Source organism: Kitasatospora sp. NPDC048540 (genome assembly GCF_040651175.1).
Lineage (GTDB): Bacteria > Actinomycetota > Actinomycetes > Streptomycetales > Streptomycetaceae > Kitasatospora.
Genome location: NZ_JBEZIR010000030.1, coordinates 1 through 55505, shown reverse-complemented (window position 1 = coordinate 55505; position 55505 = coordinate 1). Strand labels below are relative to the sequence as shown.

At 73.0% G+C, this 55505-nt stretch carries 55 protein-coding genes, 1 tRNA gene and 2 pseudogenes (1 of these 58 running past the window's edge); 34 read left to right on the top strand and 24 right to left on the bottom strand.

The features are described from left to right. From AB0D08_RS14820 to AB0D08_RS14810, 3 genes are all read right to left on the bottom strand, one after another. On the bottom strand, positions 1 to 927 hold the start of the coding sequence (locus tag AB0D08_RS14820; RefSeq protein ID WP_359888852.1) for a radical SAM protein. The gene continues 1236 nt to the left of window position 1, outside the view; the window shows 927 of its 2163 coding nt (coding positions 1-927); its start codon is at positions 925 to 927; its stop codon lies off the left edge, out of view. A gap of 494 nt (positions 928 to 1421) precedes the next feature. Continuing rightward, positions 1422 to 1934 (bottom strand): ATP-binding protein, encoded by a 513-nt coding sequence (locus AB0D08_RS14815; RefSeq protein ID WP_359888850.1) that lies wholly within the window; start codon positions 1932 to 1934, stop codon positions 1422 to 1424. Between the two features lie 16 nt (positions 1935 to 1950). Beyond that, positions 1951 to 2535, bottom strand: a complete 585-nt coding sequence (locus AB0D08_RS14810) for a hypothetical protein (protein ID WP_359888847.1) — start codon at positions 2533 to 2535, stop codon at positions 1951 to 1953. Between the two features lie 67 nt (positions 2536 to 2602). On the opposite strand from AB0D08_RS14810, the gene AB0D08_RS14805 reads away from it, so the two are divergent. From AB0D08_RS14805 to AB0D08_RS14775, 7 genes and pseudogenes are all read left to right on the top strand, one after another. Continuing rightward, on the top strand, positions 2603 to 3697 hold the full coding sequence (locus AB0D08_RS14805) for a hypothetical protein (RefSeq protein ID WP_359888845.1): 1095 nt from the start codon (positions 2603 to 2605) through the stop codon (positions 3695 to 3697). Between the two features lie 15 nt (positions 3698 to 3712). Then, positions 3713 to 4384 (top strand): YdcF family protein, encoded by a 672-nt coding sequence (locus AB0D08_RS14800; RefSeq protein ID WP_359888842.1) that lies wholly within the window; start codon positions 3713 to 3715, stop codon positions 4382 to 4384. A 22-nt stretch (positions 4385 to 4406) separates the two neighbouring features. Next, a complete protein-coding gene (locus AB0D08_RS14795; protein ID WP_359888839.1) occupies positions 4407 to 5099 on the top strand; it encodes a WbqC family protein in 693 nt (230 codons plus the stop codon). A gap of 190 nt (positions 5100 to 5289) precedes the next feature. Then, positions 5290 to 6339, top strand: a complete 1050-nt coding sequence (locus AB0D08_RS14790; protein ID WP_359888837.1) for a DUF4365 domain-containing protein — start codon at positions 5290 to 5292, stop codon at positions 6337 to 6339. 173 nt (positions 6340 to 6512) lie between these two features. Further along, positions 6513 to 7598 (top strand): annotated as a pseudogene (locus AB0D08_RS14785) (IS110 family transposase). A 411-nt stretch (positions 7599 to 8009) separates the two neighbouring features. After that, positions 8010 to 8153, top strand: a pseudogene (locus AB0D08_RS14780) (SUMF1/EgtB/PvdO family nonheme iron enzyme); the annotation flags it as partial. A gap of 231 nt (positions 8154 to 8384) precedes the next feature. Further along, entirely contained in the window at positions 8385 to 8759 is a 375-nt protein-coding gene (locus AB0D08_RS14775) for a hypothetical protein (protein WP_359888834.1), read from the top strand. A gap of 16 nt (positions 8760 to 8775) precedes the next feature. On the opposite strand, the gene AB0D08_RS14770 is transcribed toward AB0D08_RS14775, so the two are convergent. From AB0D08_RS14770 to AB0D08_RS14760, 3 genes are all read right to left on the bottom strand, one after another. Then, the gene (locus AB0D08_RS14770; RefSeq protein WP_359888832.1) at positions 8776 to 9411 is read right to left on the bottom strand and encodes a helix-turn-helix domain-containing protein; all 636 of its coding nucleotides are present in this window, start codon (positions 9409 to 9411) and stop codon (positions 8776 to 8778) included. A gap of 108 nt (positions 9412 to 9519) precedes the next feature. Further along, the gene (locus AB0D08_RS14765) at positions 9520 to 10362 is read right to left on the bottom strand and encodes an NAD(P)H-binding protein (RefSeq protein ID WP_359888829.1); all 843 of its coding nucleotides are present in this window, start codon (positions 10360 to 10362) and stop codon (positions 9520 to 9522) included. Further along, positions 10362 to 10784: a nuclear transport factor 2 family protein gene (locus tag AB0D08_RS14760; RefSeq protein ID WP_359888826.1), complete on the bottom strand. Its 423-nt coding sequence runs from the start codon at positions 10782 to 10784 to the stop codon at positions 10362 to 10364. The genes AB0D08_RS14765 and AB0D08_RS14760 overlap by 1 nt, the downstream gene beginning before the upstream one ends. Positions 10785 to 11482: 698 nt before the next feature. Here AB0D08_RS14760 and AB0D08_RS14755 point away from each other — a divergent pair. Next, positions 11483 to 11956: a hypothetical protein gene (locus tag AB0D08_RS14755; protein WP_359888823.1), complete on the top strand. Its 474-nt coding sequence runs from the start codon at positions 11483 to 11485 to the stop codon at positions 11954 to 11956. Between the two features lie 71 nt (positions 11957 to 12027). Here AB0D08_RS14755 and AB0D08_RS14750 read toward each other — a convergent pair whose 3' ends face one another. Beyond that, positions 12028 to 13383: a lipase family protein gene (locus AB0D08_RS14750; RefSeq protein ID WP_359888820.1), complete on the bottom strand. Its 1356-nt coding sequence runs from the start codon at positions 13381 to 13383 to the stop codon at positions 12028 to 12030. Positions 13384 to 13904: 521 nt separating this feature from the next. Here AB0D08_RS14750 and AB0D08_RS14745 point away from each other — a divergent pair. The 10 genes from AB0D08_RS14745 to AB0D08_RS14700 all read left to right on the top strand — a co-directional run bounded on the left by AB0D08_RS14745 (position 13905) and on the right by AB0D08_RS14700 (position 24513). Then, positions 13905 to 15194 carry a helix-turn-helix domain-containing protein gene (locus AB0D08_RS14745; RefSeq protein ID WP_359888817.1) on the top strand — a complete coding sequence of 430 codons (1290 nt, stop codon included), beginning with the start codon at positions 13905 to 13907 and terminating at the stop codon, positions 15192 to 15194. Positions 15195 to 15497: 303 nt separating this feature from the next. Continuing rightward, a complete protein-coding gene (locus AB0D08_RS14740) occupies positions 15498 to 16718 on the top strand; it encodes a cytochrome P450 (protein WP_359888815.1) in 1221 nt (406 codons plus the stop codon). A gap of 86 nt (positions 16719 to 16804) precedes the next feature. Next, positions 16805 to 17935, top strand: a complete 1131-nt coding sequence (locus AB0D08_RS14735; RefSeq protein ID WP_359888812.1) for an acyl-CoA dehydrogenase family protein — start codon at positions 16805 to 16807, stop codon at positions 17933 to 17935. Positions 17936 to 18096: 161 nt separating this feature from the next. Next, positions 18097 to 19266, top strand: a complete 1170-nt coding sequence (locus AB0D08_RS14730) for a GNAT family N-acetyltransferase (RefSeq protein WP_359888809.1) — start codon at positions 18097 to 18099, stop codon at positions 19264 to 19266. Then, positions 19253 to 19771, top strand: a complete 519-nt coding sequence (locus AB0D08_RS14725) for an SRPBCC family protein (protein ID WP_051814160.1) — start codon at positions 19253 to 19255, stop codon at positions 19769 to 19771. The genes AB0D08_RS14730 and AB0D08_RS14725 overlap by 14 nt, the downstream gene beginning before the upstream one ends. Further along, entirely contained in the window at positions 19768 to 21078 is a 1311-nt protein-coding gene (locus tag AB0D08_RS14720) for an aspartate aminotransferase family protein (RefSeq protein WP_359888806.1), read from the top strand. Before AB0D08_RS14725 ends, AB0D08_RS14720 begins: the two co-directional genes overlap by 4 nt. 93 nt (positions 21079 to 21171) lie before the next feature. Continuing rightward, entirely contained in the window at positions 21172 to 21426 is a 255-nt protein-coding gene (locus AB0D08_RS14715; RefSeq protein ID WP_082527164.1) for an acyl carrier protein, read from the top strand. Next, positions 21423 to 22727, top strand: a complete 1305-nt coding sequence (locus tag AB0D08_RS14710) for a beta-ketoacyl-[acyl-carrier-protein] synthase family protein (RefSeq protein ID WP_359888802.1) — start codon at positions 21423 to 21425, stop codon at positions 22725 to 22727. The genes AB0D08_RS14715 and AB0D08_RS14710 overlap by 4 nt, the downstream gene beginning before the upstream one ends. A gap of 5 nt (positions 22728 to 22732) precedes the next feature. After that, positions 22733 to 23794, top strand: a complete 1062-nt coding sequence (locus tag AB0D08_RS14705) for an SDR family oxidoreductase (RefSeq protein WP_359888800.1) — start codon at positions 22733 to 22735, stop codon at positions 23792 to 23794. A 107-nt stretch (positions 23795 to 23901) separates the two neighbouring features. After that, on the top strand, positions 23902 to 24513 hold the full coding sequence (locus AB0D08_RS14700) for a DUF6058 family natural product biosynthesis protein (protein ID WP_033825177.1): 612 nt from the start codon (positions 23902 to 23904) through the stop codon (positions 24511 to 24513). A 61-nt stretch (positions 24514 to 24574) separates the two neighbouring features. Here the strand turns inward: AB0D08_RS14700 and AB0D08_RS14695 are convergent, their stop codons facing one another. Beyond that, positions 24575 to 25240, bottom strand: coding sequence for a TetR/AcrR family transcriptional regulator C-terminal domain-containing protein (locus tag AB0D08_RS14695; RefSeq protein ID WP_033825178.1), 666 nt, complete (start codon positions 25238 to 25240; stop codon positions 24575 to 24577). A gap of 78 nt (positions 25241 to 25318) precedes the next feature. Here AB0D08_RS14695 and AB0D08_RS14690 point away from each other — a divergent pair, with 78 nt between their 5' ends. After that, positions 25319 to 26065 (top strand): DUF4386 domain-containing protein, encoded by a 747-nt coding sequence (locus AB0D08_RS14690; protein ID WP_359888796.1) that lies wholly within the window; start codon positions 25319 to 25321, stop codon positions 26063 to 26065. A gap of 476 nt (positions 26066 to 26541) precedes the next feature. Here AB0D08_RS14690 and AB0D08_RS14685 read toward each other — a convergent pair whose 3' ends face one another. After that, the gene (locus AB0D08_RS14685; RefSeq protein WP_033825179.1) at positions 26542 to 27066 is read right to left on the bottom strand and encodes a MarR family transcriptional regulator; all 525 of its coding nucleotides are present in this window, start codon (positions 27064 to 27066) and stop codon (positions 26542 to 26544) included. A 121-nt stretch (positions 27067 to 27187) separates the two neighbouring features. On the opposite strand from AB0D08_RS14685, the gene AB0D08_RS14680 reads away from it, so the two are divergent. The 5 genes from AB0D08_RS14680 (at position 27188) to AB0D08_RS14660 (ending at position 31309) form a co-directional block, all read left to right on the top strand. Continuing rightward, the gene (locus AB0D08_RS14680) at positions 27188 to 28030 is read left to right on the top strand and encodes an NAD(P)H-binding protein (protein WP_033825180.1); all 843 of its coding nucleotides are present in this window, start codon (positions 27188 to 27190) and stop codon (positions 28028 to 28030) included. A gap of 193 nt (positions 28031 to 28223) precedes the next feature. After that, entirely contained in the window at positions 28224 to 28370 is a 147-nt protein-coding gene (locus AB0D08_RS14675; protein ID WP_158515644.1) for a hypothetical protein, read from the top strand. A 110-nt stretch (positions 28371 to 28480) separates the two neighbouring features. Next, positions 28481 to 28876, top strand: coding sequence for a hypothetical protein (locus AB0D08_RS14670; RefSeq protein ID WP_359888791.1), 396 nt, complete (start codon positions 28481 to 28483; stop codon positions 28874 to 28876). Positions 28877 to 28978: 102 nt separating this feature from the next. Beyond that, positions 28979 to 29416: a thioesterase family protein gene (locus tag AB0D08_RS14665; RefSeq protein WP_359888788.1), complete on the top strand. Its 438-nt coding sequence runs from the start codon at positions 28979 to 28981 to the stop codon at positions 29414 to 29416. A 180-nt stretch (positions 29417 to 29596) separates the two neighbouring features. Continuing rightward, positions 29597 to 31309, top strand: coding sequence for an FAD-dependent oxidoreductase (locus AB0D08_RS14660; RefSeq protein ID WP_359888785.1), 1713 nt, complete (start codon positions 29597 to 29599; stop codon positions 31307 to 31309). A 58-nt stretch (positions 31310 to 31367) separates the two neighbouring features. Here AB0D08_RS14660 and AB0D08_RS14655 read toward each other — a convergent pair whose 3' ends face one another. From AB0D08_RS14655 to AB0D08_RS14640, 4 genes are all read right to left on the bottom strand, one after another. Beyond that, complete coding sequence (locus tag AB0D08_RS14655; protein ID WP_359888782.1) at positions 31368 to 31928, bottom strand: hypothetical protein; 561 nt, start codon at positions 31926 to 31928, stop codon at positions 31368 to 31370. A gap of 970 nt (positions 31929 to 32898) precedes the next feature. Next, the gene (locus AB0D08_RS14650) at positions 32899 to 33309 is read right to left on the bottom strand and encodes a hypothetical protein (RefSeq protein WP_359888779.1); all 411 of its coding nucleotides are present in this window, start codon (positions 33307 to 33309) and stop codon (positions 32899 to 32901) included. A gap of 118 nt (positions 33310 to 33427) precedes the next feature. Continuing rightward, positions 33428 to 34108, bottom strand: coding sequence for an alpha/beta hydrolase (locus AB0D08_RS14645; RefSeq protein WP_033825184.1), 681 nt, complete (start codon positions 34106 to 34108; stop codon positions 33428 to 33430). Between the two features lie 401 nt (positions 34109 to 34509). Continuing rightward, a tRNA-Cys gene (locus AB0D08_RS14640) sits at positions 34510 to 34604 on the bottom strand. Positions 34605 to 34745: 141 nt separating this feature from the next. Here AB0D08_RS14640 and AB0D08_RS14635 point away from each other — a divergent pair. From AB0D08_RS14635 to AB0D08_RS14625, 3 genes are all read left to right on the top strand, one after another. Then, complete coding sequence (locus tag AB0D08_RS14635; protein WP_359888776.1) at positions 34746 to 35462, top strand: DUF6193 family natural product biosynthesis protein; 717 nt, start codon at positions 34746 to 34748, stop codon at positions 35460 to 35462. A gap of 137 nt (positions 35463 to 35599) precedes the next feature. After that, the gene (locus AB0D08_RS14630; protein ID WP_359888774.1) at positions 35600 to 36355 is read left to right on the top strand and encodes an ATP-binding protein; all 756 of its coding nucleotides are present in this window, start codon (positions 35600 to 35602) and stop codon (positions 36353 to 36355) included. Continuing rightward, the gene (locus AB0D08_RS14625; protein ID WP_359888771.1) at positions 36355 to 37824 is read left to right on the top strand and encodes a tetratricopeptide repeat protein; all 1470 of its coding nucleotides are present in this window, start codon (positions 36355 to 36357) and stop codon (positions 37822 to 37824) included. The genes AB0D08_RS14630 and AB0D08_RS14625 overlap by 1 nt, the downstream gene beginning before the upstream one ends. 40 nt (positions 37825 to 37864) lie before the next feature. On the opposite strand, the gene AB0D08_RS14620 is transcribed toward AB0D08_RS14625, so the two are convergent. The 3 genes from AB0D08_RS14620 to AB0D08_RS14610 form a co-directional block, all read right to left on the bottom strand. After that, positions 37865 to 38527, bottom strand: a complete 663-nt coding sequence (locus tag AB0D08_RS14620) for a hypothetical protein (RefSeq protein WP_359888768.1) — start codon at positions 38525 to 38527, stop codon at positions 37865 to 37867. 481 nt (positions 38528 to 39008) lie between these two features. Further along, the gene (locus tag AB0D08_RS14615) at positions 39009 to 39821 is read right to left on the bottom strand and encodes a DUF4253 domain-containing protein (protein WP_359888765.1); all 813 of its coding nucleotides are present in this window, start codon (positions 39819 to 39821) and stop codon (positions 39009 to 39011) included. Between the two features lie 103 nt (positions 39822 to 39924). After that, positions 39925 to 40893 (bottom strand): alpha/beta hydrolase, encoded by a 969-nt coding sequence (locus tag AB0D08_RS14610; protein ID WP_033825185.1) that lies wholly within the window; start codon positions 40891 to 40893, stop codon positions 39925 to 39927. A gap of 178 nt (positions 40894 to 41071) precedes the next feature. Between AB0D08_RS14610 and AB0D08_RS14605 the strand changes: the two genes are divergently transcribed. Beyond that, positions 41072 to 41533 carry a MarR family transcriptional regulator gene (locus AB0D08_RS14605; protein ID WP_359888912.1) on the top strand — a complete coding sequence of 154 codons (462 nt, stop codon included), beginning with the start codon at positions 41072 to 41074 and terminating at the stop codon, positions 41531 to 41533. Positions 41534 to 41559: 26 nt separating this feature from the next. On the opposite strand, the gene AB0D08_RS14600 is transcribed toward AB0D08_RS14605, so the two are convergent. Then, positions 41560 to 42894 (bottom strand): hypothetical protein, encoded by a 1335-nt coding sequence (locus AB0D08_RS14600; RefSeq protein ID WP_359888762.1) that lies wholly within the window; start codon positions 42892 to 42894, stop codon positions 41560 to 41562. A gap of 70 nt (positions 42895 to 42964) precedes the next feature. Here AB0D08_RS14600 and AB0D08_RS14595 point away from each other — a divergent pair, with 70 nt between their 5' ends. Both AB0D08_RS14595 and AB0D08_RS14590 read left to right on the top strand, forming a co-directional pair. Next, the gene (locus AB0D08_RS14595; protein ID WP_359888760.1) at positions 42965 to 43504 is read left to right on the top strand and encodes a hypothetical protein; all 540 of its coding nucleotides are present in this window, start codon (positions 42965 to 42967) and stop codon (positions 43502 to 43504) included. A 103-nt stretch (positions 43505 to 43607) separates the two neighbouring features. Continuing rightward, on the top strand, positions 43608 to 44831 hold the full coding sequence (locus AB0D08_RS14590; protein ID WP_359888759.1) for a serine hydrolase domain-containing protein: 1224 nt from the start codon (positions 43608 to 43610) through the stop codon (positions 44829 to 44831). A gap of 38 nt (positions 44832 to 44869) precedes the next feature. Here the strand turns inward: AB0D08_RS14590 and AB0D08_RS14585 are convergent, their stop codons facing one another. Further along, the gene (locus AB0D08_RS14585) at positions 44870 to 45478 is read right to left on the bottom strand and encodes a hypothetical protein (protein WP_359888756.1); all 609 of its coding nucleotides are present in this window, start codon (positions 45476 to 45478) and stop codon (positions 44870 to 44872) included. 341 nt (positions 45479 to 45819) lie between these two features. Between AB0D08_RS14585 and AB0D08_RS14580 the strand changes: the two genes are divergently transcribed. After that, positions 45820 to 45972, top strand: coding sequence for a hypothetical protein (locus AB0D08_RS14580; RefSeq protein ID WP_158515645.1), 153 nt, complete (start codon positions 45820 to 45822; stop codon positions 45970 to 45972). A gap of 140 nt (positions 45973 to 46112) precedes the next feature. Continuing rightward, a complete protein-coding gene (locus AB0D08_RS14575) occupies positions 46113 to 46733 on the top strand; it encodes a TIGR03086 family metal-binding protein (RefSeq protein WP_359888754.1) in 621 nt (206 codons plus the stop codon). Between the two features lie 80 nt (positions 46734 to 46813). Here AB0D08_RS14575 and AB0D08_RS14570 read toward each other — a convergent pair whose 3' ends face one another. Continuing rightward, the gene (locus AB0D08_RS14570; protein WP_359888752.1) at positions 46814 to 49084 is read right to left on the bottom strand and encodes a M48 family metalloprotease; all 2271 of its coding nucleotides are present in this window, start codon (positions 49082 to 49084) and stop codon (positions 46814 to 46816) included. A gap of 2 nt (positions 49085 to 49086) precedes the next feature. Beyond that, positions 49087 to 49752 (bottom strand): hypothetical protein, encoded by a 666-nt coding sequence (locus tag AB0D08_RS14565; RefSeq protein ID WP_359888749.1) that lies wholly within the window; start codon positions 49750 to 49752, stop codon positions 49087 to 49089. Between the two features lie 259 nt (positions 49753 to 50011). Between AB0D08_RS14565 and AB0D08_RS14560 the strand changes: the two genes are divergently transcribed. Then, positions 50012 to 51574 carry an alpha/beta fold hydrolase gene (locus AB0D08_RS14560; RefSeq protein ID WP_233289472.1) on the top strand — a complete coding sequence of 521 codons (1563 nt, stop codon included), beginning with the start codon at positions 50012 to 50014 and terminating at the stop codon, positions 51572 to 51574. Between the two features lie 221 nt (positions 51575 to 51795). Then, complete coding sequence (locus tag AB0D08_RS14555) at positions 51796 to 52137, top strand: VOC family protein (RefSeq protein ID WP_033826247.1); 342 nt, start codon at positions 51796 to 51798, stop codon at positions 52135 to 52137. Positions 52138 to 52219: 82 nt separating this feature from the next. Here the strand turns inward: AB0D08_RS14555 and AB0D08_RS14550 are convergent, their stop codons facing one another. The 4 genes from AB0D08_RS14550 to AB0D08_RS14535 all read right to left on the bottom strand — a co-directional run. Next, positions 52220 to 53008 (bottom strand): VOC family protein, encoded by a 789-nt coding sequence (locus tag AB0D08_RS14550; RefSeq protein ID WP_359888910.1) that lies wholly within the window; start codon positions 53006 to 53008, stop codon positions 52220 to 52222. 298 nt (positions 53009 to 53306) lie between these two features. Beyond that, positions 53307 to 54170 (bottom strand): alpha/beta fold hydrolase, encoded by an 864-nt coding sequence (locus AB0D08_RS14545; protein ID WP_359888744.1) that lies wholly within the window; start codon positions 54168 to 54170, stop codon positions 53307 to 53309. 133 nt (positions 54171 to 54303) lie between these two features. After that, a complete protein-coding gene (locus tag AB0D08_RS14540) occupies positions 54304 to 54945 on the bottom strand; it encodes a hypothetical protein (protein ID WP_359888742.1) in 642 nt (213 codons plus the stop codon). Between the two features lie 67 nt (positions 54946 to 55012). Further along, the coding region (locus tag AB0D08_RS14535; RefSeq protein ID WP_359888740.1) for a hypothetical protein at positions 55013 to 55505 on the bottom strand (493 nt) is incomplete at its 5' end.

Genomic DNA, 55505 nt, shown 5'->3' with positions numbered 1-55505 from the left:
GTCGGGCAGCAGGTCCAGCTCGGGGAAGATGTCGTCCTGGGAGCTCGACACCGGCTTGGCCGTGCACCGCCGACCAATGGCCAGGGTGCCGGCGCCACGGGCGGCCCCGTTGTAGCCAATGCCGCGAATGTCCTGGCGGGCAATGTCGCCGTGCCAGTGGGCCAGCACGTCTTGGATGGTGGCTTCACCAGCGCCCCGGGCGATCAGGAGGTCGGGGTACTGCTCCAGCAGCAGCGCTTCGTTGCGAGCGGTCAGGCTGCCCCCTGCCACCACCAGCGGCGGCTCCGCCAAGCCGTAGGCGGCGTCCAGCAGCTCGGTCATGAGGTCGTGCTGCCCGAAGGTGGCCGAGATACCCAGGATGTCGGGGGCGTCCTGGGCCAGGTTCTTGACCAAGTCGGCCATGGTGACGCCGAGCTGCATGTCGGCCAGCGTCACCTCGCCCATGAGGGTCGAGCGGCCAGCGCGGGCCACGTCGGAGATGCCCAACGGGAACCGCGGCAGGGGGAAGTACTCCGGGTGGTAGAGCGCCGCCAGGAGCAGCCGCGGCCGGCTGAAGCGATGGGCGGCGTAGTCGTCCATGACGGCCAGCGACAGCCACGAGTCGGGCGACTGGAAGTCCAGGTGGTTGGTGACCCAGCTCGGCCAGTGTCGCGCGTCGTGCGGCTGGCCCGACAGATCGGCCACCACCCACTTCGCGTCCGGCCGCTCGATGAGCACCAGCCGCCGATCCAAGGTGCCGGTCACCCGGATACGGCCGATCTGGCCCGCCAGGTGGTGTTCGAGGTGCTGCCGCAGCCGGGGCGGCGCAATGAGGAGCCGGTCGGTGCCAGCAGCCACGGTGGCCGGAGCCTTGGGCAGCGCCAGCCGGATCGCTTCAGCCAGCCGGCCGACCTGCGGTACGGGTCGCTGCGTGGTGGCGGTGGTCATTCGAGCCTCGTTTCTCCGATATGAGATGCGGGCATGACGGCTCACCTGGCGGGCGGTAGCCCGGCAGGGAGGGGGTGGGTGGGATGGTCAGGAAGCGGCCGGGGCCGCCAAGGTGGTCAGGGTGACGACGGGACGGGCCTCGATGTGGAGGTGCAAGCCGTCCGAAGGCAGCGCCAGCAAGATCGCTTCGCCGCAGCCCAGGCCGAAGACGGCCGCGTGGTAGCCCGCGCGGCGTCGTCCAGCCACTCACCGGCCAGGCGTTCGGCCTTGTCGTCGAGGCTGGGAGCCAGCCGCCGCACCGCGCGCCGCAGCCAGCGCATGGCTTGACCAGGCGACTCAGCGAAGTGGCGCAGGGGCAGGCCACTGGCCAGTTGCTCGCCGCCTGCCAGGACAAGCTCGTACTGGCAGAGGTAGCTCCGCCTGGCGACGCGAGCCCACCGCACTGCGGCCAGCTCGGTCGACGGCGGCTCGTGATGCTCGGTCATCTGCATCAGCTACAGCCCCCGCAGCCCGACGAGCGTCTTGGCTGCCAGGAGGGCCTTGTCCTGCTGGCCGAACGGCGACCGCTGATGCCCCGTGGTCGGCGTCGCTGGCTCCACCCCGGTCGGCTCCAGCAGCAGCTCGGACCAGACGACCTTGCCGCTGGCCGTCGCTGGGGCGTAGTAGCCCCACTGGTTGCTGAGGTGAGCCACCAGGAAGACGCCGCGGCCGTTCTGGGCGTCCAGGCCGACTTCCTTGAGCACCGGCACATCCGGCTGGTAGTCGTGCACCAGCACCAGCAGGCACACGCGCTCCAACCGCAGCGTCAGCGTGATGGTGCTGACCGGCGTGGCGGCCGAGTACGGCGCTGGCTCCTCACCCGGCTCCAGCCGCCGTATGGCGTTGGTGGTCAGCTCCGAGACGACCAGCTGGGCGGTGTCGATGAGGCTGGTCGGAACCTGCCAGTGGCGCAGGGCGTCGACGGTGTGCCGCCGGGCCCACGGCACGGCGTTGGGAGTGTCGGCCAACGCCAACTGGCTAAAATCAGGACGGGTTTCGTAGGGCACGGGAAGTGCCTCCCGATTCGGGAGTAGCGCAGCGGCAGGGGGAAGGTGAACTCACTTCGAGGTCGTAGCTGGCCGCGCCGCGGAGTGGCAACAGGCCAGAACTCGCGGTTGTCGGGTGGCGGATCAGTAGCAGCCGGACCCCAGCTGCGCCGATCTGCTGTTTGCGTTCGGCGGCTATCGCCCGGGGGCCAAGGTGTGAGGCCGTCGGCATGACCACGCCGTAGGTTTCCGGCAGGGCCAAGACGTCGAGCAGGCCAGTGAAGGCTGCGGACTTCGAGGCGGTGGTGCCATCGCGCTCGGTGAAGACCCCGCTCAGTGTGAGTTCATGCTGCACGCAGTACTGGGCGAGAACTTCGGACAGTGCGCGGTGTCGAGCGACAGCGGTCGTCGTCATCCGCAAGAAGCCGTAGACGACCGGGCCATGGATCAAGCGGTGTTCCGTGAGTTCCATCTGCGCGACCGTCCCGGGCGAAGTGGGCTTGAGAGACCAGCCGTTGGGGCGTTGGCCTTGCTCCAAAGCGTCCCGGCATTCGGCGGGTGCCGAAATGACCTGCTGTTGCACTTGTGTGGCACTTCTGACCCACCGTCTGCGTGCTCCGTGCTTCGATGACTTCCCGAAAGGAGGCCGCGTGGCGACCGTTCAGCAATGGAGTGGCCTGGATGCGTGGGCCCTCAGGCGTGCGCTGCGCATGAGCGTCCGGGCCTTCGCCGAGCACCTCGGCGTGGCAGTGCGGACGGTCTCCAAGTGGGAAAAGCTGGGCGCCGACACTCAGCCCCGCCCCGACACCCAGGCAATCCTCGATACCGCCCTGGCCCGGTGTGACGCCGCCGCCCAGCTGCGATTCGAGACCCTGCTCTCCGAGGCCGGCCGGAGCATCGCACGGCCAAGGATCACCACGGCGGGGCCTCGGCTGTGGGACTTCGAGTCCTGGACCGATGACCTTGAGCGCACGGTCGCGGCCCTGAGCCGGCAGAACTTCACCTTCGCCACGAGCCTTCTCAACCGGTGGCTGACTCGCTACGAACCACGCAGCCTGGACGAGAAGGGCCTCTATCTCTATGCCCGCTCCACCGCCTTGCTCGGTGACTTGCAGCGAGACCAGGGCGCCGTCCTCGGCCCGTTGTCAGCCCAGCACTCCTACGCTCAGGCTCGCTCGGTCTTCACCCAGCTCGACATTCCCCGCCGGGTGGCTCAGCTCGACCTTTCCCTGGCGGTTGTCGCCGAGATGTCCGGCAAGCTCGACCTCGCGGCTCACCGCTACGAGCTGCTCGCCACCGACGACCGGCTCAGCCGCCGCGACCGGGCCAGAGCCCGCCTCTGGGTAGGCACCGCGCTGAGCAAGGACGGCAACCACGACTACGCGGCCCGGGTCATGGCCACCGCCACCCGCGAGTTCGAGGACCTGTCCGAACCCGAAGACTGGTCGGTTGCCCACCAGAAGCTCGCGCTCGCGTACCGCGGGGCCGGCGATCTCACCGGCGCGTTGCAGTTCATCGAGATCGCCCGCCAGACGGGCACCACCGACGCACCGATGCAGCGTGTCCGGCTGGATACCGCCCACGGCCACATCCTGCTGTCAGACGAGGCCACGGCCGGCGACGGCTTGGCCGTGCTCAGCCGGGCTGCCACACTCGCGGCCCAGTACGGTATGAGTCACCAACTGCGAAGCATCGAGGGCATTCGGCTGAAGTACGAACGGCCGACCGTCCCTCAGCCTCGGTGACCAGGGAGAACTTGAGTGACGGACAGCCAGCAGCCTTCGATCACCGACGGACAGTGGGCCGATGCCACGCTGATCTGGGACTACCACCAAATGCACCACCAGCTCCGACCGTGCGACGTGGCGATCGGCCTCGGCAGTCACGACCTGGGAGTGCCTGCGTACGCGGCCGAGCTGTACCACGCTGGGTTGTTTCCCACATTGGTCTTCAGCGGCGCCAGCAACCCCACCCATCCGGAGCGGTTTCCACGCGGTGAGGCGGTCCACTTCCGCGAGCACGCCGTCGACCTTGGCGTCCCCGACAGCGCGATCTTCCTTGAGCCCAACGCCACGAACACCGGCCAGAACATCAGTCTCTCGCGCCAGGTGCTCGCCGACGCCGGCATCGGGCCGGCGTCCGTCATGCTGATCGCGATGCCGTACATGGAGCGGCGGGCGTACGCGACCTGCCGCAAGCTCTGGCCCGAGGTCGACATCGTCTGCGCCTCCGCGCCAATGGCTTTCGATGACTACGTCAAGGTCATCGGAGACGACAAGCTCGTCATCGACATGCTCATGGGCGACCTGCAACGGGTGATGGAGTACCCGAAGCTCGGTTTCGCCATCGAGCAGGAGGTCCCGGGGGAAATCCATGCTGCTTACCAACGTCTCCTCGACGATGGGTTCGACAGCAAGCTCTTGGCTCGCTGAACGGCTCCCGACACCAGGCGGCGTGTGCGCTATCCACCAGCCGAATCTGTTCCCCAGGCTGTCAACGCTGGCGAAGCTGTTCGCAGCGGACTACTGGATCGTTCTGGACGACGTTCAGTTCGCCCGCCGCGACTACCAGCACCGCGCCCGCTTGGCCGCCCTGGATGAGCCGGGCCAGCGGCAGTGGCTTTCGATCTCGACCCACCTGCCGCACGGCCGCTCCACCCATGTCCGCCAGGCGCTGATCGCCGAGCCGGAGCGCTGTCAGAGGCGCACCGGCCAGCTGATCCGGCAGCACTATCGTTCGAGCCCGCACTGGCCTGGGTTGCGAGACGCACTCGATCCCGTGCTCGATCTATTCGTGACCACCGACCGCACGGCTGTGGTCGCCGAGGCATCCACCCGGGCCCTTCTCGGCCTTCTCGGTTGGCGGGGAGAAATCCTTCGCAGCAGCAGCTTGGAGTCCCGGCCTGACCGCTCGCAGCGCTTGGCCGATCTGGCAGCCGTGACCGGGGCGAAGTCATACCTGTGCGGAACAGGCGGCATGCGCTACCTCGACCCTGCGGCCTTCCAGCAATACGGCATCGCGGTGACTCCGTTCCAGACCGCTACCGACGATATCTGGGCCTCAGCCCGTGAGATCAGCAGCCTCCAGCCGTTGATGGCTCTCGGGTCCGACGCCTTGGCGGCCAAGCTGCGCCTGCCCTCGCCCTGATGATCTTCCCACCCGTCCTGGCCGCCTTGGAGGAGCCGCAGACATGACCGAGCAGACTGCCCAGGAGCGTCTCCGTGAGGTGGGCCAGTTGACGATCACGCCGCCAGCCCGTCTGGTTACGCAGCAGTCTTGACTCCCCTGGGTGTCAGTGCCTGCCGCTACTGTCGTCAGGTCGAACGAGAGGATAGCCGTGGCGACCATCCGTCCCAGCCGCCGCATCGAAAGGGCGGGCGTCAACGCCGTCCGCACGCTGCTTGAAGATCACGAGCACATCGTCCAGGAAATCGACGGCGGCAACGACCACGGCGAAGATCTCTTTATCAACGTAACGCGGGCCGGCAAGCGGACCGGCCACTACTTCGCCGTGCAGGTGAAGAGTGGCAAGAAGTACAAGCGCGCTCGCGGCTACGCCATCCCGGTCGAAGAACACCTCGAGGACTGGAAGCAAAGCCGGATTCCCGTGATGGGGTTTGTCTACGACCCGGACGTGGACGCGATCTTCTGGGTGAACCTCACCAAGGAGTTACGGGCTGCCGCCGAGCCACCGTCCTGGGTCCAGATTCCGCTGAGTTCGTGCCTGTCGCACGACACCATCCGGGGCTTCATCGCCGAGGTCGAGGCGTACGTCGATACAGCTGGGATGCGGGTGCGCAGCACCACTCCAGAGGAGGGCTTCGCTGGCGCGGCCCGCGCCCGGCGGGGACTGGACCCAGCGACGGCATCCAACCCCATGTACGAGGGGCTTGGAGACTTCGCCCTGCGCCACGAACAGAAGATCGACACCGTTATGCGGGACATCAGACGGGCTATTCCACTGATGGTCCTCGCCATAATCATGGCGTACGAGTGGCCGTATCAGATTAAGTTCGTTGAGATAAACTCCGACATGAGCCCCATACTCTGGGTCGTCAATGTCTACATGTTCATCTCGTACGCAGCGCTGACGATCTACTTCGAGTTCCGCGCCGGGCGGTTCCCCAAGCAACTAGGCGAATGGTTCTCCCTATTCGCCACCAACTTTCTTTGGGTGCCAGTCTTTGAGCCTGGCGACGGCCACGGCTGGTGGGGCACCACGTGGATCGTGATCGGGGTATTTGCCCCATCTATCGGCCACAAGGCTCTCTTCGTGTTCTTCATTGGCTATGCGAAGGAACGAAGAAGGCGAAGCCAGGACCACTGGCCTGACAGTGATGATGTCCGTGGTGATGTTGCTGGCGGGTCTGACCCTTGGCCTGACTGACGCTTCAGCTGTCCTGTTCGGGATTTGTCGGCCCGTTGGCGACATCACCACGCACGCGGCCGGACGGGCGTTTGTGACTTCATAGGAGCCTGGCCAGAGGCCCCGTCACTGTCTTGTCCACCCGTCCGACCGGCGCGTGCCGCCCTCGGCTCGGACAAGAGGCAAGGACGGACATGACCAGCATGACGCACGACGGCCCGAAGATCACCGGCGGAGTCGACACCCACGGCCTGACCCACCACGCGGCGGTGATCGACCCATTGGGCAGGCACCTCGCCGACCGGGAATTCCCGGCTACCGTCCGCGGCTGCAGGGACCTGCTGGACTGGATGCGCTCGCACGGCGCTCTGGCAGCGGTCGGGGTGGAGGGCACCGGCGCCTACGGCGCCGAACTCGCCCGAGTACTGACCGCCGCCGGGGTCACGGTCGTCGACGTCGACCGGCCGGACCGCAAAACCCGGCGGCTGAGGGGAAAGTCCGACCCGATGGACGCCTACGCCGCCGCAACGGCGGTGACCTCCGGACGGGCCACCGGCATCCCGAAGAGCCGCGACGGGGTGGTCGAGGCCGTGCGCGTGCTGCGGGTCACCCGCCGCAGCGCGGTCAAGGCCCGAACCCAGGCGATGAACCAGATCCGCAGCGTGCTCGTGTCCGCCCCCGCGGTCTTGCGCGAGCAGCTCGCGGGGCTGGAACGGGCCGCCCTGATGAGCACGCTCGCCAGGCTACGGCCCGGCGCGGACCTGGCGACACCACTGGCCGCGACCAAGGCGGCCCTGCGGCGCCTGGCCCGCCGCCACCAAGCGCTGGACGAGGAGATCACCGAACTCGACACCGAGATCGGCCCGCTGGTCCGCCAGGCCGCGCCGGAGTTGGTCGCACTCTTCGGCGTCGGCCCCGAGACCGCCGGCCAGCTCCTTGCATCGGCCGGGGACAACCCTGAACGAATGCGCTCCGAGAGCGCGTTCGCGCACCTGGCCGGAGTCGCCCCGATCCCCGCGTCCTCAGGCCGCACCCATCGTCACCGCCTCAACCGAGGCGGTGACCGGGCCGCGAACAACGCCCTGCACACCATCGTCCTGGTCCGGATGCGCTACGACGAACGCACCCGGGCCTAAGTCGCCCGCCGCACCAAGGAGGGACTGTCGAAGAAGGACATCACCCGCTGCCTCAAGCGATTCGTCGCCCGCGAGATCTACCGCGCCCTGACCACCACACCAGCCGGACAGATCACTCAACCCGACCTCGCTCCTGCAGCTTGACGTCTATAGGAGCATCCAGCGAGGCGACTCATCCCTCATCCACTGCAATCAGCTGGGCTACCAGCTGGCGAACGCTTCTCTCTATATAGCGCGAGCCATCGCTGAACCTCAGCGTCACAAGCTGCTGCCTGGGTCTGCCGCCGATGAAAACCGTCCCGAAGTCCACTGTTCGAGGATGAAGCACCACGATCCGCGGCGGAGGCGGTGGCGTTGGGGCCGGCGGCTCTGGATGTGGGCGGGCTGACCCGGCGGCTCGCGAACTGGCACCCGCGGTCGTCTGCCGCCGGCTCTGGTCGTAGTCGAGCCGTTTGGAGCTGTCGGTCAGGATGTGCAGCGCCTCGTTGACCTTCACCGCTTCTTGGTGGGCCTGGTCCCGCTCATGTTCTGGTCGGCCGTCTGGATTTATGTGGCGCATCCGCCTACGCCAGCTGGGCGGGCAAGGAGCTGCCGACCGGCCAGCAGTGGGAGAAAGCCGCTCGCGGCCCCCGTGGTGACCGGTATCCGTGGGGCAACCAGGCCACGCCCGCCAAGTGCAACAGCCGTGAGTCCGGGCTAAGGCGTGCCCTGCACGTGAGCGGCAGCATCGAGGTCGAGGGCGCCGACGGGGAGCAGACCGCCCGGATCCTCGCCGCGTTCGGCCCGTCCCGTGGCGGCGACCGCCGAACGGGCCACCCGCGCCCGTAGCGGGGCCCGCCCGACCGGATAATGGCCGGTGAACGGCAGGATGGCCGGTACCGGCGGGCCTGCTGCGCCCGTGGCCCGGATCGAGTGAGAGGTGGAGAACGGATGACCCTGGAGGAAGGCCGGCGCGTCAGGCTGGCGGAGGACCTCGGCATCGGTGAGGCGGTCGCCGGGGATCCCGCCGCGGCCGTCGGGTTCCTGTCGCTGGGCGCCGGGCTCGAGGGCACGGTCGAGCGGGTGGACGGGGAGCTCCCCGAGAGCGAGGACGTCCGCGAGTACCAGCGGCTCGCCGCCCTGTTCGCGGACTACGGCCACACCATGCCCGAGGCGAGCCGCGACCGCCTGGAGGCCCAGATCGCCGCACTGGAGCCGCAGTGGACCGCCCACCGGGAACGGGGGAACCTGGCGACGGTCCGCGTCCGCTGGGACAACGGTCTGGTCCTCGACGGCACCCACCCGGACGTCCTCACCCCGCTGTGAGCCCGGATCCCGCGCCCTACGGGGTGGGGCCGGGGCGGCCCAGGACGTTCTCCACGTGGGCCGCGAGCGAGGACCGCAGGTCCGCGGGTGTCATCTTCTGATCGTCGATCAGGTGTGCCACGAGGTCGGCGCGGACGGCGGCCAGCAGGGCATGGGCGGTGAAGTCCGCGTTGCGGACCCCGGGGACCCGCTCCAGCGCCGCACGCAGCGTCCCGTGCCACCAGCCGTAGTGCTCCGCCTGGTACGGGCTGCTGAGTCCGGCGTCCTCGGCGGCCGACATCAGGTTCCGGTTCTCGATCTTGAAGCTGAGCGCGGCATCGAGGAGGTCCAGCACCTGCTGCCGCGGCCCGGTCCCGGCCGCGTCCTGCTCCTGCGCGTGCTGCTCCTGCACGTCCTGCACGGCTCGGCGCAGGGGTTCCAGGCGCGAGGTGATCACCGCGCCGATCAGGCCGGCGCGGTCGCCGAAGCGGCGGAACAGGGTGCCCTTGCCCACGCCCGCGGCCGCGGCGATCTCGTCCATCGACACCGCTTGCGGGCTGCTGCTGGCGGCGAAGAGGGCATCGGCGGCGGCCAGGACGGCTTCCCGGTTGCGTAGGGCGTCCGCGCGCTCGGGGCGCTCGGTGCTGCCGGTGCGGCCGGTGCGCTGGGCCACGGGTCCTCCTAGGTCGTCGGGCCGTCCCGGCCCCCGGGAATGATATGCCGCCGGTCCGCACGGGTGACGGTCCGCGCCACGGCCGCGGCGGCGTCCTCGCTCAGCCGTTCACCGGACCTCCCGTTCGACGAAGTCGCGGAACGTACCCGGCGGGCGGCCGGTGAGGCGCTCGACGGTGTCGGTGGTGCGGTCCTCGGCGCCGTCGGCGATGGCCCGGTCCATGCCGGCCAGCATGGTGGCGAACTCGAGCGGGATCTCGGCTGCCCAGCGGTCCCGCAGCTGCTCGAAGGTCAGGTGCCGGTGCACGACCGGCCGGCCGGTGACCTCGGCGATGGCCGCGGCGGCCTCGTCGTAACTCAGGGCCTGCGGCCCGGTGAGGACCAGGTCGGTGTTGGCGGCCTGGTCGTCGGTGAGGGCGCGGACGGCGACGGCGGCGATGTCCGCGGCGTCGACGAACCCGACGCGTCCCTGCCCGCAGGCCGTGCGGATCGCGCCCTCCTCGCGGATGGAGCGGGCATGGGGGGTGTCGCCGGTGAAGTTCTGCATGAACCAGGACGGCCGCAGCACCGCCCACTCCTCGAACAGGTCCGGCAGCACCTGGTGGACCCGGCCGACCGCCGGACCGCCGGCGGGGATCGCGGAGGAGCTGAGCAGCACCGCGCGGCGCATTCCTGCGGCGCGGGCCCGGCGCAGGAAGGGCACCATGACGGCGGCCGGGTCGGAGGAGCCGACGGGCGGGACGAGGTAGGCGCGGTCGACACCGTCGAGCGCGGCGTCCCAGGTCGCGGGCTCGTTCCAGTCGAAGCGGACGCTCTGCGCCCCCTCGACCGGCGCGGCCGTACGGCTGGTGGCGCGGACGCGGTGGCCCTCGGCGGCCAGGCCGGCGGTGACGCGGCGGCCGGTGGTGCCGGTGGCCCCGGTGACCAGGGTGGTGCGGGCGGTGGTCGTCATCAGTGCGTTCCTGCGAAGTCGGCGCCGGGCAGGGACACGGCGAGGGGGTTCCAGTAGTCGCGGTAGGAGGTGATGAGGGCGTCCTCGACCGTGACGACGGCGATGTAGGTCATCTCGAAGGGGCTGTCGGTCTTCACCAGCCGGCCGACGCCGCGCATCTCCACCACGATGGTCCCGGGGGCCATCGTCCGGTGGATCGTCACCTCGGGGAACTCGTGCAGGTCGATGTGGTCGGGGTAGTCGCGCATGTAGGCGCCGACCGCGGCCTTCCCTTCGAGGCGCGAGGGCCAGCCCTCGGGCGCGAAGGGGAATTCGAGGACGCCGTCCTCGTGCCAGAGCTCCACCCAGGCGGGGACGTCCTTGTCCAGCAGCAGTTGCAGACCGTGCTGGTAGAGCTCCGCGGGTGTCACGGGGGTGGTCATGGTCAAGGGTTCCGTTCTGCTCGACATCACGGCGGGTCGCGGCCCGTCCGGCCGGGACTCCGACACGCAAACGGACCGGCGGTCCGTATGGCTTGAAGCATACGGACTGCCGGTCCGTTTAACAAAGTGACCCCCCGCCGGGGCAGCGTGCTCACGGCCCGCCGTCAAGCCTCCCCGGCGGCATCGAAGTTCCGTGCGCCCAGCTCCACAGCGCCCACACCGTCATGAACAGGGCAGGCCCGAGGCCCACCACCACCACGATGAGAATCACCAGGGCGAGTCCCCTGAAGTCACCGGGACGCCCCACCGGCCCCGCCGCTCACCCTCCGCCCCCTCCACCACCCCATCGCGCACGTGGCACTGCCTCCCCCTTGTCGCTGCCGGCCCACGCCACGGACGTGGCTTCGGCCGCGGGACCCTCGCACCCCGCCCGCATCGGCGCCGAACGCCCACCCGGGCCACGGCACCGCCCGAGGCCCGAGGCCCGAAGAACGGGACGATGCGTACGGACGGCCCGAGACGGCGAACAGGGCCACGGCGGGCCCGCCGCCGATCTCCGCGAACCGTGGATCCGGCCAACTGGACTGCCCTGCAAGCGAGTTGGCTGGAACGCGCCTGCCGGTCCTCCGTGTCCGCTCCTTACGCTCCTGCTGAGCCCCGGCCACCCGGCCGGGAACATCTACGGGGGGGTAGCGCTCATGCGCATTCGCCATGCCTTCGTCGCCGCAGCCGTCGCGGCGGCCTCGGCGCTCACCATGACCACCACCGCAGCTGCCGCGGCCCCGGCCGCACCCGCCAACGCCCGGTCCTGCAACTGGATCTACATCGGCACCGGGGCCGGCATCCACATCGGCGGCCAGTACGTCGGCCAGGTCGTCCAGCTCTACAACAACTGCGGTACCGCCGAGGCCCACTTCCAGTGGGACGAGACCTACCGCCAAACCCACAACACGCGGGTGTACGTCGACCTCGAAGGGCCCTGGGGCAAAGGCAGGGTGACCGCGAGCGGCCCGACCTCCTCCAAGAACGTGGACGCGTACGTGGACATCCACTCGGCCTCCCCTGACCAGTGGGGGACCTACGCGACGGTCAACAACTGCATGGCCACCGGCACGATGCACGACTACGCCAACGGCGGCACGCTGTGGGAGTCCCAGGACGCGTGGTGCTGACACCCCGGTGACGGCGGGTCCTCGGGAGCACCTCCCGAGGACCCGTCGCCGTACCGGACAAGCGGCCCGGATCAGGAGGCCGGTGCCGGCTGTTCCGGGGCCAGGGAGTTGCCCGCGGGGATGTGGCCGCAGTCGGAGGGGGCGGTCCGGCCCGCGAACCGGTCGTTCAGCCAGCCCAGCGCGAGGGGTGCCCAGACGGCGGGGACGCCGACGTGGCTGAGCAGGTCGAACTGCTGGTACTCGATCGCGCCGTTGCGGGTGGCGCAGTACTGTCGGGCGAGGGCCCGGACGTCTCCGGCGACCATCACGCCGTCGCCGGTGCCGATGCCCGCCGGGCTGCCGAGGGTTCCCTCCAGGACGCCGCCGTTGCCCTGGGCGATGTAGCCGGGGACGGTCGGGGTGGCGGCAGAACCGAGGTTGATCCGGTTGACCGCGTCGAGGAAGGCGGGCACCGAGTTCGGGTCGGCGTACTGCGGCTTCGCCATCTTCTTCCAGGTCAGCCCCGGGTAGTGGCCGACGGCGTCGATGATCGACCCGTGCTCCAGCTGCTGGTAGACCGTCAGGCCGTAGTCGCTCAGGTAGGGCTTGAGGTCGATGCCGAAGGAGCGGGAGACCCCGATGACCGCCATCGGGATGACACCGCTCCACGCCAGCGAGCCGTCCACGTACTTGAGGTTGTGGGCCGGGTCCACGAGCAGGCCGCCCTCGGTAAAGCCGACCAGCTTGCGGTTGACGTCGGGGGCGTAGGCGGGCGCGAGCGCGGCCGCCCAGCCGGTCGCGATCGCACCGCCGGAGTAGCCCATCAGGCCGAACGCGGTGTCGGAGTCCAGCCCGGTGGCCGCGGACCTGGTGGCGGCGCGGATCGAGTCGAGGGTGGTGGTCGCGTACTCCGGGCCGGCCGCGAAGTCCGCGGACTGCCCCTCGGTGTCCGGGATGACGAGGTTGTAGCCCTGCAGGAGCAGCGGCACCAGGAAGAGCGACTCGGCGTTCGGGATCAGGCCGCCGAGGGTGAGGTCACCGGCGACGGCCCGGGACGGGCTGTCCTGCGGGTTGAGGGAGTCGTAGAACGACTGGTACGAGACCGCCTTGCTGCCGTCACCGGTCAGGCTTCTCACCACGGTGGTGACGTTGGCGGACGGGCGGCCCTGGGCGTCGGTGGTGCGGTACAGCAGTTGGACCGCCGTCACCGGGGTGGGGAGCCCCAGGACGTGGTACGGCAGGGTCCGGGTCCTGAGCACGGTGCCCGGTGCGAGCGACGCCAGCGGCGTGCTGCCGTCGTAGGTGTAGAACGGGTCGCTCGCCGCGGCGACCCGCGGTGCGGCGGCTCCGGCAACGGCTGAGGCCGGGCCTGCGGTGGCGGCGACGGCCGTTGCGGCCAGGGCGGCGGTGACGGCCGCGGACAGCAGCCGGGACGTGTTCTTGCGCATGACTCCCCCGGTTCGTGGGATGGGATCATCAGGATCTGGTGAAGGTGCGGGGTGCCGTGGGTGGCGCGGCCGTGCGGGGGCACGAAGGGGTGACGTGGCAGGCGCGGGTGGCGCCGCACGGGCACGCGCCCCGGGCGGGTGACGACGGCGCCTGGGCAGCAGGACATCGGGACGTCAGGCGTCAGGGCGTCAGGGCGTCAGAAACACCGGAGCGTCAAGGCATCACGGCATCATGGCGTCACGGTGTCAGGACCTCGGGGCAGCAGCTGTGCCGGGCCGGGCGGGCCGTGGTCGGCGGAGGCGGTGGGGTGGGGGCGCGGCGGCTTTTCGCGCGGGCAAGGCGGTCCTCCGGTACGTGCGGGTGTGGGGGGCCGGTGGATGGTGCGGTCGGGGTCTGCGCACCTCTGGTGGTCCAACCGGCGGGCGTGTTACCAACTGGTAAGTAACGTCCTGGAGAACATGATGACGGCGGTATCGCGCCGTGTCCCCGGGCCGGACAACAGAGATTCGCGAGGTGGATTGTGACCGCATCCAACGCGACGGGGCACGACCCGGCACCGCAGATCGGCGGCCTCCCCGTCCACGAACGGCTCCGGGCCGCCGCGCCGGCCCTCGCGCCCGCGGTGATGGCCCGGCTCGTCGAACGGCTCCCCGCCTACGGGGCGCTCCCCACCGAACAGTTGCGCGGCGAGATCACCCGGGAGGTGGACCGCGGCATCCGCGCCTTCACCGAGGTGCTGCGCACCGGCGACCTGCCGGCGGACGCCGAACTGGCGCGGATCAGCGAGTCCTCGGCCAGGCGCGCGGACGAGGGCGTCCCGCTGGAGGCCGTCGTCGGGGCCTACCACTTCGGCGCGCAGGAGTGCGCGGAGCGGGTCCTCGCGGCGGCCGGGCCCGGCGACCTGCCGGACGTGCTGCTGGTCCAGCAGCGGCTGCTCGGCTACCTCCGGCTGGTGAGCTGCGCGGTCGCGGCCGGGTACGTCCAGGAGCGTCAGGCGGCGCTGGGCGACGAGCAGGTCGCCCGGCAGTCCCTGCTGTCCCGGCTGCTGGAGGGCGGCGACCCGCGGACCGCGGCCGACCGCGCCGGACTTCCGCTGCCCGCCTGCTACCTGGTGCTGGGCATCACCCTCGGGCCGCACCCCGACGAACTGCTGCCCGGCGTGAACCACGCCGTCGCCGCCCGACGCAAACTGCGGCGGCTGCGCAACGAACTGCAGCACCGCACCACGGGCGTCCCGTTGTCCGTCCTGTCCGGGAACGGCGGGCTGGTGCTGATCCCCTGCGACGCACCGCACGCCGACACACCGTCCGCCGGCGGCCCGCCCGCCGCCCTGTCCGGCCCGGAACGGGACCGGCTCGCCGCGCTGGTCGACCACCTCGGGCGGGTGTGCGGCGCCGAGTTGCTGGTGGCGGCGGCCGCCGCCGCACCCGACGGCGTCGCGGACGCCGCCCGCCTGGTGGGCGAGGTACGGGAGGTGGCGCGGGCCTCCGGTCGCGGGCCCGGGCTGTACCTCCTCGACGACGTGCTGCTGGAGTACCAGCTGAGCCGGCCGAGCCCGGCCCGGGACAGACTCGCCGCACTGCTGGCACCACTGGCCGGGCGGGCCGAACTGCTCGGCACCCTGCGCGCCTTCCTCGCCTGCGGTCTCGACCGGCGCCGGGCGGCCGCCCGGCTCCAGGTCCACCCCAACACCGTCGACTACCGCCTGCGCAGGGTCACCGACCTCACCGGCCTGGACGCCGCACGCGGCGCCGACCAGCTCACCCTGCGCGCCGCCCTGGCCGCCCACGACACCGCCCGCCACAGCTGAACCGTCCGAGCCACCCGCCCCCGTCACCGTTCCCACCGGCGGAACGGTCCGGCGCTTCACCGCGGTTCGGGCGGCGGCCACGGACCGGCGAGCAGCCGCTCGGCCTCCGCGACGATCGCCCCGGCGAGTTCCCCCGGCCCGCGGCGCCCGCGCCGCTTCACATGGTCCGATCTCTCCGATCTTCATACGGAATACCGGTGAATTCCCGCGCCGCGCACACTTTTTGACATCCGGATCCGCCGAAGCATTTCGTGTACTCTCCATCCTGCCTGTTGCGAATTGCCCGAGCCGACCTGGAGATCGATGGACGCAGAGTCGAACCTTCTGTCGATTTTCACGCCGGAAGGCAGCCACGACCCCTATCCCGCGCTGGCCGAACTGCGCCGGACCCGTCCGGTCCACCTGAGCGAGACGCTCGGCTCCCACGTGCTGACCCGCTTCGCCGACTGCCAGCAGGTGCTCACCGGTCCCGAATTCCTGGTGCCCGACCGGCAGTGGTGCGCCGAGGCGTTTCCCGACCAGCGGGCGAGGCCGGCCGCGGAGTTCTTCTACTCCTCGCTGCTGGGTACCAACGGCCCCGACCACAGCCGGCTGCGCGGCCTGGTCGCCGGCGCGCTCGGGGCCCGGCAGGTCGCCGCCCTGCAGGCGACCGCCGAGAAGATCACCGAGGAGCTGCTGGACGCCTTCGCGGACGCGACCTCCTCGGGCGGCACGGCCAACTTCCAGGAACTGGTGGGCCGTCCGCTGCCGGTCACCCTGATCGGCACCCTGATCGGCGTGCCCCGGGCCGAGCAGGGCCGGTTCGAGCGCCTGGGCCGGGGTGCGAGCCGGCTGCTGGAGCCGGTGCGCACCCCGGAGGACTGGGCGCGGGCCGACCGGGCCGTCGTGGAGCTGCGGGAGTTCTTCGGCGCGCTGCTGCGCGAGCGCCGCGCCCGCCCGGCCGAGGACCTCACCTCGGCCCTGCTCGAGCAGCGCCACGCCGTCGATCCGCCGCCGACCGACCGGGAACTGGCCGACCTGCTCCTGCTGCTGTTCGTGGCCGGTTTCGAGACGACCACCGCCCTGCTCGGCACGACGGTTCACACCCTGCTCAGCCACCCCGGCGAGTTCGCCCTGGTCCGGGACGATCCCGCGCTGGTCCCTGCGGCCATCGAGGAGTCGCTGCGGTGGGACTCCCCGGTGCTGCTGACGGAGCGGATCGCCGCCCGACCGGTCGAGGTGGCCGGGGTGCAGGTCCCCCGCGGCGGCTCGGTGACCACGGTGCTCGCCGCCGCCAACCGCGACCCCGGCCGGCACCCCGAGCCGGACCGCTTCACCGTCCGGCGGCCCGACAACAAGGCCCTCAGCTTCAGCGCGGGCCGGCACCACTGCCCCGGTGCGACGCTCGCCCGGACGGAGGCCGCGGCGCTGCTCGGCCGGCTGGTGCGGCGGTTCCCGGACCTCGCCCTGGCCGGCCGGCCCGTGCGGCGGTCCGCGCTCACCCTCCGGTCGTTCGACGACCTGCCGTTGGCCACCACCGGCTGAGGGCCGGCCGCCGACCCGAACCACCACCGCCCCGAACCGCCACCGCCCACCCACCCGACCCCGGCCACTTCCCGAGAAGGTCCGCGATGAACTTCCTGCAGCTCGAACGCGCATCCCTGGAGACCTTCATGCCGGGGTTGGACGAGCGGCTCGCCCGCATCCCGTTGGCGGAGCTGGAGCGCGCTCCCAGCCCGGCCGTCCGCGCGTTCCGGGAGGCCGGCGGCCCGGCGCTGCTGGTGCCCGCGCAGCACGCCGGCGCGGGGGCGAGCGCGCTGCAGGCCGTCCGGGTGCAGCGGGCGATCGGGGCGCGCTGCCCGTCGCTGGCGGTGGCCACCACGATGCACCACTTCTCCGTCGCCGGCCTCGCCGAGGCGGCCAAGTACGGCTCCGGCCTCGAGGGTGTGCTGCTGGAGTCCGTGGCCGGGGAGCGGCTGCTGCTGGCCTCCGCCTTCGCCGAGGGCAACTCCGGGCAGAACATCCTGCGCCCGCACATCACCGCGCAGCGCCGCGGCGGCCGGATCGTGCTGAACGGCCGCAAGATGCCGTGCAGCCTGGCCCGTTCGATGGATCTGCTGACCGCGTCGGTCCTGCTCGCGGACGAGGACGGGGTCGAGCGGCTCGCCATCGCGCTCGTCCCGGCCACCGCGCCCGGTCTCGAGGTGCGGCCGTTCTGGCGTACGCCGGTGCTGGCCGGTGCCGAGAGCGAGCAGGTGGTGCTGACCGACGTGGCGCTGGACCCGGAGCAGGTGGTGCTCACGGACGTCACCGCCGACGCCGTCCCCGACGCGCTGAACGTGGCCGGGTTCCTCTGGTTCGAGCTGCTGCTGACGGCCGGGTACCTGGGCGTGGCCAGCGGGCTGGTCGAGCGGGTGCTGGAGCGGCCCGGCGGCGGGCAGGACGACCCCACCGCGTACACGGTGGACGTCGGGGCCGCGATGCTCGCGGTGGAGGCCGTCGCGCGGGCGATGGAGAGCGAGCCGTGGACCGACACGCTGCTGGTCCAGGCGCTGCACGCCCGGTACGCGGCCCAGGACGCGATCGCCCGCACCACGGCGGGCTGCCTGGCGGCGCTGGGCGGCATGGCGTTCATCGGGTCGCCGGACGGCGCGTACCTCGCCGCGGCCGCCGGCGGCCTGACCTTCCACCCGCCGTCCCGCGCCCGGATGGCGGGGCCGCTGCGGGAGTTCCTCGACGGCCGTCCGCTGCGCATCGGGTGACGCCGTCCGTACCGCGTGGTGGGCAGTCCGCCGCCGACGACCGTGAGCAGGTGACCGCAGTGCGGCGAGAAACCCCGTCAGTCCCGTCAGTCCCGTCAGTCCCGGCCGCACCGGCCGCACCGGCCGCACCGGCGGTCCCCCGCCCGGGGTACCGGGTCGAGGTGCTGTCCGGCGTCGAGGCGCTGCCCCCGGGGCTCTGGGAGCGGCTGGCGCCCGGCGACGACCCGATGTGGTCCCGGTCGCTGTTCACCGCGATGGAGCGCTCCCGGATCGGGCCGGATGCGTACTCCTACCTGGTCGTGCGCGAGGACGCCGGGGTGGCCGCGGTGCTGCCGCTGTGCCTGTTCCGGGAGTTGCGGCTGGACGACGTGGTGGGTCCGCGCGAGCGGCGTCTGCTCGCGCCGGTCCGGCGCCTGTTCCCGCGGCTGCTGCGGGTGCCGATGCTCTTCTGCGGGAACCTGCTCGGGCAGGGGCACGTGCTGGTGGACGGCTCGCCGCCGCCCGAGGTCTGGCGGCTGCTGGTGGCGGGCGTCCTCGACCTGGCACGGCGCGAGCGGCTGGGCACGGTGGTGTTCAAGGACTTCACCGCGGCCGGGCTCGCGCCGCTGCGCGCCGCGCTGGACGGCGCCGGGTTCTTCTTCCTGCCGAGCCTGCCCGACACCGAACTCCCCCTGGGGCACGGTTCGTTCGAGGAGTACCTGACCGCCCTGCCGGCCAGGCCGCGGCGCAACGCCCGCAGCAAGATCCGCAAATTCCGGGCCCACCCGGAGCTGCGGACGGAGGTCCGCGAGGACTTCGCCGACCTGCTGCCGGAGATGCTCGGCCTCTACCGGCAGGTGATGGACCGGGCTGACCAGACCCTGGAGGTGCTCGACGCCTCCTTCCTGGCCGCCGTGCACGCGGATCCCGGGCTGCGGCGACGGCTGGTGGCCTGTTTCGAGGGCGAACGCCTGGTCGCCTTCCTGCTCTGCCTGTTCGCCGGGACCGGGGCGACCGGCGCCCGGATCGGCCTGGACTACCGGATCGCCCACCAGGCGCGGCTGTACCACAACGTGCACTACGCGGCGATCCGGCTGGCCATCGAGACCGGCTGCGACCGGATCCGCTTCGCCCAGACCGCCTACCGGCCGAAGGTCGAACTCGGCTGCGAACTGGTCGAGCAGTGGTACGCGATGACGCACACCCGCCGCCTCCCCCGCGCCGTCCTGCGGCGGCTGCTGCCCCCGGCCCTGGCCGCCGCGCGCACCGCCGCGCTCGGCCCCCATCTCCCGCCCGCGGGCGCCGACCCGTTCGGGCCCGACGAAGAAAGGTCTCCCCGTGCCACGAGTTGACGTCGAACTGCAGATCGCCGTCCCGCCCGACGCCGCCTGGGCGGCGGTGGTGGACGTGGAGAGCTACCCGCACTGCATGGACAGCGTCGAGTCGGTCGTCGTCACCGAGCAGCCGGACGGCCACCACCGCACCACCGCCTGGGCCGTCCGGCTGGAGGACTCGGTCCTGCGGTGGACCGAGGCCGACCGGCTCGACCCGAGCGCCCGTCGCTTCGACTTCCACCAGCTGACCGGCGACCTGGGCGAGTTCGTGGGCCACTGGGCGGTGGCGGCCGCGCCTGGCGGCGGCAGCACCGTCTCGCTGCACGTCGACTTCGACATCGGCATCCCCCTGCTCGCCGACATGCTCAACCCGGTCGCCTCACGGGCCCTCGAGGAGAACGCCGCGCAGATGCTCGCCGCCCTGGAACGGCGCCTGCTGGCGCAGCGCGCCCCCGAGCGGCCGCTCTCGGAGGCGCCCGGCCCCGGGCCGCAGTCGCCGGCCCTCCAGGAGGCCACGCCGTGACCGCCGACACCGTGACCGCCGTCGACACCGTGACCGCGGGCGACACCCTGGCCGCCACCGGACCGATCACCGGACCGGCCACCGGGTCCGCCGCCGCCCTGACCTTCGACCGGCTGCGCCGGCACCTGTCGCCGAAGCTCGCGCTGACCGGCGGTTTCGCCGGGCGCGGAGCCGTCGAGGCGGGCGCCGAGGGCTGCCGGGTCACGCTCTCCGACGGCCGGTCCGTGCTCGACTTCGGCTCGTACGCCGTCACCCTGCTCGGGCACCGCCACCCGGCGGTGGCGGCCGCCGTCCGCCGCCAGCTGGAGACCATGCCGACCTCGACCCGGAGCCTGGCCAACCCGGTCGCGGCCGAGGCGGCCGCCTGCCTGGCCGCGTACCTGGGCGGCACGCTGCCCAAGGTGTACTTCGGACTGAACGGCGCCGACGTCGTCGAGGTCGCGGTCAAGCTGGCCCGGCTCGCCACCGGCCGCAGCCGCGTGGTGGCGGTCGAGGGCGGCTTCCACGGCAAGTCGGCCGGCGCGCTCGCGCTGACCCACCACCCGCTGTACCGGCGCGGCCTGCTGGGCTGCACGGTGGACGTGGTGCACGTCGACCCGGCCGATCCCGGCGCCGTGCTCCACGAGGTGCGCGCCGCGGAGGTGGCCGCCGTCGTCCTGGAACCGGTGCAGGGCGAGAACGGCGCCGTCCCGCTGCCTGCCGAGGTGCTGCGGCGCTGGTGCGCGGACGCCGAACAGGCCGGCGCCATGGTGATCGCGGACGAGATCCAGTGCGGGCTGCGCCGCTGCGGCGAGCGCTCGGTCGCCCTCGCCGCGGGGCTGCCGGTGGACGCCGTGCTGCTCGGCAAGCCGCTGGGCGGCGGAGTGGTCCCGCTGTCCGCGCTGGTCTGCTCCGAGCGGCTGTACGCGCCGCTGGCGGCGGATCCGTTCCTGCACTCCGCCACCTTCGGCGGGCACCCGCTCAGCTGCGCGGCGCTGCCCGCCGCCCTCGACGCGATCGAGGAGCTGGCTCCGCACGGGCACCGGCTGTCGCTGCTGCTGGACACCGCCCTGGAACGGCTGCGCGCGGACCATCCGCGGGTGGTGCGGGCCGTCCGCGGCGCGGGTCTGCTCCGCGGGATCGACCTGGCCTCCGCGCAAGCGGCGGGCACGGTGCTGGCCGAACTCGCCGGCGCCGGCCTGCTGGTCTCGCCCTGTCTGAGCCGGCCCACCACCATCCGGCTGCTGCCGCCGCTGGTCACCACGGCGGGCGACCTCGCGGAGGCGGTCCGCATCCTCGACGCGGCGTTGGCGGCGGCCGGCCGCTGACCCGCGGCGCCGGACCGATCGGGCCCGGCACCACGGGACCCTCCCCCTGAGCCCACCACCGGCACCGCCACCGGCACGGAAGGAACGACGGACATGCCCACTCGCGAAGAACTGTCACTGCTGGTCAGGACGGTTATCTCGGACGTGCTCGGCACCGAGGCCGAGGAGGTCCGCGAACAGACCAGCCTGGAGGTCGACTACGGCATCGACAGCCTGGAACTGATGGAGGTCGGCGCCCGGTTGGAACGCTCCCTCCGGCTGCGGATCGAGGTCGAGGACCTCACCGCCGCGCAGACCGTCGGCCAGGCCATCGACCTGCTCCAGGCACGTACGGCGGGCCGCTCATGACCCGCCGGCACCCCTCCGGCGGCCACCGGGTGGCCGTCACCGGCATCGGCCTGAAGTCGCCGGCCGGCAACGACCTGGAGGCGGCCTACACCGCGGTACTGAAGGGCGGGTCCACCGCCGCGACCGTCCCCCGCCTGATCGAGGCCGACCTGCCGGTCCACTTCGCCTGCCTGGTACCGGAGTTCGATCTCGACGCCTACCTCACCCGCCGCGAGTCGCGCCAGATCGACCGGACCACCCGGCTCCTGCTGTGCGCCGCCACCGACGCCGTCGAGGACGCCGTACTGCCGGCCGGCCTCACGCCGGAGCGGGTCGGGGTCCAGATCGGTACCGGGATCGGCGGTCTGCCCAGCATGGAGGAGGTCACCCTCAGCCACGCCGCCCGCCCCAGGGACATGCCGGTCCACACCGTGCCCAGGACGATGGCCAACTCGCCCGCCACCCGGCTGGCCATGCGCTACGGGTTCCGGGGGCCGTGCACCACGTACGCCAGCGCCTGCGCCAGCGGCACCACCGCCGTCGGCGAGGCCGCCCGCAAGATCCGGTACGGCGACCTCGACGCGGCGCTCGCCGGCGGCACCGACTCGGCGGTCACCACCGTGGTGATGGGCGCCTTCGCCCGGATGCGGGCCATGTCCGTGCGCAACGCCGACCCGGAGCGGGCCAGCCGCCCCTTCGACACCGACCGGGACGGCTTCGTGATGGCCGAGGGCGCGGCCGTCCTGGTCCTCGAACGGTGGGACCTGGCACTCGCGCGCGGCGCCCGGATCTACGGCGAAGTCGCCGGGTTCGCCGACAACTGCGACGCCTCCCACATCGTCGCCCCGACCGAGGACGGCGCGACCGCGGGCCGCTGCATGCGGCAGGCCCTCGCCGACGCCGGCCTGTCCACCGCCGACATCGGCCACATCAACGCCCACGGCACCTCCACCGTGCTGAACGACCGGGCCGAGGCCCGCGCTATCGAACGGTGCTTCCACGGCCAGTCGCCGCCGGTGACCGCCGTCAAGGGCGTCACCGGGCACCTGATCGGCGGTTCCGGCGCGCTGGAGGCGGCGCTCGCCCTGCTGTGCGCCGCCCGCGGCAGCGTCCCGCCGATCGCCAACCTGCGGGCCAGCCCGGAGGCCGACCTGGTGGACCTGGTGGTCGGGGCGCCGCGCAGCATCGCCCGCGCGGCGGTCCTCTCCAACTCCTTCGGTTTCGGCGGCCAGAACGCCTGCCTGGTCCTCGTGCCGGGGGACGGCGGCGGCCCGCCGTCCCCCGGCGCCGCACCGCATCCCCGTACGCCCCAGCAGAGATGACACCCATGCGAATCCTTCTCACCGGAGCCACCGGAGTGGTCGGCACCGAGGTCGTGCACCGGCTCGGCCCGCACCGCGCGTCCCCCGGCCTCACCCTCACCCGGGTCGCCCGGCGGGCCGCGGACGACACCCTGCTCCGCTGGCGGATCGGCGCCGAGCCGCCGCCCGCCGACCTCGCCGGGCACTGGGACGTCATCGTGCACTCGGCTGCCACCACCCGGTGGACCCTCGGCCGCGAGGAGGCGGTCCGGGCCAACATCGACCCGCTGCGGGCGGTGCTGGCCCTCGCCGACCGCGGCACCCACCTGGTCCACCTCTCCACCGCGTACGTCGGCGGGGTCCGCAACCCCGAGGACCTCCGGGGCGCGGAGTTCGAGGGCTACCGCAACGGCTACGAGTGGTCCAAGGCCAGGTGCGAGGAGGTCGTCCGCGCCGAGCACCCCGGACCGCTGACGGTGGTGCGCCCGCCGCTGATCGTCGGACGCCGCGGCTCCGGCGAGATCTCCCGCTTCTCCGGCCCGTACACGATGCTCCAGGCCCTGGTGTCCGGGCTGGCGGCCGTGGTGGTCGGCGACCCGGGCGGCTACGCCGAGATCAGCCCCGTCGACGAGGTCGCCGAAGCGGTCGCCGCGGCCGTCCTCGCCGAGCCGCCCGGCACCCCGCGCACCGAGGTGATCGCCGCCGGCCCCGGCAGCCTGACGCTGGACACCCTGCTCGACACCATCTGCCGCACCCTCAACGACGTCCGCCGGGCCGCCGGCGTACCGCCGATCGAGCGGCCGCGCATCGTCCCGGGCGACAGCTGGGACCGCTTCTTCCTGCCGCTCGCGGACCGCTACCTCTCACCGGTGCAGAGCCAGGCGGTCAAACTGCTCGCCATGTTCCAGAGCTACACCAGCATGGGCCGGCCCTTCACCCCCACCCGGACGGTCACCGACCCCGCCGCCGTCATGGCGGCCGCCGTCCGCCACTGGGCCACCACCCGGCCCCGCCTGGCCCTCGCCACACCCCAGCCGTGGACATTGATCGACGACAGCGCCGACAGCGCCCAGCCGGTCGGGGTGTGACGGCGGGCCAACCGTCAGGACCCCCCTCTTGGTCGAACATACGTGCGATACGCTGCCCACAGCTCGGCAGGAGGCAGCCGTGCGCACGACAGCAAGGGGGCCCACGCATGCCGGACAGTGACCTGAAGCAGCAACTCGCCGCACGCTTCGTCGAGGTCAACGGCGTCCATCCGATGACGGAGGCCGACGACGCCTACGTCAGCGGGCAGTTCATCGCCCTGGAGGAGCTGTGCGCAGCCCCGGGGCACTCCGCCGACGCGACCCGCCGGCTAATGCTGGCGGGCCTGCTGCCGCTGCCGGGGTACCTGCGTTCGGACGGCGCGGAGATGGTGCCGTCGGACCTGTTCGCACTCGCCGAGGAGGCGGGCGGGACGGACCGGCTGGAGGCCTGGTTCGTCGGCCACTGGGCGGATCAGGAGGCCGGGCGGGAGGAGTGGTCGGCCTACCTGAGCGGGCAGTACGTGTGCCTGCACTCGGTGACGCCCGCGACCATCCGGCGCAAGGGCGCGCTGACGGCCGCGATCAGCGCAGCACCCGACGAGTCCGACGCGGGGTCCGCGCCGTGGTCGTCGCGGCTGCACGCGCTGATCGACGAACTGGACGCGCTGGAGCCGGCGTTCACCGCCTACGACCGTCTGCGCTTCGGCGGCCCGACCTCCCGCGACATCTGCATCGACGGGATGCGGGAGCGCTTCCCGCGCCCGGCGCAGCACCGGTAGTCCAGCAGCCGGGGGCGGGCGGCCGCGACCGCCGCCGCCCGCCCCTGCTGGCTGCTGCTGATCACGCTTCGGCGGCCCTCAGCCGTTCGAGGCCGTCCAGCAGCAGGTCCAGGGCGAATTCGAACTCCACCTGGTCGTCGCAGGCGCCCACGGTCGAGGCCGCGTCATGTCCGGCCGCCGCCCCGGCGATCTCCGCGATGTGCGGGTAGGCGCGTGCCAGTTGCCGGACGAACGCGGGATCGGGGGCCGCGCCGGTGTCGTCGAACAGCTCCTGGCTGAAGCCGAGCAGCCGGCTGCCCATCGCGTGCATCGCGTGGTGCGTGAGGGCGACGGAGAAGCCTCCCGCCCTGAACATGCCGGCCATCGAGTCGAGGTAGCCGAGCAGCGCCGGGGGCGGAGCGGTACGCGACTCGATCACGCGGGCCGCCCAGGGGTGCCGGCGCAGCGCCCGGCGAGCGCCGAGAATGCGCGCCCGCATCGCGCTCTTCCATTCGCCCGCACCCGGCGGCCCGATCTCGGCGACGACGAGATCCACCATGCCGTCGAGGAGTTCGTCCTTGTTGGCGACGTGCTTGTAGAGCGCCATCGGCACCACGCCCAGTTCCTGGGCGAGTTTGCGCATGCTCAGCACGTCCGTTCCGGCGGCGTCGGCGAGCGACACCGCTGCTTCCAGGACCCGTTGCCGGCTCAGTGGGGTCCGGCGCTCCCCGTCCGTTGGCTGGTTCACCTTGACGAGTGTACGGAGTACACCTATGGTGTGCCAAGGTGTACGCCGTACACCTTGGCGGACAAGGGGAGGGCCCGGATGAACACGGACCGACAGACGGACAGACGGACGGACCGGCGCAACAGCGTGGCCGCGGGAGTGCTGTTCCTGATCACCGAAGTGACCGCGATGGCCGGGCTGGCGCTGTACCGGCCCCTGCTCAGCGGCTCGGACTACGTCCTCGGCGCGGGCGCCGACGGCCGGGTGCTGCTCGGCGCCCTGTGCGAAGTGGCGCTGGCGCTCGCGGTGGTGGGCACCGGGGTGATGCTCTTCCCCATCCTGCGCCGGCAGCACGAGGGGATCGCCCTCGGCTACGTCTGCGTCCGGCTGCTGGAGGCGGTCGTGATCGTCCTCGGACTGGTCAGCCTGCTAGCGGTGGTGACGCTGCACCGGGACGCGGCGGCGCACGGCACCGACGCCCAGCCCTTGGCGGCGGCGGCCCGCGCCCTCGTCGCGGTCCACGACTGGACCTTCTTGCTCGGCCCCAACCTGGTCCTCGGCGTCAACACCCTCCTGCTGGCCGCACTCCTCCACCGCTCCCGGGTCATACCGCGGGCGATCACCGTCCTGGGACTGATCGGCGGACCGCTGATCTGCGCCTCGGCGGTGGCCGTCCTGTTCGGCCTCTACGGTCAGCTCTCCGGCCCGGGTACGGCCGCGGCCCTGCCGGTCTTCGCCTGGGAGGTGTCCCTCGCCCTCTGGCTCATCATCCGCGGCTTCCGCACCCCCGCCACCGCCCCGACGACCGCCCCCCGGCAGCTGGCCGACGCACCGGCACTCCGCTGACCGCGCGAACGTGAGCGCCCGGCCGACCGAAGCCCACCCCGGGCATCGGCGGCCGGCGGCGCCGTTGCGCAGCACCGCAGCAACGACCGGCGGGCTCTCGTACCGCTCCGGCCACTCCGGCGTTTCGAGCAGAGCGGCCGGTCACCCGGTCGCCCGGTCGGCCAACGAGGTTGCCGCGAGACGAGACCGCCCCGGCGGTGGAGGCCGTGTCAGCAGCCCCTTGTTGCATGGCCTCGCGACCGTCCATGAGGTGATCAAGCAGCTGCGAGCCAGAAACCGTACGCGCCCACCAGGCGATGGCCATGCTGGACGCCACCCTGCGCCGACACACCCTGCCGCCCGGATCCGGCGGGGAGAGCAGGTGGCCACGGACTCCTGCCGTGTTCCTGGCCTGCGAGCCGCCACACCCGCCGGGCGACCGGCCTTTGCGCGGGCCGATCAGCGAGCAGCCCGGAAGGTCGGCACTGCGTCACAGCTCAGTGCCCCGTTGCTTCCCCCGCCCGCCCACGCTCCTTCAGCTGGCCCAGCGAATCCACGTACTTGAGCATCAGGCGTGCGAACTCCAGCCGGTCACGTTCGACCCAGTCGGCGGTGATGTACTCGAACGCGGCGCGCTGGTGACGGCGGAAGCGGGCCATCAACTCGGCACCCTCGGGACTGAGGTGGAGGACGGTACGGCGGCCGTCCTGCTGGGAGGCGGCTCGGAGCAGGTAGCCGGCCTTGATGTTGTCGGTGACCATCCGGCTCGCGACCGAGGGGTCGACGCCGAGGAGCTCGGCCACGGCGCCGACGGTGATCTCCTTCTCGGAGTCGCGGGTGTGCTCCGCGACGAGACCGAGTACCAGGGTGCGACTCAGGTCTTTGGCCGAGATCGGGTTCTCGACCTCCAGCAGTGAGGTGCGGCGCAGCTTTCCGAACGCCGGGCCCACCGCGTTCAGCAGTTCCTCGGCCGTCAGCTCCTCGGCCAACCGCGGTTCGTGCGGCGCGTCGTTCGTCGTCATGCATCCATCGTAGTATCCGTGACCCCGAGAAGGCATGTGTTGACATGAAACTATGTGCATGCAAGCATGCATGTGTCTATTGCAACATTGCGTACCAGCATCATGACTCTCGGGGGTTTCCATGACCGTTCTCATCACCGGCGCCCGCGGCAAGGTCGGCCAGGCCGTCACGAGCCGCCTGCACACCGCCGGCCTGCCCGTCCGCGCCGCCAGCGCCAACCCGACCGAACTGACCGTCCCCACCGGCGTCGAGGTCGCCGAGCTGGTCCTCGACCTGCCGGAAACCTTCCCGGCCGCGCTCGATGGCGTACGCCAGGTCTTCCTCTACCCACAGCCCGAGGGCATCGACGCCTTCATCGAGACCGCCCGGGCCGCCGGCGTCGAGCACATCGTCCTGCTCTCCTCCTCCTCGGTCCTGGCGCCCGACGCCGAGACCAACCCGCTCGCCACTCACAACCTGCGCGTCGAGCGCGCCCTCACCGCCTCCGGCCTGCCCTGCACCCTCCTGCGTGCGGACGCCTTCGCCAGCAATGCCCTCGGCTGGTCCCACCTCATCCGCCAGAGCCTGCCGGTCCAGCTCGCCTACCCCGACGCGCACCTCGCGCCCATCCACCCGGCGGACATCGCCGACATCGCAGCCGAGGCGCTGACCGGCACCGCCCTCAGCGGGCGCGCCGTCACCCTCACCGGCGGCCAGTCCCTCACCTTCCGCGAACAGCTCGCCATGCTGTCCGGTGTCCTGGACCGCGACATCACCATCGAGACGATCACCCACGCCGAGGCCGAGCAGCAGATGCGCCGCTTCATGCCCGCTTCCATGGCAGGCTCGCTCCTCACCCTGTGGGCCGCCGCATGCGCCGGCCCAGCGCCGATCGCCGACACCACCCGCACCCTGCTCGGCAGGCCCGAGCGCAGCTTCCACCAGTGGGCGACCGAGAACGCCACCGCATTCACCGCCCACTGACCCAGTCGACTCAGCATCTGAAGAAGCATCACCACGAAGCCCATCGGCTGCTGGCACAACCACATCGGCAAGGCCCGCACTTCACCGTCGGCGGCCTCCCTGATGTCCCGTGGTCGCCGGCCCCCGCCCCTGCCGGACGGGCTCCGCCGGTCCTGATGGCCCACAGCGCGGCAACCAGGAGAAGCACCCGGCGATGTCCGGCCGCGGACGGGCCTACGACGAGGCCGAGCTCGCCGAACTGCCGGCCCCGGGCGGCGGGCGAGCCGGAGGGCCCGCCGTCGTACGCCTGGCCCTGCGGCTCGCCGCGCCCGAGTACCTGGCCCTCGCCTCGCAGGGCTGAGGTCACGTCAGGGAGCTTCTGTAGGTGCCTCATCGGTCCCACGGGCGGTGCTGTCACTGCCGCGGAATTGTCCTGTCCCGGGCGGCGGCCGCCGGGTAGAGTGCGTCGCCGTGTCCCGTACCGTGCACCACGTCACTTACTCGGCCGCCACGAAGCGGCTCCCGGAAGGGCGTCCCCCCGCCGGGCCGGTCACCTCCTGGTGGCGCGTGATCACCGCGCGGGACCTGCGCTACCCCGCCGCGGCCGCGGACGCCGCCGGGACGGCCGGGAGCCGCCGGATCCCCGCCGAGGTACGCCGCCACGTCGTCGTGCGCGAGCTCGTCCACGCGGACACGCACGATTCGACCGCCACCGACCGGCGGATCCACGAACGGCGCGCCCGGGCCGCCGAGCGCGCCGCCCTGCACCGGGCCCTCGACGCGGCGGCCGCCGCGCCGTACGACGACAGTGACGACACCGTGGTACCGCCGACCCGGCACCGGCACCGGGTCCGCTGGGAGGCGTAGATCCCTCGCCCGGTGCCCCTGGCGCGACGTTAACGGTTGCTAACATGGCCCTGCGCCCCGCCCGGGAGCGCCGTGCTCCGAGGCAGCGAAGACGAGGAAGCCATGGCCGCCGAGCTTGAGGTCACCTACCAGGGGACCGTGTACCCGTGGCACTGCGACCACATGGGACACATGAACGTCATGTGGTACGTCGGCAAGTTCGACGAGGCGACCTGGCACCTCCTCGCGGGCCTCGGCATCACGCCCAGCTACCTGCGCGACCGCAACCGCGGCATGGTCGCGGTCGACCAGCGGATCTCGTACCGGCAGGAGGTGCGGGCGGGCGACCTGGTCATGGTTCGCTCGGCGGTTCTCGAGGTGCGCAGCAAGGTGATCCGTTTCGTCCACCGGATGGAGAACGCGGAGACCGGCGAGGTCGTGGCCGTCACGGTGCTGACCGGGGTGCATCTCGACCGGGAGACCCGGCGTTCCTGTGATCTGCCCCAGGAGCAGCTGGCCCGCGCGCGCAAGGCGCTGACCGACTACGACCCGGGCATCTGACCTCAGGGCTGGCCGGACGTCGGCCGCTCAGGGGGCGGCGCGGACCCGTCGCTCGCCCGTTCGGGGGATCCGGATTGCTTCTCACCTCCTCGGTGAGTGAATCGGTGGAGGATCCGGCGGAGGATTCGGGACCAGGGGCGCACGCTCCCGCGCCGCCGCCCGGGTGAAAGAAGGCACCGCATGCACCGGTTCCACCGGAACGAGGCCGGTCGGACCGAGGCTGGCCGGAGCGGGAATCCGGCCTGGACCCCGGCGTCGCCGCTCTCCGCGGAGCAGTTGCGGCGGCTCGCGGCGCACGGGTCGGAACACCACGCCGCCGCGGACGAGGTGCTCTTCGCGGCGGGCGACGCGGCCTACGACTTCTTCGTCGTCCTCGAAGGCGCGGCGGACGTCGTGGAGCGGTTCGGCGAGCCGGACGAGCGCCTGATCGCGTCGTACGGGCCGGCTGAGTTCCTGGGCGAGCTCGACATGCTGACGGGCGAACGGGCGCGGTTCACCGGTGTGACGAGCGGCCCCGGCCGGGTGCTCCGGGTCCCGCTGGACCGGATCCGCACGCTGGTGTCCCAGGACGCCGACCTCAGTGAGCACATCCTGCGGACGTTCCTCGCGCGCCGGGCGAACCTGGTGCGCAAGGGTGCCGGGCTGACGCTGATCGGCTCGCGGTACGACGAGCGGTGCCGGGCGCTCATGCTGGCGTTCTCGGCCAACCGGATGGGCGTGACCTGGATCGATCTGGAGGAGCAGCCCGACGCCGAGGCGCTGTTGCGGGAGCTGCGGGTGCCCGTGGCGGACCTTCCGATCGTGCTGGTGCCCGGCCGGCCGCTGCTGCGCAATCCGCTGCCGGCCGATGTCGCCGCCGAGTTCGGGGAGCCGCCGGCCGGCGCGGGTGACGACGGCGGCCGGGACTCCTGTGACCTGCTGGTGGTCGGCGGCGGCCCGGGCGGACTGGCGGCGGCGGTGTACGGGGCGTCGGAGGGGCTGCGGACCGTGCTCCTCGATGCGGCCGCGTTCGGCGGGCAGGCGGGCACGTCGTCGAGGATCGAGAACTACCTCGGGTTCCCGGCCGGGCTCTCCGGCGCCGAGCTGGCCGCCCGCGGGGTGATCCAGGCGGCGAAGTTCGGGGTCGGTCTGCACCGCAACGCCCGCGCCACCGCTTTCGCGAGCGACCGGGGCCTGCACACCGTCACCTGCGAGGACGGACGGTCGTTCAGCGCGCGTGACGTCATCGTCGCCACCGGGGCCCGCTACCGGCGGCTTACCGTCCCCGGCGTCGAGGCCTGGGAGGGCAACGGAGTCCACTACGCGGCCACGGTCGCCGAGGCCGCGAACGCGGCCGGGCGGCCGGTCGCGGTGATCGGCGGCGCGAACTCGGCGGGCCAGGCGGCCGTGTTCCTGGCCCGGACCTCCGATCCGGTGCACCTGCTGGTCCGCGGCGAGGACCTCGAGCACTCCATGTCGCGGTACCTGATCGACGCCATCGCCTCGAACCCGAGGATCCGGGTACGGCTGCGCACGGAAGCCGTCGGCCTCACGGCGGACTCCGCGATCACCGGCCTGGAGGTCGTCGACCGTGCCACGGGCCGGCGCTCCGCGCTTGCGGTCGCCGCGGTCTTCGTGTTCATCGGGGCGACCCCTTGCACGGACTGGCTGGACGGCCAACTGTCCACGGATGAAAAGGGTTTCGTCCTGGCCGGGCACGACCTGGACACCGGCCTGACGGACCGTCGCGCACCGCTGCCGTTCGAGACGAGCGTCCCCGGTGTGTTCTGCGTCGGCGACGTGCGGAGCGGAAGCGTCAAGCGCGTCGCGACGGCAGTCGGTGAGGGCTCCGCGGCGGTCCGGCTGGTCTTCGACCGACGCCGGGCCGACGGGACGGGACTCCTGTGCCCGTAGCCGTTCGTCCGGCGCTGTACGGCGGCAGCGGTCCGATCCGGCGCTCTCCTGTCGTCGCTCAGTACCCGGCGAGCCAGCCGACCTTGCGGAGAGTCGGGACCAGCCGGGTGAGGACGTACGCGAGGACGGGGGTGTAGGTGTCGTCGACGTCGAAGTGAATCTCGTGCTCACCCCGACCGGGCTCGCCGGAGAGGGGATCGAGCGGGGAAGCCAGGCGGACACCCGCGGCACCGAGAAGCTGCGCGAACCAGGCCGCGTTGCAGGCGGTGACGAGCTCCTGAACGGTGAGGGACCGTCGTCGGCGCGGCCGATCCCGGCCGTCCTCCGGGACGGCGAGGTAGGCCAGGATCCGGCGCCGGTCGGCGTTCACCGGATGGATGCCGGCCCGCTCGCGATTGAACAGCTGGGTGAGACGGGCCGGCATCTCCGGGAGCGTCTCGGTGCGGTGCAGGACGACATCGCGCTCCCCGTTGGTCCATGACGTGTCGCGGATGACGAGCGAGGGCCGACCGGGTATCTCCAGATCCCAGCACGTCACCGAGCCCGCGCTCGTCTCACCACTGCAAGTTCGACCTTCGACGAAGAGTTGATCTGGGTGTTCCGCGAGCGTGAAGACCATGGGCAGACGGCCATCTCCGGGTTGCTGGTCGCTGATCGCTGTGAGGTGGTTGATCGTACTGCGCAGGCCCTAACCACCAACCCCGCTCCCGGAACACGGTCGGAAGAGGTCAGGATCGAGATCAGAACCGACGCTTCGAGCGCCATAACGCTCTTGCTTCGCTCGCCTGCAGCCTGACCTGCGGACGGGACCGCGGCGCCGACGGCAGCCGGCCTCTATGACCTACCGGGCCAGGAACCTCACGATCGCGCGTCTCAGCGCGGGCGGCACATCGGCCAACTCCGAGACGATCAGGCAGACCTCCCACCGGAGTTCGGGGAACTCGTCCCAGATCCCCGTGGATACGAGCGGCGGCCCCGGGGCGGGCTCAGGGGTGGACGGCGCGGACGTGGGCGGCGGAGAGGTGGAGTTCGTACGGCAGGCAGCAGTCGGAGGAGAGGGTCGCGACGAGGGTTCCGCAGGCGCACAGCTGGTTCATACCGCCGTCCGGGGTCGCGCCCGCAGCAGGCGGCCGAGGCGTGCCTCAGTTCCAGGCCGCGGGCGTCGTCCGGGTTGATGACGATGTTGCCTCGCGGGCCCTGCGACACCAGCGGCTCGCCGTCGGCGTTCCAGCGGCCGCCGTGGCGTGGCATCACCGGCCCGGGTACCTCGGCGACCACCAGGGGCGCGCCGTACGGCTCCGTCTCGATCGCGTAGTGGCCGGACGGCACGGTCGAGGGCGAGGGGCCTGGTTCGTCGGCCTCCCACCAGGCGTAGTACGGCGCCTCGGGGACCGCCGGCATCCGTAGGAGCGGCCGCGTCAGCGGGGCGCCGCAGGTGGCGCAGCCGAACGCCAGCGGTCCGTCGGCCTGCCCGTGTTCCGGACCGCCGCCGTGCCCCCGCTCCCGCCGTTCGTCCATCCGGCGACAGTACGCGGCGCAGTCCCCCACCGCGCTGCCGCCCCCGCCCGGGACCGGGCCGGCGGCGGGATCTACCGGGCGAGGCCCGCCTCGCGGTCCGCGGCCGCGATCTGGTCGTGGAAGCGCCGGTGGACCCAGCGGCGCTCGCCGAGGATCTGCAGCTGCCCCCATCGGCCGGTGACCGGGCCGAGCCGGGTGTGGCGCGGCATCGTGCCCGCGAGCCGCCGCGGGCTCGCGCCGCCGGACAGCTTGCTGCTCTCCAGTACGTAGATGGCGTCCCGGGTGACCGCCACACAGCGGTAGGTGTTCCGGAAGATCGTCAGGCCGGTGAGGTAGGTGACGACGAAGAACCAGAAGTTCGGCGCGCTCTGGCAGATGAACGCCTGCCGGATCTCGCTTCCTGCGGGCAGGAACGGTGCCGAGCGCCGCACCAGGTCCGGCCGCGGTTGTGCGTCGCGCCGCCCGCTCTCCCCCGTGGTCATACCGTCGTACGTTCCCAGCCGCACAGCTCCGTACGCGCCAGACCGTCACGGGGCGACGGCAACCTGGCGGCCGCCCGGCGGCGGGGCGGGCGGGGCCCGCCCCGGCCGGTGCCGCGTCCTACAGGGACTTCGCGGCGTCGCGGATCACGTCGAGGACGAAGTCCGGGTGGGACAGCATCGGGACGTGGCTGCTGTCGACGTCGTAGGTCTTCGCGCCCATCCGCTCGGCCGCGAAACGCTCGAGATCGGGGTTCACCGTGCGGTCGTTGTTGGCGACGATGTACCAGCTGGGCTTCGTGCGCCAGGCGGTACCCGGGACCTGCTGGTCGAACAGGTCCGCGACCGGCACCGCGCCCGTCGCCAGCACCAGCTTCTGCTCGGCCTCCGGGAGGTCCCCGCAGAAGTCCGGGACACCCGAGGCCTTCAGCCACAACCGCCCGTCCGCGACCTCGAGGTGCTGGAAGACCGGGGTGGGGGCGAACTGCGCCTGGTGCTGCTGCGAGGTCTCGTCCTCGTCCGGGCCGAGCGCCGCGATGTACACCAGCGCGCCGACCCGGTCGTGGGTGCCCGCCTTGGTGATCAGCGTTCCGCCGTACGAGTGGCCGACGAGCACGATCGGCCCGGGGACGTGGTTGAGCGTGAAGTTCACGCACGCGACGTCGCTCTCCAGGGAGTTGAGGCCGTGCTGCGAGGCGAAGACCTCGTGCCCCTCGGCCTGGAGCGTCGGGATGAGCTTGCCGAAGCACGACCCGTCGGCCCAGAGTCCGTGAGCGAATACGATGCCGGGCTTGCCCGCCATGATGGTTCCTCCTCCGTGAAGACCTGCACGTTGCGCAGCGTCTGCTCTCCCCCCGGAGGCCGGGATCGGCCCGACGCCGATCGTCCCCCAGCTCGCGCCCTGCGGGCCGACGGCGCGCCCCAAGGCCGGGAGATACCCGCACCCGTTCGGCGGCGCCGAGATGCGGGACCGGGCGGAGGGTGGCGGGGTTCGCGGTGACGCGTCGCCAGGTTCTTGGCGGTCTGAGGGGGCGTCGGTGGTGACAAGGAGGTCCACGGCCTCACGCCGACCGGTCACGGCGGGCTGAGCTCCCTCGGGAATGTGATCGCGGCGCCTCGGGCCGCGGCGCTTGCGTGGCCCGCTACCTGCTCGGCTGGCACCGCGTCCGGCAGCGGTGGCAGGCCCCGGCCGGACTGCATGGGCGGAGAGGGCAGGATTCGAACCTGCGCGGGCCCCGGAGGACCCTGCTCGGCCGTTGCCGGCCAGGCACCCGATGAACCGCTCCGGGCACCTCTCCCAGTCCCGGGATCCCCTTTCCTCGAAGCTCCCTGACGTGTCTTCAGCCTCCACCACCCGCCTGACCGCACGCTGACCCCCCACTGATCCGCACTGGCCCCCCCGCCCGAACGGACGCCCTACCTCACGGCACACTGGGCGGATGACCTCCTCCTCGCTGCCCCTCCCCACCCCGCCGGAGACCGCCACCAGTCTCGCGGACGCGCTGCGCCGCGCGGCCGCCCGGCTGGGCCTCGACCTCCCCGCGCCGGAGGAGAACTGGGAGCGCAGGGCGGAGTACGGCGCCGCCGGGGACCGCCGCGTGATCGTGCGCGACCTCCAGGACGAGCGTGGCTACTGGGTGCACTGTCGTCTGCGGGACGCCTGGCTCGCCTCCGGAGCCGCTCCGGACCTGGACGCCGTGGTCAGGTGCGCAGCCGCCTGGTCGAGCGGGGCCGGCCTCGAGGCGACCCGGGCCGCTGCCCCGTTCATCGGGTTCGGGGAGTGGGCCCTCGCCCACGAGCGCGAGCCGCTCGACCCGGTCGAGCTGGCGTGGTGGCACCTGATCGACTCGGTCCGCCGGTCCCCGTTCGCGTGGGACCGCGGCCCGCACGCCCTCGGTCGCCTCGCGCTCCTGGAGGCGGCGCACGCCCGGCCGGAACTCCGTCGGCTCAGGCCGGTCACCAGCCACTACATCCTCTGGTTCTCCTCCAGCACCGAGCTCCCGTACGTCCGGGTCGGGTACTCGATCGAGCCGCTCCGCGACGGGCGGTACCTCGTACGGGACCGGGGCGAGGCCGTCGCCCACACCGGCACTCCCGAGGAAGCGGTCGCTCTCGCGGTGGCTTCGCTCCCCCAGGGCACCGGCCCGGCCCGCTGACCCTCCCCCACAGCGCGTCACGCCGAACGCCGGGGCGCGGCAAGCCGAGTGCCGGAGTGCGGCGAAACGGGGCGGAGTGTCGGTGTCCCCGCCTAGCGTGGGGTGCTCGGGCGGGAAGTCGGGGCTGAGGGGTGGGGATGGGCAACCACATCAGTGGCGGGGTGTTCTTCGGGACGGTGATCCAGGGGCAGCGGATCCAGCTCACGCTGCCGCGGGAAATCACGCCCGCGCTGAGCGGGCTGCCGGACCGGACCCCGTCGTTCGCCGGGCGTGAGGAAGAACTGGCGCGGATCGTCGGGGAGTTGGAAGACCACCCGGTGGTGACGATCGTCGGTATGCCCGGGGTCGGGAAGACCGAGCTGGCGGTCCAGGCCGCCTGGCGGGCGTGGAAGGACGAGGGCCGGTTCCCCGGCGGCGTGCTGATCATCGATCTGCAGGGCTACAACGACCGGCTGCGGCTCCCGGTCGAGCGGGCACTCACCCAGCTGCTGGGCGCGCTCGGCGTGCCGGACGACGACCACCTGCCGAAGGACGCGCAGGGACTGACCAGGCTCTACCGCTCGGTGCTCGCCGCGTACGCCGAGCAGGAGCGCCGGCTGCTCGTCGTGGTGGACAACACCTCGGGCGAGGAGCAGGCCCGGCCGCTGCTGCCGACCGGCGGGTACCACGCCGCGCTGGTGACCTCGCGGCACAGCCTGGTGCTCGGCGAGGCCCGGACGGTGCTGCGCCCGCTGCCGGCGGATGCGGCCGTCGAGCTGGTGCGGCGAGTGCTCGGCGAGGCCGACGGGCGGTCCTCGGGGACCGCGTCTCGGCCGAGCGGATCGCCGATCTGTGCGGCCACCTGCCGCTCGCGCTGTGGATCTCGGCGGCCCTGCTGGCCGACCTCCCCGTGATGCCGCTGGCCGCGTTCGCCGTCCAGCTGGCCGAGGCGCACCACCGGCTCGACACGCTGTCCCGGGAGGACCGTACCGTCCGTGCCGCCTTCGACCTCTCGTACCAGCGGCTCCGGCCCGAACAGGCGAGGCTGTTCCGGCTGTTGGCGCTCAACGCCGGGCCGGACGTCTCCACCGAGGCGGCCGGCCGGCTGGCGGACGCGGTGGCGGACCGGTGGCTGGAGTCGCTGGCCCGGGCGCACCTGATCGAGGCTCCGCGGTGGGGCCGCTGGCGCTTCCACGACCTGGTGCGCATCTACGCGGAGGAGCTGGCCGCGGCCGACGCGGGCGAGGACCTCGCCGAGGCGGAGCAGCGGCTCAACGCCTACTACGTGGAGACGGCCGCGGCGGCCGCGCTCAACCTCAACGACCTCGTCGCGCTGAGCAACGACGGTCCGCTGTCCCGGTACGTGGGCAGCCTGGACGGCGGGATCGCCTGGCTGGACGACGAGTACGCCAATCTGCTGGCCACCACCGTGCGGGCGCAGGCCGCCGGGCACCAGGGGCTCTCGGCCGTCATGCCCACCGTGGTGGGCGGCTACCTGCGGCTGCGGCGGGTCCTGCCGCAGTGGACCGCGATACTGCAGCGGTCGGTGTCGGACAGTGCGGCGCTCGGTGACGCGGAGCTGACCGGGGTGGTCCTCGACCTCCTCGGTCTCGCCCTCCAGGAGGAGGGCCGCCTGGCGGAGGCGGAGGCCGCGGCGCGGCGGGCAGCGAAGTGCTTCCGGAAGGCGCGGGAGAAGTTCCGGGAGAACGTCGCGCTGGGGCATCTCGGCAGGGCGCTCGCCCGTCAGGGCCGCTACGAGGAGGCCGTCGAGATCCTCCGGCCGGCCGTGGACCGCCTGGCCGGCGAGGGCGGGAGGATGCCCAGCCGGGCGCACGCGCTGAAGGACCTCGGCGAGGTGCTGCTGCAGTTGGGGCGGTACCAGGAGGCCGCCGAGTTCAGTGCGGAGGCCGCGAACTGCTTCTGGCAGCCGATCGGGGACGAGATCTCGGAGGCGGAGGCCCGGCTGACCGAGGGCACGGCGCTGCTCGCGCTCGGCGATCCGCTGATGAGTACGGTGGCGTTCCAGCGGGCTGGCGAGCTGTTCCGCCCGCCCGAGATCCTGGTGGGGCTGGCCGCCACGCTGAACGGCTACGGCTGCGCGCTGTGGCAGCTCGGCCACCGGGACCGGGCGGTCGAGCTGCTGCGCGAGGCGGTCGGCCTCGCGGAGGAGGCGGGCGATGCCGGTCTGCGGGCCGATGTCGTCGGCAACCTGGCCGAGGCGTACACGGTCCTCGGCCTGACGGATGAGGCGGCACGGCTGGCCCCGCCGCACCCGCCGCACCCCGCGCCCGCCCTTCCGCGACCGCCCGGGGCCCCGGCGTCCGCTCCTGCCGAGGGCACCGGTTGGTGGCGCCGCCGCGGGTGGCCTTCCCGCCGCCGCTGAGCGGAACGCCCTCGGTGCCGCGGCGCGGGCGGTTCGGCCGTCAGCGGCCGAGTGCTCGGCGGAGCGTCAGTCCGTGGTGGTGGCGCAGTCGGCGCAGCTCCCACCAGGACAGGGCCGTGACGGTGACGGGCGCCCCGAGGATGAACGCCATCCGGGCGCCCGCCGGGACCTGGGGGTAGGCACCCGTGGTCAGGTCGAGCAGCGCCATCTCCCACACCAGGACCCCGGCGAGGACCGGCGGCACCACCTCGTGGATGTCGGCGGTACGGAAGACGTGGACGAGCGAGAGGCCGATGCCGTAGAGGGCGAAGCAGACCGACCACGCGAACAGGACCCCGATGGCGATCTTCCCGGGCAGCCCGACGGCGTCCCGCAGCCCGGCCAGTTCCGGTGCCATCGCGAGGGCGGAGGTGCCCATGGAGCCCATGATGGCCGCCACCGCGCCGATCGGGCGCAGGACGCGTCGCAGGTAGACCCGCCGAAGCCCGCCCCGCGCGGCCGCCACGAAGGCGCCGACCACCACGGGGAAGGTGCAGACCAGAACCAGGACGCTGGTCCAGCTCTGGTCGAGGCGGTCGTCCGCCGCGGCTTTGACGTCGTCCGCGCTGACGACGGCGTTGTAGGTGACCATGAGGCCGACCCATGCGGCGACCCCGAGCACGGTCCGCCACAGCTGGAGCCTGCGGACCGCCGGGTCGTCCACGACGCCGGGGCGTGAGGGACGGAAGGCCTGCCGGGCGGCGTAGAACGGGTTGCGGATGCCCCGCAGGATCTTCCTCGCCCGTGACGGCTCGACAGGCGGCGGCGGAACCGGAGGACCCGGCGGGCCCGGTGGATAGGGCTGCGCGTACGGGTACCCCTGCGGCGGGACCGGCGGTCCGTACGGGTGGCCGTGCGGCGGTCCGTACCCGGGCGGCGGAGGGTACGGCGTCCCAGGCGGCGGAGCGTACCCGGGCCCCGGCGGTGGGACCGCGGCGCCGGGGCCGGGCCACCCCGCCGGTGGCCGGGCGCCGCCCGCGCCACCTCCCTGATCGCCGTAACCGCCGTACCCGCCCCCGCCGTAGCCGCTCACGCCGCGTACCCCCGCTGTCCTGCACCGTCGATGCCACGCATGGTAGTCGGACGCGAACCGACGGCGCGCGGATCCGCCGCCTCCGCCGCCCGATCGGGTTCTTGATCCTCGGTCAGTCCCACCAGAACGACCACTGGTGGGAGCCCACCAGCTGTTCGGCGTAGGCGGTGAGGGTGCCGGTGCCCTGGAGGACCAGGTCAGGGCAGAAGGCGGTGTGCTCGGCGGCCACCGGGAGCGCGTCGGCGAGCGTGGCGGGCGGCACCGGAACGCTCAACTGCAGGGTGTCGAAGCCGACTTCGACCACCTGGGCGCCGAACCGGCGCTCCCAGTCGGCGAGCACGGCGGCGATCTTCCCGGTGTCGCCCTCATGGTTGAGCGGGCCGCCCCATCCGCACACGGCCAGCGCGTGCGCACCGCTGCGGGCCGGGATCAGGCCGAGCCGGACCTCCTTGACGGACTGCAGCACATCGGCCAGACCACGCGCCTCGGCGTCCGCCGCGCCGTCGGGCACGACCACGGCGGGGGCGGCACCGGGCCAGGCCGGGCCGTAGGGGGCCAGGGCGTCGGCGTGCTCGGACTCGTCCCGGTAGCCCTCGTCGTCGTCCTCCCCTCCCCCCTCCCACCAGGTGCGCAGCAGGGCGGCCGGGTCGTAGAGGTCGGGCTCGGAGGCGTAGCCGGGGTCCAGTTCGCCGGACAGCCAGGGGCGGAACTCGGGACCGGCCTCCAGCGGCTCGAGCAGCAGCGGCCACAGGCCGGTCTCCGGGTGCGCGCGGTGCAGTTGCGCCCACAGTCCGGGGGTGGCGGGAGCGTCGCTGATCCACAGCAGCGGCTCCGGATCGTCTGCGTCCGCGCCGACAAGGCGTCCGGGCGGCAGGGGGACGGGCAGTACCGCGAGGGCGCGGGCGAGGTCCAGGGGCTGGGTCATGCGAGCACGGTAGGGGCGGGGTCCGACAGCGGGTGGCCGTACGGCGGGGGCCGCTCCCCGCGGGTGCCCGGCGCTCGGGGCACCCGCGGGGAGCAGCCGGGGCTCAGGCGGTGCCGAGCGCGCCGCGCAGGACGTTGACGGCCTGGGTGATGGCGGCCTCGGCGGCCTGGGTGCCGCGCAGGGCGTTGAGCATCACGAAGTCGTGGATGATGCCCTGGTAGCGGGTGGCGATGACCGGGACGCCGGCGGCGCGGAGGTTGGCGGCGTAGGCCTCGCCCTCGTCACGCAGGACGTCGGCCTCGGCGGTGATGACGAGGGCGGGGGGCAGGCCGGTGAGCTGCTCGGTGGTGGCGCGCAGCGGGCTGGCGGTGATCCGGGCGCGCTGGTCGGGGTCGGTGGTGTACTGGTCCCAGAACCACTGCATGGCGTCGCGGCGCAGGAAGTAGCCCTCGGCGAACTGGTGGTAGGACGGCGTGTCGAAGGCGGCGTCGGTGACCGGGTAGAACAGCACCTGCTGGACGAGCGGGACGTCGCCGCGTTCCTTGGCCATCAGGGTGAGTGCGGCGGTCATGTTGCCGCCGACGCTGTCCCCGGCGACGGCGATGCGGCCGGCGTCCAGGCCGTTGGCGGCGCCGTCGGTGACGATCCAGCGGGCGACGGCGTAGTTCTGCTCGATGGCGACCGGGTAGCGGGCCTCGGGCGACAGGTCGTACTCGGGGAAGACGACGGCCGCGCGGGCGCCGGTGGCGAGTTCGCGGACCAGGCGGTCGTGGGTGTGGGCGTTGCCGAAGACCCAGCCGGCGCCGTGGATGTAGATGATCACGGGCAGGGTTCCGGTGGCGCCGGCCGGCTTGACGATGCGGGCGCGGACGCTGCCGGTCGGGCCGCCGGGGACGGTGATCCACTCCTCGTCGACGGCGGGCTTGCCGCTCTCGCCGGACTGGACCTCGTCGACGGCCTTGCGGCCCTCGGCCGGCGGGATCTGGAACAGGTAGGGCGGGTTGGCGGTGGCTGCGGCGAACTCGGCCGCGGCGGTCTCCAGGACCGGGGTGGCGGGGGTGTGGTCGGACATGACGGTCTCCATCCTCCGGGCGGTGCGGGCCGGTTGCCCACGGCCAGAAGACTATGGCGCGATTACATTGTGCGCAAGGTACTTGCGCGCGTTGAAATCGTGCCACCGGTGGTCTACCCTCGGGGGCGTGCACCGGCGCGAACGCGCACGGCGCCCGCGCCGCGAGGAGGAGGACCCGATGAACGGCCAGGAGAGCACCCCCGAGCCGCAGTTCTCACCCCTCGTCGACGACCAGCTCTGCTTCGCCCTGTACGCGGCCTCCCGGGCCGTGACCGCCCGCTACCGGCCACTCCTGGAGCCGCTCGGGCTGACCTACCCGCAGTACCTGGTGCTGCTGGTGCTGTGGCAGGACGACACCGTCCCGATCAAGGACATCGGCTCCGCACTGCAACTGGACTACGGGACGCTCACCCCGCTGATCAAGCGCCTGGAGAGCGCCGGCCTGGTCCGCCGCGAACGCCGGCCCGACGACGAACGCACCGTCCTGGTCAGCCTCACCGGCCAGGGCCGCGACCTGCACACCCGGGCCCGGGGCATCCCGGCGGCGATGGGTGCGGCCATGGGCCTGACACCCACCCAGTTCGCCCAGGCCCGCACCCTGCTCCGGCAGCTGACCGTCAACGTCGCCGACCCCGCGTAGGCGGCACCCCCGCCGGATGTGCGGGGTCAGCGCCCCCGGGCGAGGTCGACCAGCCGGTGCATCCGCTCCGGCGGCAGTGCCGGGTTGGCCGCGGCCGCGAACGCACCGCCCGGCAGGGCGAGCCTGCGCAGCAGTTCACCTGCGGGCAGCCGCGGATCCCGGACCGCCCACATCCCCACCTCCGGGTCGTCGGCAAGGCGCAGCGGCAGCTCCGGTCCGGCCGCCGGGTCGTCCAGCGCGGCGTGGCGCAGCCGGGGGTTGGGGTCGTCCGCGAACCGGGCCAGGCCCGGCCGGGGGAAGTTGGGATGGTGGCGCAGGGCCGACCAGTTCCGGTCCTGCGCGGTGGCGTACAGCTCGACCAGCAGGTCGTGCGGCGCGTCCGGAGAGTGCTCACAGAGGTAGCGCCGCACCCAGGGGTCCTCGTCCGCGGCCAGCTGTGTCACCACGTCCGCGGGCAGGTGCGGCCGACAGGCGAGCGCCCTGCGCAGTCCCACGTGCGGCGACGCCGCGATCCGCCGCGCCGCGGCCGGGTCCTTCGCCCGCTCCTCGACCCAGGAGGGCCATGGTCCGTGGCCCTCCACGGTGTACGCGATCGAGGCCCGCTGCTCCTCGGTCAGGTCCTCCCGCATCGACAGCGCGAGTCTGACCTCGTTCTCCGGGTCCTCGACGAGCCGCAGCGCCAGCGCTGGCGGCACCTCGGGATCGCCGACCGCCTCCTTCCGGACGTACCCGTCCGGGTGGGTCAGCCGTTCCTCGGCGGTGAGCGCCGGCGGCGGGTCGTCGGCACGGAGCAGTGCGGCGATCTTCTCGCGCACCTGCGGAGCGGGGTCGCCGAGCAGCCGCTCCCGTACGGGCCGCGGCAGGCGCTCCCAGAGCTGCGGCCGCAGCACGGCGGCCCGAACACCCGGGTCCTCGTCCGCCAGGAACCGGTCCTCGAGGGTGAGGGGAAGATCCCGGTAGCTGCTGATCATCCGTCTGACCTTCGGGTCGGGGTCCGCCGCCAGGACCTCCACCACCCCCGCCGGGACCCGGCGTCCGAAGTCGGTCAGCAGCGCCGCGTAGACGAACCGCACCCGGGGCTCGGCGTCGTGTGCGAGCCGCGCCAGCTCGTCGACGTCGGCGGTCGGGTTCTCGGCGACGTGCAGCCGGTGTTCCATCCGGGCCGCGGCCGCGGCGACGGCGGTCGACCCGGCGTCCAGCTCACGCCACCGCACCGGCGACATCGGCAACTCCCCGAACTCCAGGAGCCGTTGCAGCACCGGCGCCGGCAGGCCCGGATTGCACGCCAGCCCGCGCAGCCAGGCTGCGGCCACGCCTTCTTCCGATGCGGCCCGCTGCAAGGCCTCGTCCACCCCGTCCACCTGGCCATTCTCCCCCGTGGAGAGCGGTCCACGGGCGGGGATGTCAGTGATCGTTCATATGCTCGCCGACATGTCCGATGCTTTCACGGTCCTGTGGACCCATGACGTGTGCCGTGCCCTGCGCCGGGCGGGCCGGACCGGCGAGCGGCCGCCGGTCGCGTTCAGCGGCGTCCACTCCTCCCTGCCGGCCTGGTCCGGCGCCCGGGCCGGGGACGAGGTGTACGCGGTGCACGTCAACCGGGGTGTCGTGCACGTGGTGAGCCGGATGCGGGTGGTCGACCGCGACCGCGGCGAGTGCTGCGGACCCGCCCCGGCCAGGTGGGACGAGCCGGCGTTCCCCGGGCACGACACCTGGTCGATGCTGGGAGCGGGCGGCTGCGGCGCCGCGCCCGTACACGTGGACGCCACCCCCGTACGCTTCGACGTCCCGATCCCCGGCGACCTCCTGTCCGAGCTCACCTGGCGCAACCGCCGGGGCCACACCCGCGGCCTCAAGTACGTGACGGACGGCCGCCTGGAACGCTCGGTCAGCCTCCAGGGCTTCTACCGCCTCACAACGGAGTCCGCCGCAGATCTGGCGCGGATCACCGACGCGTCCGTGACCCGGTAGACCCGGGCACGCCCGCCCCGGGGTGCGGGCCCGATGGGTGATGTTCGTGCGGGTCGGCGGCCGTCGGCCCGGGGGCCGGGGGCGGGCGGCCGATACTGCGGGGATGAGACCCCTTGGCAGGACCGCGCTGCTGCGCCTCGCAGCGGTCACCGCGCTCGTCACCCTCAGCGTCCCGGTCGGTACCGCCGGCGGGGCGGTGGGCGACGGCGGTCAGCGGCGGCAGTGTGTCAGTTCCCCGCGCCCGGGCGGCGGGCCGGCGCTGGACGTCCTGCGGATCGCGGAACAGGCCAAGGCGGAGATGGACCTCAAGTCGGTGATCCTGCGGGTCACCGTCGACGGCCGGGAGGTGATCACCTCCGCGCTCGGCGAGTCGATGACGGGCGTCCCGGCCGACCCCGCCATGCACTTCCGCAACGGCAACATCGCGATCAGCTACCTGGGCACGGCACTGCTGCGGCTGGTCGACGAGGGCCGGGTCGGCCTCGACGACCCGGTGGCACGCTGGCTGCCCGATCTGGCGGGTGGCGACCGGATCACGCTGCGCATGCTCGGCGCCTCCACCACCGGCCTGGTCGACTACGTCAAGGCCCCCGGCTTCGCCGAGTCGGTGTACGCCGACCCGTTCCGTCAGTGGACCCCCGAGGAGTTGGTGGGGATCTCGACCGGCGCGGACCGGCTGTACGACCCGGGCACCAACTGGAGCTACTCGCACGCCAACTTCGTCCTGCTCGGCGCCGCGCTGGAGAAGATCACCGGGACCCGGCTGGACGTGCTGCTCCAGCGCCTGGTGCTGGACCCGCTCGGACTGCGCGAGACCCGCAACAGCTTCACGCCCGACATCCCGGCGCCCGTCCTGCACGCCTTCACCTCCGACCGCGGGACCTACGAGGAGTCGACCTTCTGGAACCCCTCGTGGACCACCGCCCCCGGCGCGGTGGAGACCACCGACATCTGCGACCTGGCGCGCTCGGCCGGCGGTGTCGGCTCGGGTGAACTGCTGTCCGCGTCGGCCCGGCAGGAGCTGCTGAACCCGGGGACGGTGGGGCTCGGCACGCCGACCGACAGGTGTCCGGCCACGGTGTGCCTGGCGAACTCGGCGGCGACCCACTACGGCATGGGTGTGCTGGTGCTGGGTGACTGGGTCGCCCAGCACCCGTTGTTCTTCGGGTACTCGGCCTCCCAGGACTACCTGCCGTGCGAGCGCCTGTCCATCGCCGTCTCGACCACCCAGGGGCCGGGCGCCCAGGGCGGCCACAGCGCGCACACCATCGCCCAGCGGATCGCCGCCGCGCTCGCCCCGGACCACCCCATCCCCGACTTCGGCTGAGCCGTACCCCACTCCCCCGCTCCGGACGCTCCCGCCCGTCAGCGGATGGGGGCTCCGGCGCGGTCCGGGTCGGGCGGGAAGGGGATGACCCGGCAGACGAAGACGATGTGGGCCACCAGGACGGGGACCACCAGCAGGCCGGCGAGCAGGAATTCGAAGGCCGGCAAGGCGCAGGCGAGCAGCCCGAGGACCAGCCGGGCGACGGCCCGGGCGCGCGGGCCGCGGGCCGTCCAGGGGGCGACCATCAGCAGGGCCACCAGGACCGGTCCGCCGAACCCCACGGCGAACAGGACAACCAGGCGCAGGTACTCCACGATCGGCGAGGCGCCGAACCCGTCGAAGTACAGGCGGATCAGGGCGAGCGGGAGCAGCGGGTAGATCACCGCGATCGGCGCCAGGTAGTAGGCGAGGTAGTACGCCGCGGCCCGGCCGAACCAGCCCAGCGACGTCCGGCCGCGGGTCGCCCACGCACGGGCGCCGATCGCGAACGGCAGAAGGAGCAGCGGCGCCACGAACAGGAGGAGGAACCCCGGGCCGCCGCCGGACTGTTCCCCGGTCAGTCCGCCGACCGCGAGGTAGGCGGCGGGTACCGCCACGAGCGCCGTGACGGCGAAGGAGTGGCCGACCTGGCAGGACGTACCGGACATGCGGCCGCCGCCGCTCCCGGCCATAACTGCCCCGACCTGCTGATATCCCGTCACCTGCGCCCCCCGACAGAGAGTTGAACACGTTCAAACTAGCGGCCGGGGGCGGCCGGGGTCAATCGCCCGCCGATCACCCGCCGCCCACCTGCCGATCACTCGGTCACACCCGGGCGAACAGCCCCCAAACGCTGGCGAAACCTTCGATCGACAGGGCATCTGCGCCATCGAGCCATTAATGAAAGGCACCCGGCGCCGTCTTGGTGTAGAATCAGAAGCGCAAGGGCAGCCGCTGGACGGGCGTCACGACGACGCCCACGGCACCCGACTCCAGGGGGAGAACCATCATGAGTTACCACTACGAAGCGATTCAGGCGACGATCGACGAGCGACTGCGGACCGCCGAGCAGGACCGCATCGTCCGCGCGCTGCGGCTCAAGAACCGCGCCGAGCGCGTCCAGAAGCGGGCCCGCCAGGCCCTCGACAGCCTGACCGCATGAGCACCCCGCTCGGAACGGGCCGCCACCGTGACCACGGTGGCGGCCCGTTCTGCTTTCCGGCCCCGGAGGGCATCACGGCCGGACGCGCCGATCCCGCGTGGTGAAGGCGCCCGGCGCAACGGCTCCAGCAGACTGGGGACATGACTGCTGCCCCCGGTGACCCGGTCGACCTCCTGGCACGCGCACTGGCCCAGGCCGCGGCGGGGGTCGAGGCCGTGCGCGAGGACCAGTTGGGGGATCCGTCGCCGTGCCGGGCGTGGACCGTCGCCGACCTGGTCGACCACCTGCTCGACGAACTCCCGCGGTTCACGGCACGGGCCCGGGGCGCCGCCCCGGAACGGAACACCGCCGCCCGCGACCGGAACACCCCCGCCTCCGACCGGGGCGCAGGTGACCGCTCGACGGCCTTCCGGAGCGGAGCAGCGGAGCTGGTGGCCGCCTGGCGGCAGGCGGGCGACCTCACCGGGACGGTCGAGCTGCCCGGGATGGGCACGGTGCCCGCACGCTTCCCCGTCGACCAGCAGACCGCCGAATTCGCCGTCCACGCCTGGGATCTGGCCAGGGCCACCGGACGGTCACCCGGGTTCGACGAGGAGGTCGGACGGTCCTCCCTCGACTGGGCGCGGACGGCGCTGCGGCCGGAGTTCCGGGGCGGCGAGGCATCCGGCAAAGCCTTCGGCCCCGAGGTGCAGGCCGGCCCGGACGCCGCGTTGTACGACCGCCTGGCGGCCTTCTTCGGGCGCGACCCCGCCCGGGTATGAGCTCTGCCCGGAGGTGACCGCGGGGCAGCGCGGGCCGGCCACCCGCTCCCGGGGCGCCGTAAGGCGAAGCGGCTGCCGCCTCAGTGTCTTCGGCCCCGGGCCCGTGCAGGGGCAGTGGCAGGGGCCCGGTTGCGGATCCGCAGTCCGTGCAGCTGGTCGGCCGTGGTGCGGCCGGCGACGATGACGCCGCCCGCGAGGCCCGGCACCAGCAGGACGGCCAGCGGTGTCACGGCGCCGCTGAAAAGGCTGTCCACGGTCAGCAGGAGCGCGGCGGCCATCAGGCAGGCGGCGCCGGTGTGCAGTCGCTGCCCGAGCTCGGCGCGGTGGCGGGCGAGGACGGCTCCCACCAGGCTCAAGACGTAGAGCAGCAGCCCCAGCGTCTCCGTCAGCACGAGCAGGCTGCCGGTCGGCGCGCCTGCCAGCAGCCGGCCCGCGGCGGCGAGTGCGGCCAGCACGGTGGCGAGGGTCACGGCGTGGGCGAGGGCGGTGCGGCGTCGGGACCCGGCGGGCGCGGCGGGCTCGCGCCGGGTGTCCGCCGCGGCGGGCGGGGCCGCAGCCGGTGGCGGGGCGGTCACGGGTGCCGGCCGCCGGTCGCGCTTGGCGAGCGCGAGGGCCCCGGCCCCGAGGGGTAGGGCGAGGACGAAGGTGTACAGGTACGGGTCGGCCCAGGCCGGCAGTGCGGACGGGAACCAGGCGGCCGTGACCAGCGTCCCGTAACCGCCCATCAGCGAGGCCGTCCAGCGGCGCGGGCCGAGCGTGCGGCAGGCGACCGCGAGCAGCCCGGTGAGCGCGACCGTGAGGGCGGCCGTCGCCGCGAGGCCGATACCGGTCGAGCCGGGACTCCCCCGCCACCACATGGCCGTCAGCACCCCGGGCCATCCGGCGCGCTCGCTGTCCGGCGGCAGGAGCAGTGCGCCCAGCGCGAGACCGGCCCACAGCCCGCCGGCCAGGCCCGCCAGGCGCGCCGTCACAAGCGCGGACCGGCGGCCCGCCGCGGCCACGACGCAGGCCCACACGCCGCGGCCCAGGACGGTGCCGGCGGGCAGCAGCAGGGGCAGCGCGAGCCAGGCGTACACCGGCCGGAGGGTGGTGAGTTCGCCCAGCTCGAGGTCGCCCGTGTGCAGCCGGTACAGCATCACGTCGAAGGAGTGCGACATCAGGAGGGTGAGGGTGAACATGGCGACGCACCCGATCAGCGCCGCCTCCCAGGCGGTCGGCTCGTCGGCGCGGGCGGGGTCCGCCAGGACGGCGCGTCTGCGGGCGAGCGGGGGGTGGGTGGCGAACGGCCACACCGGTCCCTCGTCCTCGGGGTCGGGCGGCTCCTCGGGCGCCGTGCGGGGTGACGGCGCGGGTTCGCTGGCTGCGGCGGACGGGGTGCCGCGACGGGGGGCGGCCCGGGTGGACCGTTCGCCCGCCAGCAGGAGCAGGAAGCGGTCCAGGCTCGCCCTGGCCGTCCGGCCGCGGGTGCCGCCGGGCCCGGCGGCCGCGTACGCGTCGGCGTGGAACTCCCGGGCGTGCAGGTAGGTGTTGCGCGCGGCGATGACGAGGCAGCCGAGCACCAGCAGCCGGTACCCGAGGTCGCGCAGTCCGCTCTCCCACGCGGCGCGGCCCGACAGCGAGTAGCCGAGGACCGCAGCGACCAGGACCACGAACGCACCCCACAGCGCGGTGACCGCGAAGGTGACGTCGACGTCCCGGTTCCGGATGTGGCCGAGTTCGTGGCGCACGATCACCGCGAAGGTGTCCGGGTCCTCGTCGAAGAGGTCGGCCATCCCGCTGGCGAGCTCGATGTGGCGACGCCGCCAGTGGCCGAAGGCGAGCGCGTTCTGGGTGTAGTCGCCCGCGTCGAGCCAGACCCCGGAGAGGGTGACCCCGGCGTCGGCGGCCTGCCGGTACACGGCGGCGGCCAGGTCCGGCCGGTAACCGGCGTCCGGACCGGTGGCGGGGGTGGGGCGCAGCCGCAGCAGGCGCCGGAGCAGGATCTGCCGGTACGGCGCGGTCGCGTAGAGCACCACGCCGCCGCCGACCAGGACCGCCAGGTTCAGGGCGGCCCGTACCTCCGGCCGGTCGCGGGCGGGGTGTTCTCCGCACCGCTCGTGGGTGAGGCGGGTGAGTACCGTCCGGTCCTCGTCCGTCAGTTGCCGCCGCTGCCAGGCCGTCGACCCGGCGGCGAGCAGCAGCTCCTCCTCGGGCGTGGGCGGCAGGGAGAGCCGGTAGGCGTTCTCCGTGCGGCCTGCGCACAGTGTGTACGCCAGTTCGGCGTCGGTGTGTGCGCGGGGTGTGGTCACGAACGCGATGCTGACGGCCGCCGCCATCAGGGCGATGCAGAACAGGGCTGCCCGGGCGAACACGCCTACTCCCCCGCTGCCGGGCTCCCCTCGGCGCCGGTGCCCGGGGGCGGGGCGGCGGCCGGTGGCGCGGGGACGGTGGCGGGACGCGCGGTGCTCTCGCCCGCGGCCAGCAGGCCGACGACATGCGCGAGCGCGGAGTCGGCGATCCGCTGCGCCAACTCCTCGGGGACGTGCCCGCGGGCGCCCGCCAGCGCGGCGTCCCGGTACCGCTGCAGCTCGGTGGCCGAGATCGGGTGGGGGGCGGTCGGTTGGGGGGCGGTCGGTTGGGGGGCCACGGCGGGCGGATCGGCGGGCGGCCCGCTCTCCAGGGTCCGTGTCCGGGACCGCCGTCGGCCGCCGAAGACCCGGTCGACGGCGCGGGCCGAGAGGCGGGTGACCAGCTCGGCGGACATCGCCCCGACCACGGCGGCGGCGGCCGACAGCGCGGCCGGGGTGACGGCGTCCGTGCCGAGACCGAACGGGTCCATCGCCACCGGCTTGCGCCGCCACAGGCGTCGGTGGAGGTGGTCCCGGGCCCGCCGCTCGAACAGCGGCAGCTCCTTGTCGGCCACCTCCTGCACCACGCTCCGCGCCAGGTCCCGCGCGAGCTGCCGTCGCCGCCCGTACAGCAGCGCCGGGACCACCCGGCCGGCCTCGGCGGACACCACCGGATCCGTCACCACACTCATCCCCCTGCCGTCACCCCGCCCCGGCCGGCCCGGCGGACAACGGCCCGGGCGGCTCATGGCAACACAGTCGATTATGAATCAAATGGCTTGATCTGTACGTCACTTGACGAACGATCACCGATAGCGGCCCTGGCTGCACGGACCCGGGCGACGGTGGAGACCCGGACGGGTCCGGGTGGACGGGTGCGGACAGGAGTGGACAGTCCCCGCGTCCGGACGGCCTGGAAAACGGACACCGGCCGCCAGCACTGTGTACCCCATGAACGGTGCACCGGCCCCGCAGCAGCAGCCGCAGCACCTGAACACCGCCCGGCCCCCCACCGGCCGGGCACACGACCAAGGACACCCCGACATGAAGCACAGCCTGACCGCCGTCGCCCTCGTGGCGCTCGCCGCCGCCGCCGTCGTACCGGCACTCGCCGACGGCTCGGACTCCGGCCACCGGCCCCCCGCGGCCATCGACTGGCACGCCTGCACCGACGCCGACTTCCAGCAGATGCAGTGCGGATCGATCCGCGTGCCGGTGGACTGGGCGCACCCCGGAGGTGACACCCTCACCCTCGCCCTGGTCCGCCGCCCCGCCGACGACCGGGCGCACCGCGCGGGCACCCTGCTGCTCAACGACGGCGCCGGCGGCTCGTCGATCGAGCAGCTGCGGCTGGCGATGCACATCGGACTGCCGAAGTTCGCCGGGGACATGACGCAGAAGTTCGACCTGGTCGCGGTGGACCCGCGCGGCGTCGGGCACAGCACGCCGATCCTGTGCGACGGACCGCTCAAGCCCGCCGGGGTCAGCCACTTCCCCAAGGACCAGGCCGCGTTCGACGCCCTGGTGTCCAACAACCGGGCCGTCGCCGACGACTGTCTGCGGCGCAACGGCAAGCTCCCCGCGCACGTCGATCTCACCAGCACCGCACGGGACTTCGAGGCGGTGCGGACCGGTCTGGGCGAGCAGCAGCTGAACTGGTACGGGATCCACTACAGCACGCTCCTCGGGCGCACCTACGCCAACCTGTACCCGGGCCGGCTGCGCAGCATGGTCCTCGACACCGCACTGGACGACACCGCCTCACCGGTGCAGCGGATCACCGCGGAGGCCACCACCGCAGAGGCGGCCTTCGACCGCTTCGCGGCCTGGTGCGCCGCGTCGAACGACTGCGCGCTGCACGGCAAGGACGCCGCGGCCGAGTACGACGCGCTGGTCGCCCGGGCCGACCGTACGCCTGTCCCGACCGGGAGCGCGGCCCACCAGCCGTTGACCGGCGAGGACATCCGTGAGGCCACCCAGGACTTCCTGACCCTGTCGGGCCTCGCCTGGCCGGAGCTGGCGAAGGCGATCGTGGCGGCCCAGGGCGGCAACGCCGGCGCCTTCACGCACGACCCGGACGACACCCTGGACCCGGCCCAGGTCCAGGTCCAGGTCCCTGCCTGTCTGGACACCCCGCGCCCGGTGAACAGCTTCGCCGAGCTCGCCAGGCTCCAGCAGGACCTCGCCAAGGTGTCGCCGCACCTCGGTGGCGCCGTGCGCCTCTACAAGGCCGTGACCGGCTGCCTCGGCTGGCCGACCGCGGCCACGCCGGTCGGAGCGGGCGCCCCGGTCAAGGGCGCGCCGCCCGCGCTGGTCGTGCAGTCCACCCACCAGGCCCTGGCGCCGTTCCAGTCGGGTGCGGCAATGGCCGCGCAGCTTCCCGGCAGCGTCGTGCTCGGCCGGGAGGGTGACGACTACAGCATGTTCCTGCTGTCCCCGTGCGTCCAGGCCGCCACCAACCGCTATCTGACCACCCTCGCGCTGCCTTCCGCCGGCACCGTCTGCACCGACTGATCACCCCCTGAGCCATCCTCCCGGGCCGGCCGCGGAATCCCCCGCCGCGGCCGGCCACCACCGGGCCCGCCCTGTCCCTCCGGCAGGGCGGGCCCGGTGTGTCTCCGGGGGCCGAGCGGTCCGGGAGAAGCGGCCGCCGTGGCCCGCGCCTACCGTGGGATCACCGGCGGGGCCCGCGCGGGCGCCGCGGCACCACCCCGACACGCAGGAGGACCCACGTCATGAGCAGCGGCATCACCGTGATCATCTACCACGTCGAGGACCTGGCCCGGGCCAAGGAGCTGTTCGGCACCTACCTCGGCGTCGGGCCGACGACGGACACGCCGTACTACGTCGGCTACGAGCTCGAGGGCCAGCAGATCGGTCTCGTCCCCGACGGCCGCACCAACAGCTCGGGGCCGGTCTGCTTCCGCGACGTGCCCGACATCGCGGCGGCGCACCAGGCGCTGCTCGCCGCCGGTGCCGAGGTGCACGAGGAGCCGCACGACGTCGGCGGCGGCCTGCTGGTCGCCTCCGTCAAGGACAGCGACGGCAACGTCATCGGGCTCCGTCAGCAGCCGTGACGCGGGGGCAGGTCGCGGGCGGGGCGGGTCGCGGGGGCGGCCGGGCCGGGTGCCCCCGGTGACCCGCCCCGCGACCCGGCGGTTACTCCGGGGTGGTGGCGGTGATCACCGCGAAGGTGCCGCCCTGCGGGTCGGCGAGGACGGCCATCCGGCCGGCCGGCATGTCGAACGCCGGGGCCATGACGCTGCCGCCGGCCCGGACCGCGGCGTCCTGGACGCTGTCGACGTCGTCGACGCTGAAGTACGGCAGCCAGTGCGGCGGGACCCCGGGCGGCAGCGCGGAGAGGTCCATCATCCCGGCGACCGCGCGCCCGGCCACCTGGAACTGGGTGTAGCCCTCGGCGCCGGGCATCTCGGACGGGGCCGTGCTGATCGGCAGCACGGCCGAGTAGAACGCGGCGGCGGCGCCGGTGTCGCCGGTGCTCAGTTCGTTCCAGCTCAGGGCGCCGTGCTCGTTGACGATGCCGGCCCCGTCGAAGGTGCCGGGCTGCCAGAGGCCGACGACGGCGCCGGTCGGGTCGGTGATCACGGCCATCCGCCCAAGGTCCATGACGTCCATCGGGCCCATCATCACGCTGCCGCCCGCGTCGGTGGCCGTCTTGAGGGTGGCGTCGATGCTGTCGGTGGTCAGGTAGGTGGTCCACACGGTCGGCGGCATCGGGTCGGGGGTGGAGCCGTCGGGGTTGGAGGCGCGCATGATCCCGGCCACCGGCTTGCCCTTGAGGAGGCAGACGGAGTACCCGCCGGTCTCCGGCGGGCCGATCTCACCCTGCCAGCCGAAGAGGTCGCAGTAGAAGTCGAGGGCGGCCTGCTGGTCGGGGACCATCAGGTCGATCCAGCAGGGGGTGCCGGGCTTGTAGGGGCCGTTCATGTCGGGCACGGGTTCCTCCGGGTGCGCTCGGTCCGCGGGGTGGCGGGGACTCGCCGGGCATACCCGCCCTCACCGGCCCGAACCGGGCCGAACGGGTGAACGACGCCGGACGGAGCAGCCTGGCGGGACGTCACGGCCGGCAACTCGTCTGGCGAGCGGACCCGGAGCCGTTCGGACACCGCAGGAGATCTTGCGGTGACGGACCCCGGAAGTGGCACCCTGTCAGCGGCGGGCGCCGAAGATCTTCCTGTACCGGGCGGCGGGCACGGTCCGTCGTCGGCTGCACGGCCGGGGCGGTTCAGTCCGGTGCGGTGTGCCGGAGGATCGCGGGGACGGTCACCGCCCAGTCCGCCCGCTCGACCCCGTGGCCGGCGTCCGCGAGGACCAGCAGCCGGGCCCCGGGGATCTGTTCCGCGAGCGCCTCGCCGTGGGCGGGCGGGAACATCGGGTCCGCCGAGCCGTGGATCACCAGGGTGGGCGCGGTGATCGAGGACAGCGGCGCCGACAAAGGTGGGCCGTCGGTCAGCACGTCGTGGTTGCGGGCCGCGGTGAAGTCGATGGCGCGCTCGATGTCGCGCCGGACCAGCCGGCGGGCGGCCGCCTCGTCGAACGGGCGCCGGCCGCCCGCGAGCATCCGCGCGTACGCGACCTGGTGGTCGGTCACCGAGCCGGCGTCCGCCGGGTCGGCGGGCACGGTCGCGGCGAAGCGCAGGAACTCCTCGGTCGGTGCGGGCAGGTCGCGGTCCCCGGGCACGGCGGCGGACGTGCTGATCAGGACCAGGGAGCGGACGCGGGCGGCGGCGTCACCGAGCGCGAGCCGCTGGGCGAGGGCGCCGCCGGCCGAGACGCCGACCAGGTGGGCGGCCGGGATCCGCAGGCCGTCGAGCACCCGGATGGCGTCCTCGGCCAGATCGGCGCCGGTGTAGCCGGGGCGGCCCGGTCCGTGGCGACCTGGTCCGCGGGTGGCCGACCGGCCGGTGTCGCGGTGGTCGTAGCGGATCACCCGGCGCCCGCCGTCGGCGAGCAGCCGGCAGAAGTCCTCCTCCCACCACAGCATCGAGGCCCCGAGGCCCATGATCAGCAGGATGGGCGGGTCCCCGGGGTCCCCGAAGGACTCGGTGCACAGCTCGATGCCGTCGACCTCGACGGTGTGCTCGGCCATGGCTGTCTCCTCCTCCGGGGTCTCTCCGGTCCCATCGTGCCGGGCCGGGCCCGGATTCGGGTGCTGCCGGGCGGGCGGCTGGCGGGTCGGATCGGGTCCGGTCTGCTGGAGCCCAGGGACCGGCGGGGGCCGGTCATGGCCGTGGCAGGTCCGCCAGCCAGACGTGCCCGGGGTGCACCCGGTCGAGGAGGGCGGCCAGGGTCAGCTGCTGGGTGTGGTCGAGCAGCGGGAGGGTGGTGGTGAAGTCCAGGCGGTCCTTGGGGCGCAGCGCCTTGGCCTTGAACAGCAGGGTCAGTTCCGGTCCGAGATAGGGGATCCCCGCGGCCGTGCGGTGGACGACGGCGCTGTAGGGCAGGCGCACCGACGGGTCGCGGCGGCAGATCCAGGTGGTGCCGTCGTGCGGCTCGCGGAACACGTCCACCAGGAAGTTCCCGGTCGCGGGGTCGCGCAGCCAGGTCTGGTGGGTGAGGGCGAGGACCTCCGGTGCCGGGTCCTGCCAGATGTGCCCGGAGTCCACGACGTCGAAGGCGAGTTCGGGGAAGCGCGCCCGGATCTCGGGGAACCGGGCGGCCGGGACCGCCATCTCGAGGTCGCTGTGGTCGCGGGTCTGCTCGCCCTTGAACAGGTCCAGGGCCCAGCCCCCGGCGACGCACCAGGGCGCCGCCACGCCCGCGAGCCGGTCGGCCAGTCGGGCGGGCGTCCAGGCCTGGGTCCATCGGGCTTCGGCCTCGGCCTCGGTGATTTCGACGCCGCCCGGCGGGAGTTGTTCGGTCACCGGCCGAGCCTACCGGCCGGGCCGGGCCCGTTCGCCCGGTTCGGCGCATCGGGTCGCCCGGCTCGGCTCAGCGGCGGCGGATCATGGCCTGGGGCAGGCGGCCGTCCTCCCAGTAGCCGTCGAGGATGACGAGCAGGCCCTCCGGGTCGCGCATCAGCTCGGGCACCCGGTCGCCGTACGCGTCCTGGAGCGGGTCGCGGTCGACGGTCCGGCGTTCGGCGGCGGTGAAGGAGGAGGAGTAGCCGTGGCAGGCGCTGCACCAGAGGTAGTTGATCATCGAGGGGGTGGTGCGGCCGAGCTTTTCGCGGTGGTAGGAGCGCAGGCCGAGGTGGCCGCAGAGCGGGCAGGTGCGCTCCGTCACCGGCCGGTCCAGCTGGGCGCGCAGGACCTCGATGTCGGAGTCGTCGTAGCGGCGTGCCATGAGGGTGACCTTTCGGGGTGGGCGGGACAGCGGCGAGGGTCTGCCGCCCGGCTGGCTGGAGCTGGCCCGGCAGGCTGCGGCCTGCTTCGCCGCCACCAGGGACCGGTGCCGCTCCAGGACATCAATGCCTGGGCCGAGC

Excerpts from the sequence above, each read along its gene's own strand:
- AB0D08_RS14705 (WP_359888800.1), top strand. The coding sequence starts at position 22,733 with ATGCGAATCCTTCTCACCGGAGCCACCGGAGTGGTCGGCACCGAGGTC.
- AB0D08_RS14650 (WP_359888779.1), bottom strand. The coding sequence starts at position 33,309 with ATGACCACGGGGGAGAGCGGGCGGCGCGACGCACAACCGCGGCCGGAC.
- AB0D08_RS14550 (WP_359888910.1), bottom strand. The coding sequence starts at position 53,008 with ATGAACGGCCCCTACAAGCCCGGCACCCCCTGCTGGATCGACCTGATG.
- AB0D08_RS14675 (WP_158515644.1), top strand. The coding sequence starts at position 28,224 with ATGTCCGGCCGCGGACGGGCCTACGACGAGGCCGAGCTCGCCGAACTG.
- AB0D08_RS14590 (WP_359888759.1), top strand. The coding sequence starts at position 43,608 with ATGAGACCCCTTGGCAGGACCGCGCTGCTGCGCCTCGCAGCGGTCACC.
- AB0D08_RS14690 (WP_359888796.1), top strand. The coding sequence starts at position 25,319 with ATGAACACGGACCGACAGACGGACAGACGGACGGACCGGCGCAACAGC.
- AB0D08_RS14565 (WP_359888749.1), bottom strand. The coding sequence starts at position 49,752 with ATGAGTGTGGTGACGGATCCGGTGGTGTCCGCCGAGGCCGGCCGGGTG.
- AB0D08_RS14740 (WP_359888815.1), top strand. The coding sequence starts at position 15,498 with ATGGACGCAGAGTCGAACCTTCTGTCGATTTTCACGCCGGAAGGCAGC.
- AB0D08_RS14760 (WP_359888826.1), bottom strand. The coding sequence starts at position 10,784 with ATGACCACCCCCGTGACACCCGCGGAGCTCTACCAGCACGGTCTGCAA.
- AB0D08_RS14660 (WP_359888785.1), top strand. The coding sequence starts at position 29,597 with ATGCACCGGTTCCACCGGAACGAGGCCGGTCGGACCGAGGCTGGCCGG.
- AB0D08_RS14545 (WP_359888744.1), bottom strand. The coding sequence starts at position 54,170 with ATGGCCGAGCACACCGTCGAGGTCGACGGCATCGAGCTGTGCACCGAG.
- AB0D08_RS14700 (WP_033825177.1), top strand. The coding sequence starts at position 23,902 with ATGCCGGACAGTGACCTGAAGCAGCAACTCGCCGCACGCTTCGTCGAG.
- AB0D08_RS14615 (WP_359888765.1), bottom strand. The coding sequence starts at position 39,821 with ATGACCCAGCCCCTGGACCTCGCCCGCGCCCTCGCGGTACTGCCCGTC.
- AB0D08_RS14655 (WP_359888782.1), bottom strand. The coding sequence starts at position 31,928 with ATGGTCTTCACGCTCGCGGAACACCCAGATCAACTCTTCGTCGAAGGT.
- AB0D08_RS14580 (WP_158515645.1), top strand. The coding sequence starts at position 45,820 with ATGAGTTACCACTACGAAGCGATTCAGGCGACGATCGACGAGCGACTG.
- AB0D08_RS14630 (WP_359888774.1), top strand. The coding sequence starts at position 35,600 with ATGGGCAACCACATCAGTGGCGGGGTGTTCTTCGGGACGGTGATCCAG.
- AB0D08_RS14710 (WP_359888802.1), top strand. The coding sequence starts at position 21,423 with ATGACCCGCCGGCACCCCTCCGGCGGCCACCGGGTGGCCGTCACCGGC.
- AB0D08_RS14755 (WP_359888823.1), top strand. The coding sequence starts at position 11,483 with ATGCGCATTCGCCATGCCTTCGTCGCCGCAGCCGTCGCGGCGGCCTCG.
- AB0D08_RS14715 (WP_082527164.1), top strand. The coding sequence starts at position 21,172 with ATGCCCACTCGCGAAGAACTGTCACTGCTGGTCAGGACGGTTATCTCG.
- AB0D08_RS14775 (WP_359888834.1), top strand. The coding sequence starts at position 8,385 with ATGACCCTGGAGGAAGGCCGGCGCGTCAGGCTGGCGGAGGACCTCGGC.
- AB0D08_RS14555 (WP_033826247.1), top strand. The coding sequence starts at position 51,796 with ATGAGCAGCGGCATCACCGTGATCATCTACCACGTCGAGGACCTGGCC.
- AB0D08_RS14750 (WP_359888820.1), bottom strand. The coding sequence starts at position 13,383 with ATGCGCAAGAACACGTCCCGGCTGCTGTCCGCGGCCGTCACCGCCGCC.
- AB0D08_RS14610 (WP_033825185.1), bottom strand. The coding sequence starts at position 40,893 with ATGTCCGACCACACCCCCGCCACCCCGGTCCTGGAGACCGCCGCGGCC.
- AB0D08_RS14645 (WP_033825184.1), bottom strand. The coding sequence starts at position 34,108 with ATGGCGGGCAAGCCCGGCATCGTATTCGCTCACGGACTCTGGGCCGAC.
- AB0D08_RS14625 (WP_359888771.1), top strand. The coding sequence starts at position 36,355 with ATGCCGCTGGCCGCGTTCGCCGTCCAGCTGGCCGAGGCGCACCACCGG.
- AB0D08_RS14680 (WP_033825180.1), top strand. The coding sequence starts at position 27,188 with ATGACCGTTCTCATCACCGGCGCCCGCGGCAAGGTCGGCCAGGCCGTC.
- AB0D08_RS14765 (WP_359888829.1), bottom strand. The coding sequence starts at position 10,362 with ATGACGACCACCGCCCGCACCACCCTGGTCACCGGGGCCACCGGCACC.
- AB0D08_RS14685 (WP_033825179.1), bottom strand. The coding sequence starts at position 27,066 with ATGACGACGAACGACGCGCCGCACGAACCGCGGTTGGCCGAGGAGCTG.
- AB0D08_RS14560 (WP_233289472.1), top strand. The coding sequence starts at position 50,012 with ATGAACGGTGCACCGGCCCCGCAGCAGCAGCCGCAGCACCTGAACACC.
- AB0D08_RS14665 (WP_359888788.1), top strand. The coding sequence starts at position 28,979 with ATGGCCGCCGAGCTTGAGGTCACCTACCAGGGGACCGTGTACCCGTGG.
- AB0D08_RS14735 (WP_359888812.1), top strand. The coding sequence starts at position 16,805 with ATGAACTTCCTGCAGCTCGAACGCGCATCCCTGGAGACCTTCATGCCG.
- AB0D08_RS14585 (WP_359888756.1), bottom strand. The coding sequence starts at position 45,478 with ATGTCCGGTACGTCCTGCCAGGTCGGCCACTCCTTCGCCGTCACGGCG.
- AB0D08_RS14595 (WP_359888760.1), top strand. The coding sequence starts at position 42,965 with ATGTCCGATGCTTTCACGGTCCTGTGGACCCATGACGTGTGCCGTGCC.
- AB0D08_RS14605 (WP_359888912.1), top strand. The coding sequence starts at position 41,072 with ATGAACGGCCAGGAGAGCACCCCCGAGCCGCAGTTCTCACCCCTCGTC.
- AB0D08_RS14635 (WP_359888776.1), top strand. The coding sequence starts at position 34,746 with ATGACCTCCTCCTCGCTGCCCCTCCCCACCCCGCCGGAGACCGCCACC.
- AB0D08_RS14575 (WP_359888754.1), top strand. The coding sequence starts at position 46,113 with ATGACTGCTGCCCCCGGTGACCCGGTCGACCTCCTGGCACGCGCACTG.